Here is a 57,671-nt window from a genome sequence, read left to right as displayed (position 1 = left end):
CTTCAGCAGGAATTTCAACACCTAAATCACCACGTGCAACCATTAAACCATCTGAAACCTCAAGAATTTCATCGATATTGTCTACGCCTTCTTGATTTTCAATTTTAGGAATGATTTGAATGTGGCTAGCATTATGTTCTTCAAGTAGCTCGCGAATTTCAAGAACGTCTGATGCACGGCGAACAAATGATGCTGCAATAAAGTCAACATCTTGCTCAATACCAAATACGATGTCTTTCGCATCTTTTTCGGTAATACCCGGAAGTTTAACACTCACACCTGGTACGTTAACACCTTTTTTATTTTTCAATGTACCACTGTTTTTAATTTTTGTTTTTATTTCACCATTTGAATGGTCTAAACCAATTACTTCAAGTTCGATAAGGCCATCATCTAAAAGAATAGTTGAGCCGATATGTACATCATCTATTAAGCCATCATATGTGACAGAAAATTTATCTAATGTACCTACAACTTCAGTCATAGAAATAATAATTTCATTTCCAGCAACAAGCTCAATTGCTCCATTTTCCATTGTGTTTGTGCGAATTTCAGGACCTTTAGTATCCAATAAAATTGCAACATTTTTATTTAACTTTGCTGAAGCTTCTCTGATGTTTATAATTCTAGCACCATGTTCTTCGAAGTCACCATGTGAAAAATTCAAACGGGAAACATTCATACCTGCTTCCATTAACTCTGTTAATTTTTCAATCGATTCACTAGCTGGTCCAATTGTACATACAATCTTAGTTTTACGCATTTACGTTCCTCCTACCATTTTTGTGGAAAAGGGGACAGATCTAAATTAAAGATTGTCTTCCTTTAGATTCCACAACTATTATGGTTTTTTATAATCTTAGCTAATTCCCCGCAACTTCATATCAGGGTAATGCATTTGAATACAGCACATCAAGGGTTGAAACACCCTAACTAGTGCGTAGGCATCCTGTATGAAAACGATCCCAACATTTATATATTAGATTGATAATTCTTTTGATAAGCGGTACATATCATTGTCAATTGTATGTGGTTGATCTAGTATTTCAATGATGTCATGATGAACGAGTTCATTCTTTTGAATACCTACACAGCGTCCGCCTTTACCTTCTAGAAGTAATTCTACAGCAAAAGCACCTAATCGACTAGCTAATACACGGTCAGATGCAGTTGGTGATCCACCGCGTTGAACGTGACCTAACACAGATACACGTGTTTCAAAAGTAGTAGCTTCTTCAATTTGTTTTGCAAAGTCTACTCCACTTCCAACACCTTCTGCCACAATAATTATACTGTGTTTTTTGCCTCGCTCATTCCCTCGCTTTAAGCGTGCAACAATATCGTCCATATCATAATTTTCTTCTGGAATTAATATTGTTTCTGCTCCGCCTGCCAAACCTGACCATAAAGCGATATCACCTGCATGTCTACCCATTACTTCAATTACATATGTACGTTCATGTGATGTAGCTGTATCACGAATTTTATCAATCGCATCAATTACTGTGTTAAGTGCAGTATCAAATCCAATTGTAAAATCGGTTCCTGGAATATCATTATCTATCGTGCCAGGTACTCCAACACATGGAAATCCATGTTCAGTTAGTTTTTTAGCTCCCATATATGAGCCGTCTCCACCAATTACTACTAACCCTTCAATACCATGCTTTTTTAGTTGTTCAATCCCTTTTTTCTGTCCTTCAATTGTCTTAAATTCAGGACATCTTGCTGAATATAGTTTCGTACCACCACGGTGAATAATATCTCCTACAGATCCTAATTCTAATTTTTCAATTTGACCTTCAATTAAACCCGTATATCCATGATAGATACCATAAATTTCAACATTATGAAAAATTGCCTTACGTACAACTGCTCGTACAGCAGCATTCATACCTGGAGCGTCTCCTCCACTTGTTAGAACACCAATTTTTTTCAAATTTCTTCACCCCACTATAATAATATAGCACATTGATTTACTTTAAAAATAACATGAAAGAAAAGTCAAAACAACAAGATCAAACGTGCAACTTTTGTCGAATAACCTTTTTTAAGAGCCTCTATCATTATACAATAAATTAACCCCTGTGTTTAAAGAATTATATAATTTTGCAAAATTATTGTCTTTCCTTGCATGCTAGTAAAGCAGCAGTGCATGAGTGCCTCTAAGCTAATTAGCCTCTATTGAAAATAAAACCTTCATTACCTTCCATAGTGACTAGTCCATAGAAAGCAAGATACCCAAATTAAGTCTAAACAAACCATATTTTTCATTACCACCAAAAGAAACGTGGACCTTGAAGGCCACACGTTCTTATTTTACCCCAAGTAATTCATTTGTAAATGATACTTGCCCGATTCTTTTAAACTTTTCGTAACGATGGTGAATGAGTTCTTCACCAGTCATTGCTGATAGAGTTTTTAAAGAGGTTGCTAATATTTCTTCTATATAACCTGCTTGTTGAGGGATATCTTTATGTGCTCCACCCTTCACTTCAGGGATTATTTCATCAACAACACCAAGTTCTTTTAGGTCTGGTGCAGTTATTTTCATTGTTTCTGCTGCCTTTTTTGCTAATCCAGCATCCTTCCACAATAATGCTGCAGCACCTTCTGGTGAGATAACAGAGTAAGTAGAGTTTTCTAGCATGTGAATATAGTTACCCACACCTAGAGCAAGTGCACCTCCACTCCCACCTTCACCAATCACTATACAAATTACTGGTACTGACAACCCAGCCATTTCAAACAAATTTTTAGCAATTGCTTCGCTTTGACCACGCTCTTCTGCAGCTTTTCCAGGGTAAGCACCTTTTGTATCAATAAAGCAAATAATTGGACGATTAAATTTATCCGCTTGCTTCATTAACCTTAAAGCTTTACGATAGCCTTCAGGATGAGGCATACCGAAATTTCTACGAATGTTTTCCTTCGTATCCTTACCTCGTTGATGCCCAATAACAGTAACAGGAAGACCTTTAAACTTTGCAATTCCACTTACAATCGCATCGTCATCACCATAATAACGGTCACCGTGACATTCAAAGAAATTAGTAAAAATGTGTTCGATATAATCTAAAGTTGTTGGTCTACTAGGATGTCTTGCAATTTGAACTCTGTCCCAAGGCTTTATATTTGTATAAATCTCATTTTCTAGCTTTTCTAATCTTGCTTCAAGCTTTTCAATTTCGGATGATAAATCAACATCTGAACCTATTGTAAATTCTTTTAATTCACTAATTTTTTTTCTAAGCTCGGTTACAGGCTTTTCAAACTCTAATTCGCCTACCATGTTAATTCACCTCCTGATTGATGAATGTCAAGAATATTACTTAGTGTTTCCTTTAACTCTTGACGATCTATAACAGCATCAAGCTGACCATGTTTTAATAAAAATTCAGCAGTTTGAAAATCTTCAGGAAGTTCTTCTCTAATTGTTTGCTCGATAATTCTTCTTCCAGCAAACCCAATAAGTGCTCCTGGCTCAGCAAAATTATAATCACCTAACGATGCGAAGCTTGCTGACACCCCACCTGTTGTAGGATGTGTCATAACAGAAATAATTAAGCCTTGATTATCACTATAAAGCTTAAGTGCAGAGCTAGTTTTAGCCATTTGCATTAAACTTAATACACCCTCTTGCATTCTTGCACCACCTGATGCAGTTAGAATAATAAAGGGTAAGTTCTTTTCATTAGCTTTTTCAATTGTACGAGTAATTTTTTCACCAACAACTGACCCCATACTTCCCATTCTAAAGCTAGCATCCATGATGGCAAATGTTGTTTTAAAGCCATTTATGGTACCTTCACCTGTAACAACAGCTTCATTTTGTTGTGTTTTTTGACGGTCCTTTTCTAGCTTTTCTTCGTATCCTGGAAATTGCAGTGGATTTTCTGAAATCATTTCTTTATCATATTCAATAAAACTATGCTCATCAAATAAGCTCTTAATGCGTTCCATAGCGTTCATTTGATGATGGTAACCACAATTCATACAAACCTTCTCATTTTTTATTAATTCTTTTGTATACATAATTTTTTTACAACTCGGACATTTAATGACAATTCCTTCAGGAACATCTTGTTTTGCTTGCTCAGACGGAACCTGTGCATATTTTTTTTTCTTCGGTTTCGGTTTCGTAAACAAATCTTTTAACAAAACGGTACCTCCCCTTTTCTAAAGCTGTTTCTCTACAATTCTTCTTTTTCATATTGAAAGTATTGAGGTTGAACTAAGCTAATTTACTAGTAAAACTATCATCAAGAATACTATTATTTATCAGTTATCTATACTTTATAGAATGATGAATAAGCATGTTGTTGAAGCTTGTCAGTATCTATTCGACATATTCCTTAAGTGATACCTCTTCGTAAGCAGCAAAAACCTTTTCTTGTTCCTTGTTTAATAAGGCATTAACTAGCATTTCTAATTTTTCATTTGAATAAACCTTCACTTGATCACTCTTACAAACAAAGGTAACATAATCATTTAACACCATCCATATACGAAAAAGAAGATGGTTATTAGAGAGTTGAATAATCTCTCTCATACATTCATATCTTGTTACTGTATTCTTTGAAAGTTTTTCTGCTATCAATTTAAGTTCTGCTTCAGGATTGTTTTGCAAAACCAATTGCAATGCATTATATTCCAATAGAGAATTCATTTGGATAATATCAACAACCGCTTTTGAATCCTCTAATATAAACGTTCCTAAAAGTTCAATAAGATTATGCTCTCGAAAATCTTTAAGAAATGTGCCTTCTCCTCTTCGCGTTTCAATCATCCCTAAAAGCTCAAGGGCACGCAATGCTTCTCTTACAGATGATCTACCAACCTTAAGCTTTTCTGCAAATTCTCTTTCGGAAGGGATTTTATCACCATATGAAAGCTGCTTTTCTGCAATATAAGCTCTAATATGACGAAGAATTTCTATATAAACTTTTGATTGTGCGGTTGTCAAAGACAAATCACTCACTTCTACTCAATAATAGCAAGCTGCCTCGTTTTTTCTGCAACTTCTTCTGGGTCAACTTTTATTCTAGCCACACCAGTTTCCATAGCAGCCTTTGCCACTGCTGATGCTACTGCTGGGGCAACACGTGGATCAAATGGAGCTGGAATAACATAATCTGAAGTTAATTCACTTTCCGAAACAAGTGATGCAATTGCTTCTACTGCAGCTATTTTCATCTTTTCATTAATGTGAGTTGCTCGAACATCTAATGCGCCTCGGAAGATTCCAGGGAAAGCTAGTACATTATTAACTTGGTTCGGAAAATCTGAACGACCTGTTCCAATAACCTTTGCACCAGCTTCTCTTGCATCTTCTGGCATAATTTCTGGGGCTGGATTTGCCATCGCAAATATGATTGGTTCGGGGTTCATTGACTGAACCATTTCTTTTGTTAGTGCACCTTCAACTGAAACTCCAATAAACACATCTGCTTCTTTTATTACATCAGCAAGTGAGCCTTCTAATTGATCTCTATTCGTAAATTTCGCTACTTCTGATTTTACCTCATTCATACCTGCTTTACGATTTTCGTAAATAGCCCCTTTAGAATCACACATAATAATATTTCTAACACCGTAAGTATAAAGCAACTTAATAATTGCAATGCCAGCTGCACCAGCGCCATTAGCAACAACACGAATATTTGACATGCTTTTCCCAACCAATTTTAAGGCATTAACAAGTCCTGCAACTGTTACAATTGCTGTTCCGTGTTGGTCATCATGAAAAATAGGAATATTCGTTTCCTTTTTTAAACGCTCTTCTATAACAAAGCAGTTCGGAGCTGCAATGTCCTCGAGGTTTACACCACCAAAGGTTGGTTCAAGAAGCTTAACTGTATTTACGATTTGGTCAACATCTGTTGTATTTAAACAAATTGGAAAAGCATCTACTCCTGCAAAGCTTTTAAATAAGACCGCTTTTCCTTCCATTACAGGCAGAGCAGCCTCTGGACCAATATTTCCTAGACCTAAAACTGCAGTTCCATCGGAAACAACTGCAACCATATTACCTTTCATTGTATAGTCGTATACTTTGTTTTTATCATCATATATATCTTTACAAGGTTCAGCCACACCAGGTGAATAAGCGAGACTAAGATCGTGTGCATTTCTCACAGGTATTTTAGATTTTGACTCAAGCTTTCCCTTATTTACTCGGTGAATATGTAAAGCTTCTTCTCTTAATGACATCATTAACATCCCCTTTGTACCTTGTAAAGTTTTAAGACCTATAAAAAAATATTCTTTACAATCCCCCAGTGGTCTGACCACTAATAATCATTATTAAATGATAACATAATTCATCTGTTTGTAAAGTAGGACTTGTCGTAGGTTGGAAGGAAAACAGGTTACTTTTAATTAGTCCTATCGTTATTTTTATCTTTGGGTGTCTGATAAGACATATTTAACGACAAATTATGAGTTTATTCCTTCCATTCATAAGTAATTGACTGTTTATGTCTAATTAATTATTGTAAAAAAGTAATTTTCATAATTATTGATGGTTCCTTAAAACAACATTTTCTTTACCAAGTAATTTAATTAATGCATCCATACATTCTTCAGTTGGAGAAATAAAGAATTCTGATGGAAGTTGAACAGTTCTTTTTTCAGATTCATAATAGAGAAATACTGGAGTATCTCCACTGAACTCTTTAAGGTAATTCTTCACTTCAAATAATCTTTTTGGTTCCATAGATTGTCTTTCAATTTTTATAAAAAGCTTTGATTTGTCATCAAGACTAGATAGTTCTTCTGGTGATATGACTTTTTGGATAATAAATTGGACCTTATCTTGACGTCTCTCTACTTTCCCATCTAAAAGGAAGGTGTCACCAATTGATATCTTTTCACTAAATTTAGTATAAATTTGCGGAAACATAACAGCATCAATATCGCCTGTCTCATCAGCAATGACTAAAAATGCCATTACGTCACCTTTTTTCGTGCGGATTGTTCGAATACTCACGATCATTGCACCTATCATGGCTTTTTTATCTATTTTCAAACCCATATCTGATATATTACTTGCATTAACTGATTGAAATTTTTCCCGATACAGTTCGACCGGATGGGAAGAAAAGTAGAAGCCAAGTGTTTCTTTTTCAAATTTCAACTTTTCTTCAATTTTGAATGGTTCTACCTCGATGTATTTAGGTTTGAGTGCAAAGGCTTCTTCCTCAAAAAAATCAATCTGATTCTCATCAGTCGGTGTAAGCAATTCTGCATGCTCAATAGCAACATCTAAGCTTGCTAGCAAGGTTGCTCTCTCCACTCCAAAATCATCCATAGCTCCTGAAAAGATTAACTGTTCCATTATCCGACGATTAATAATCTTCATTGATACCCTTATGCAAAAATCAAATAAGTCTGTAAATGGTTTCTTTTTGCGGGCATGGAATATTTCTTTTATCGCTGCAATCCCAACATTTTTTATTGCAGTTAAGCTATATCGAATATTACCATTCTCAACTAAGAATGGGTATGCACTATAATTTACAGAAGGAGGTAAAATTGTAACTCCCTTCTGTTTTGCTTCACGTATATACTGTGAAACCTTATCGTCATTTCCACTCGCACTTGTCAATAGAGCCGTCATAAAATAAAGTGGGTAATTCGCCTTAAGATATGCTAATTGATAAGCAATCATGCTGTATGCCACTGCATGACTTCGATTAAAGCCATAATCGGCGAATTTCACAATTAAATCATAAACATTATTTGCAACTTGTTCATTATAACCATTAGACTTACAACCCTTCACGAAATGCTCCCGCTCTTTATCAAGTACATCTTTCTTCTTCTTACCTACAGCTCTTCTTAATAAATCAGCTTCACCTAAAGTAAATCCAGCAATAGTCGAAGCAATTTCAATGATTTGTTCTTGATAAACAATGACTCCATAGGTCGAATGTAAGATGGGCTCAAGCGCAGGGTGGAGGTAATGCACAGAGCTTTTCTGATGTTTTCTTTCAATATAGAGAGGGATATTTTCCATTGGGCCCGGACGATACAATGCATTAACTGCAACGATATCTTCAAGGCTTGTTGGTTTAAGTCGTTTTAAAACACTTCTCATACCTTCAGACTCTAACTGAAATACACCTGTTGTATCCCCACTTGAAAGTAGAGAAAATGTTTTTTCGTCCTGATAAGATATTTTCGGTAAGTTAACAGAATATCCTTCTTCACGCTGGATTAATTTTGTTATATTTTCTATCAATGATAAATTCCTTAGACCTAAAAAGTCCATTTTCAATAAGCCTAGATCCTCTAAATAATCCATTGAAAACTGAGTTAAATATACTTCATGCTGCCCATTTTGAATCGGGACAATATTAGTTAAAGGTTGGTCACTTAGAACAACACCTGCTGCATGTGTTGACGCGTGTCTTGGAAGCCCTTCTATTTTTAATGCTGTATCGATTATCTTTTTATATAACTCATTTTCACGAATCATTTTTTGTAAAACATGCGATTCTGTTATGGCTTTTGTAAGAGTAATACCAGGACGTGTTGGAATTTGTTTAGAAAGTAATTCGGTTTCCTTCGGTGAAGCTCCCATTACTCTACCAATATCACGGATTGCAGCTTTTGCAGCCAAAGTTCCAAACGTGATAATTTGCGCTACATGAATTTTCCCATATTTGTTCGCAACATAATGAATGACTTCATCTCGTCTTGTATCTGGAAAATCAATATCAATATCAGGCATTGTAATTCGTTCAGGATTTAAAAAACGTTCAAAAAGGAGGCGGTGTTTAATCGGATCAACATCGGTAATTTTTAACACGTAAGAAACTAGTGATCCTGCTGCCGATCCACGCCCCGGACCCGTAAGAATGCTATTTTCATGTGCATATTTCATAAAATCCCAAACAATTAAAAAATAATCGCTAAAATTCATCTTCTTTATGACACTTAGTTCATATGTAAGTCTATCTAGATAGCTTTTCTTAGGTTCCTCAAAACGGTCTTTTAATCCTTCCATACAAAGTTGTTCTAAATATTCATTCGCACTTTCACTGTTTGGTGTTGGGAATTTTGGTAAATGTGTAACTCCAAGTTCAAGATCAACTTGACACCGCTCCGCTATTAACAAAGTATTTTCTAACGCATCAGGATATTGATCAAATAGTGAGACCATGTCCTCCTGCGATTTTAAATAATATTCATTCGGTGTGTGTAAATCAATGTGCTCATCTGAAAGCTTATCACCGTTTTTTATTGCTGATAAACATTTATAAGCCATATAGTCGTCTTGCTCCAGGTAGGCAACATTATTAGTTGCAACAACGGGTACCTTCGTTTCTTCGCTCAAAGAGACTAGTTCGGTTAATAAATGCTTTTCCTGCTCTAACAAGTGATTTTGGAGCCCCAGATAAAAAGATTTTTGACCAAATATAGTTTCATATTTTTTCGTTAGCTCTTTTGCTTTTACACGATTTCCTTCTAATAAATTTTTCTCAATGATTCCGTCCATTCCAGGGCTAATGGCGATTAGACCCTGACTATAGCTCTTAAGCCACCTTTCAGGTAATCCTTCAGGAGTTTTCGTCTGCAGTGCACTACTAATCTTTAATAAATTTCGATATCCATTATTATTTTCTGCTAATAAAATAAGTGAGGTAGACTCTCCCTCTCCTTGTTCATCTAGAATGTTTATTGTTAAACCGATAATTGGCTTAATACCATGTTGTTTGCATAGCTTATAAAACGCAACAGTACCATACATGACTTGATCATCGGTTAATGCCAATGCTTTAAATTTAAGTGTTTTCGCTTTATTTACAAGCCTGTCCAACCTTGCAGCACTCGTTAACAGGCTGTATGCACTTTTTACTTGTAGATGTACGAAAGGCAAACAAATTCCTCCTTTCTTGAACTAATTTATGTAAATTTTTATTATTTAAATTCACTAATGTATATCCTTCATTATATTCCGAGATTATTTTCGATACAAATAGAAAGATACATGCTCTGTTCATAAGATGTATAAAGCTAATCTATTTTCTATTTTACATGTAAAACAAAACATACTTAAAAAGGGTCGTCCATATACATTATATAGAGGAGGATGATGTTTATGGACAACGAAGCCTTTATACCGGCTTTTATTCATAGCTATTTTATTGCATTAGGGGTTATTTTAGGTGGTACACTTATAGGTGCAATTGGAGCTTTCTTGGCAGGTGAGCCTCCTTTAACGAAAATGTTTGAGTTTGCAAATCGCTTAAAAATATGGGCACTTGTTGCTGCAATAGGTGGAACATTTGATGCTTTCTATAGTTTTGAACGTGGTATTTTCCAAGGAGAAACAAGAGACATCATAAAACAAGTATTACTAATTATTTCTGGAATGGGCGGAGCACAAACAGGCTGGCTTCTAATTCATTGGTTAACACAGGAGCATATTTCATGAGAATTCCACCACATTATCAACAACCTTCATGGCAGCGTTTTTTTGCCGGTGCAGCGATTGGGGCAATTATTAGCTGGGGCGTTTTTTTATTTATCTTTGGAGTGATCCAAGAAAAGCATAAGACCATTATCGATGAACAAGAGTTAACTATTCAAAAGTTAAGAAAAGACAAAGAAATTTATCAAGAAGAATATATAAAATTAAATAAAGAAGCGCAACAAAAAATTACTGTTCAAGAAATAAATATCCATCTAACAAACGGTGACAAATATCTTTTTAAGGATTTTATGATAAAAAATATAGAGGATGAGGTAGAAAAAGATTTATCAGATTTAATTGCAAAAGATATCGAGAGCGTTTCTTCAAGTCATTTATTAATCGAAAGAACGATTGAGAATAAGGTTTTTAAGAGAGATGGAAAAGAATATAAACTTGAGATGACAAAATTCATGTTACTAACAACTATTTATATTGAGGTTGAGATCTCATTTTTAGAATAGGCTCTGTTAAAGCTCACTGGTGATTTTTGTACTTTGTTGATTGGAACGGATATGAGAGACTCATGCAGGTGCATAGCACCGACGAGGCTCCAGGACCGCCCCGGAAAGCGTTCACCTGCAGCGGAAATAAAGAAACAAGTATAACAGAGCCTTAGAATAAAAAATTTTATGGAATATGCAAAAATGAATCGCATTTAACTCAAATATCCGATAAAATAGAAATAGGAAAAACAAGTAAATAATTTATTTTTTACTTTCATCAAGAATTACTACAATGTTCACCTCTCTCTACTCACCTCAAGGGTAAAAAACTTGTGAAATCCTATGATATCTTTTTTGATAAACACCTGCCTACTGATTCTATATCAACTACCTAAAGTAAGTGTAATGCACAAACAGTTTGATGGCAAAAAGCAAAATATTTATTTTACCTTTTACCATCATGACATTCCGTTCAATGTTTCACAAATCATTTTAAGACGAGACTGACAAAAAAAGGAAATGTCACACTCGTCAATATTGATTTTGTAATGACATATTAATGGAGGGATTAAAATGGACATTTTTAATTCAAAAAAAATTGCTCAAGAAAAATTAGAGCATATTAAAAATGGCTTTTCAGCATATGTTGAATCTGCCGAACTAGCAAAGTTAATAAAAAAAGAAATACAAGTATTAAATCTCGATGTATATGAGGATGCCACTGATATCGGGGTTTGGTTTATCCCAAACAGAGATTAGTAAGCGTTATCATACCCCCTCAACTTTATAATTTCTTTATTGTATGAGACATTACTATTCTTTTTTTCTTGAAATCTTCAAAAAGTCCATACCCTATAAAAAAAGGTTCGGAACCGTATCACAATTCCGAACCACTACATAACCTTTTTCATAACTATTTAATAATCTTGACAAAGCTCTTCCAAATCTTTAAGCACCTGAACAGCTTCTTCCCAGTTATAAATGGATGCTCCTGATGCTAAAGGATGTCCGCCACCATTATATTTCCTTGCTAATTCATTTATCACAGGCCCTTTTGATCGCAATCTGACTCGAATTTGATTTTCCTCTTCAACGAAAAACACCCAAGATATAACTCCCTCAATATTTCCGAGAATACCAACCAACTGAGATGCTTCTGAGGGCGTTACTTCATACTCAGTTAAGATCTCCCTTGAAATATTCATACTTGCAGCACCTGATGAAGTTAACGTAAAGTTTTGCAGCACATAGCCACTTAGCTTTGCAACATTCCGCTTTGTTTTGTAAAGTTCATTATATAATGGAGTAAACTCAATTCCTTCAGATATTAGTGCACTAGCGTAACCAAAAGTCTTTTCAGTTGTACTAGGGAAAAGGAAGCGCCCAGTATCACCAACAATACCGGCATATAATAACTGTGCAGCTTTTTTAGAAAGTACAAGCCCCTGTTCTTTACCTTCTAAAAATAATTCATAAATCATTTCACTTGTTGCAGCTGCTGTTGTATCAACCCATAGCAGATCTCCATACTTGTCCTCATTCGGATGATGATCAATCTTTATCAGTTTTTTACCATTTTTATAGCGTTGATCACTTACACGAGCTTGGTTCGCAGTATCACAGACAATAACTAACGCTTCCTGGTAAACGTCATCATCTACTAGATCCATTTTATAAAGAAATTCCAAAGATGGCTCACTTTCACCAACAACAAAGATATTCTTTTCTGGATAAGATGCCTTCAACACTTCAGCTAACCCACATTGTGATCCATAAGCGTCTGGATCTGGACGAACATGGCGATGAATAATAATCGTATTATTTTGATGTATTTCTTCTAAGATCTGCTGTTTCATTTGAATCTCCTTTAAAGTTCTTTATTAGTTATTAAATCATAAATACATGTATTTAAAAAGAAAGAATAATCAGCAAATAGGAAATAAGTACAATTTAATGAAAGTCATGTTAAAATGAAGCGAGACTTTTCAGATCTTTATGGTCAATTTTAAAATAACAGCTGAAATATGATTTATTGTGGAGGTTTCTAAATATGCCAGTGTTAGTTGTGATCATCGTTATTTCTTTAGCTTTTTATGCATATTTTAAGGTAAAAGCATTTAGATCCACTAAGTCGATCGAAAAACGGTGGATAGCTGCAAAATCTAGTATTGCATTAGGATTATTTGTTGCATCTTTTGGCCTTAACCAATTATTCCTATATCGTTCCACCTTGTCGTTAATCGTGGGAATAATCTTTGTACTTATTGGAATAGGTAGTAGTTGGGCAGGATTCCGTGCCTATAAGCATTATTTACCACAAGTAGTAAAAGAAGCTCAAGAACAAAAATAAGAAGGGGATTGTGTCTTCCTCTTCTTATTTTTAAAGTTAAATATCGTTTTTTTATTTAGTTTTTGTAATTTACTTCAACAGTCCAACTTTGTGAAAAGACGTTGCCCATTTGATCGATACTAATAAAGTAGCTTCGAGGTTATCTTTCTATCAATTGAACCATCATCATCGCCTTCCCTACTACCATACCTTCACTGTATGCTTCAATATCAATCTTTCCAAACTTTCTCCCTACTTCTAGTATTTTCGGGTGAAGTTCAAGCATTGATTCCATTTGCACTGGCTTAATGAAGTAAATCGTGATATTTTCGACAATGATATCACCTTTTTTTTGCGCTCTTAAATATCGATTTACTGATTCTGTAACAAGTGTCGTAAACACACCATAAGAAATTGTGCCAAGATGGTTTGTCATTTGCGGACTTACTTCACATCTAAAAATACTACTCCGCTTTGATTCATCTTCAATCGTTATAAACTGATTGGTAACAATATCGTCAAGTTTCTCACCAATTTGCGGCTGACGCTGGATCATTTGCAATGCTTTTAAAACGTCCTGACGACTAATCATCCCTTGTAAACGATTATGTTGATCAACTACCGGAAGCACTTCAATCCCTTCCCAAACCATCATTTGGGCAGCAGATGCAACTGACGTTTTGCCCATAACTGTAACTGGACTTTTTGTCATTACCTTTTCAATTATTGTAGAATGATCATGTCCCATTATATCCTTTGATGTTACGATTCCATGCACCTTAATATTTTGGTCAATAACAGGAAATCGTCCATGTCCTGTTTCATAGTTATTCTGATACCAGGTTGCTACAGTATCTGTTGTTTTTAAGTAAATTGTTTTTTCAAGAGGTGTTAATATATCCTCAACTTGAACAATTTCCTTTTTGATAAGCTGATCATAGATAGCACGATTAATCATTGTACCAACAGTAAACGTATCATAGCTAGTAGAGATAATCGGCAATTCAAGCTCATCTGCTAATTTCTTCACACTATCTTCTGTATCAAAGCCACCTGTTATTAAAACAGCTGCACCAGCCTCTAAAGCGTATTGATGAGCATTTGTACGGTTTCCAACTATTAATAAGTTACCTGCACCGGTATAACGCATCATTGCCTCTAGCTTCATTGCACCGATTACAAACTTATTTAACGTTTTATGTAAACCAGCTCGTCCACCTAAAACCTGCCCATCAACAATGTTAACAACCTCTGCATAGGTTAATTTCTCGAAGTTTTCCTTCTTTTTTGTTTCAATTCTAATTGTTCCTACTCGTTCAATCGTACTAACATACCCTTTATTTTCGGCTTCTTTAATCGCCCTATAGGCTGTTCCTTCACTAACATTAATATCCTTAGCAATTTGACGAACTGAAATTTTTTCACCGACAGGAAGTGAATTAATATATTGTAAAATTTGCTCGTGCTTCGTAGCCAAGCTGCATCACCCTTTATATATAACAATCTAATAGTACGTTATTCGTCTTATCTTCTTTTATTATAAGGGTGGTGCATATATATATCAACGCATGGTTTAGAACTGCTTTATCTCTTCATTTCAAACGTTGACGTGCATAGGTTCTTTTTGTTTTGTAGGATTTAATTTGTTTTGCTTGAACATGTTTCTTAGGACGATATAGATAATGTGCAAAGTTCCCACCAATTACAAATATCGCTAGACACAACCAACTCATAGCAAACACAGTTTGTAATTGATCACCAGATAAAGTAATTTGCTGAAGTCCGTAATAGAGCATTGCAAGAGTAACTAATGTATAAATTAAATTTTTCAATCAAATCACCCTTTCAAATTAATTATTGCTCTATTTTATGCATGTACCATAAAAAAAAGAAGTAGTTGATATGAATCATCTACTTCCATCTATTGATTGCCCATTCGTATTAAAATCAGATGTTTCAATATTAATTAGTGGGGTTTTAAAACAATCACATTAAATGATATTTTACCTTATAATTCTAGTTTTTCTCCAACCTTTAATGGATAGCATATCCCTTTTGGCAGCATGTTTGTAAATTCTTTAGGATCCTGTTTTATTGCAGGAAACGTATTGTAATGAATAGGAACGACCCTTTTAGCTTTTAGCCATTCAGCTGCAGCTACTGCATCCTCTGGACCCATTGTTAAATTATCCCCTATTGGTAAAAATGCTAGATCGATAGTATTTCTATTCCCAATCATCTTCATATCAGAAAACAACGCAGTATCCCCGGCATGATAGATCGTTTGGCCATTAGCTGTTAACAGAACCCCTGAAGGCATCCCTGTATATACAACAGTTCCGTCTGCTTCTTCATAACTTGATCCATGAAAAGCCTGTGTTAGTTTGACTGTACCAAAGTCAAATTTATAAGCTCCACCAATATTCATTGGATGAATGTCAATATCATTTTTACCTATGTAAACCGCTAACTCATACGGAGCAATAACTAATGCATTGTTTTTCTTAGCAATCTCGACTGTATCACCGACATGATCATTATGACCATGTGTTAAAATAATCACATCAACTTCAAGGTCAGTTACTTTTAAATCTGTTAAACCATTACCATTAATAAATGGATCAATAATAATCTTTTTATTCCCTGTTGAAATTTGTACGACTGAATGACCATGATAAGATACATGCATTCTATTCACCTGCTTTCTTTATATTTACACCAAAATGGTAATCAGTATCTATAATTCGTTTTACCCTTTTTCACCGTTTTTTTAAACGTTATACTCAAAAGAGGCTGACAAAATAAAAATGGTTCAGCCTCATTTGTTGGAGTAACGTATTTAAACCCCAAGTAACAGAGTACGTGCATCTGAGTAGGATAAGCCGTGTGCTGCTGCTACCGCTTCGTAAGTAACATATCCATCTAATGTATTGATACCTTTTAATAGAGCTTCATTTTCCAAGCACGCTTTTTTGTAGCCCTTGGAAGCAATTTGAACAGCATAAGGGACAGTTACATTTGTTAGAGCGAATGTTGAAGTGCGTGGAACAGCGCCTGGCATATTAGCAACAGCATAATGTAATACCCCATGTTTCTCATACGTTGGATTATCATGAGTTGTTATTTTATCAGTTGTTTCAAAAATCCCACCTTGATCAATCGCAATATCAACAATAACAGATCCATCTGACATAGAACTTACAACATCCTCTGTTACAAGCTTTGGAGCTTTTGCACCAGGAATTAACACTGCTCCTATAACCAAATCAGATTCACGAACAGCTTCTGCAATATTAAGAGGATTTGACATTAATGTTGAAATGTCACTACCAAAAATATCATCAAGCTGTCTTAATCGCTCAGAATTCACATCTAAAATTGTTACCTCTGCACCTAGTCCAATTGCAATCTTCGCCGCATTTGTTCCAGCAACACCACCACCAATAATGGAAACCTTTCCTCTCCTTGTCCCAGGAACTCCTGCTAATAATATCCCCTTACCTCCCTTTGGCTTTTCTAAAAATTGCGCACCAATTTGCGAGGCCATTCTACCAGCAACTTCGCTCATCGGTGTTAAGAGTGGGAGAGTACCGTTTGGAAGCTGAACTGTCTCATAAGCAATCGCAATTACTTTATGATCAATTAAAGCAACAGTTAACTCAGGCTCAGGTGCAAGATGTAAATACGTAAATAAAATGAGCCCTTCTCGGAAATAACGGAATTCTTCTTTTAAAGGTTCCTTTACCTTCATAACCATATCCATCGCCCATGCTTGTTGAGCTGTTTCAACAATTTGCGCACCAGCTTCAATATACTGTTCATCTGTAAACCCTGAACCTACCCCTGCATTTTTTTCAATATATACTTCATGTCCAGAGTTTACGAGATGAAAAGCACCTGCAGGGGTCATAGCAACACGATTTTCATTATTTTTAATTTCTGCAGGAATGCCAATTTTCATAATAACTCCTCCTTAGCAATCGTTTCAAACTATTAATCCTTATCAGTATTGCCGTAATTTATTATATGATTACGAAAACAGACAGGTCCGAGGAGTTTTATTAAAATTTTTAAAAAAATTGATAGTTGCTTAAAGTCTACTTAAATCTATAGTGGAAAAAGGAAGTTCTTCTCAAAAAATATCCCTTAGATCTTTCCCATAGTAAGCTAATTAAACATTATAACGATGTATAACATTGGCACCTCCTGTTACCTCGATTATTGAACCAGTGATCATATCAGAGTTTTCTTCACATAAAAAGGAAATTGTTCTAGCTATATCTTCACCAGTTCCTGAACGTCCAATAGGTGTTTGGATATCGCTTATTCTTCTAGAATGATCTATGGTTGCTTCTTTCATTTCGCCTATTATATTACCTGGGCAAATCATATTTGCTGTTATTCCAAACTCTGCTTCTTCTATACTAATCGATTTCGTTAGTGACACTAACCCCACCTTTGCAGCACTAAAAGCCGATCGATGTAACCAACCAGGTGATGATACAGCTCCTTGAAATCCATAAGTAATGATGCGCCCATAGTTCTGCTTTCTCATGATTGGTACGATTTTTTTAAACATGTGAAAAACAGAGCTTAAATTTCCTTCAATCATTTGATACCACTCTTCATCTGTATAATCTGCAAGTTTTTTTCTTTCAAATATGTATGGTCCAGCATTATTAATTAAGCAATCGATTCTTCCAAAGCGTTCGAACGAAAGATCAATCATTGTTGTTAGATCTTCTTTTTTTGTAACATCACCTTGAACAAATAAGAGACGATCGCCAATATGTGAATACAATGTTTTTAATTCTTTCACAGCACTCGTATCACTTCGGTAATTTATCGTAACAGAAAACCCATTTTTTAAAAATTCCTCTGTTACCTTTTTCCCCAAGCCTTTAGATCCAGCCGTTATAAGGGCATGTCGCACGATAAAGTCCCTCCCCATCAAACTTGTCCTTATTCTTTTCTATCTCTATTGTGCTGATAACATCTCTATTTTACAATATACTTGTTTTAAAACTTGTAACTTCTTGTTAAATTCACGTTAAAAATATTCATAAGGGAGGGAAAAATGCATAAAAAAAGCCGACTAATAATAAAGTCAGCTAAAAAATAATTAAAACTAATCATTTTATTTAGTCCTTCCTAACTTGTAAATGCTCCTGTAGGAAGTTTTGCTCATATTGTTGTTCAACAACACCACTTGAATAGGAATCCGTTATTTGCTGCATCGTTTCTTGTTCACCAAGATGATCATAATAATAGGTTTGCCGTGTTATTCGTTTGTTTTTCAAAACTGTCAACTCCTTATTTTCATTTACTCGGTTAGTGTCTCTGAAAATAAGAAGCTTATTCAGTTAAAATGTTAGCTTTCGTTAAACGTTGCCTTTGCTTTTTCAATTGCAATTCTAACCATATCAAAGCCAGTCCCACCAGCGCTCATCCGTTTTCTCACAGCTTCATAAGGATTAATAATCTCATATAAATCTTCTTCAAAGAGATCAGAGGACTTTTTATAATTCTCAAAAGGTAAATCTTTCAAGTAAATACCGGACTGGATACATTCATAGACAAGAGTACCAACAACCTCATGAGCTTCTCTGAATGGCATCCCTTTAGTAGAGAGATAATCAGCAAGCTCCGTTGCATTTGAGAAATCCTCTTTAGTAGCTTTCTCCATCTTCTCTTTATTTACTTTCAAAGTATCAATCATGCCAATAAAAATCTGCAGGCTACCTTCAATTGTTTTTACAGTATCAAACATACCTTCTTTATCTTCCTGAAGGTCTTTGTTATATGCCAATGGAAGTCCTTTTAAAATTGTCAGAAGAGACATTAAGTTCCCATATACTCTACCTGTTTTCCCTCTAATTAGCTCTGCCATGTCTGGGTTTTTCTTTTGAGGCATGATGCTACTACCTGTTGCATATGTGTCATCCAACTCAATAAATTGGAACTCCTGTGAGCACCATAAAATAATTTCTTCACACAAGCGTGATAAATGCATCATTAATAGTGAGCTATTACTTAAAAATTCAATAATAAAGTCCCGATCACTTACACCATCTAAGCTATTTTCATAAATCCCATCAAAATCAAGCTTTTTCGCTGTATATGCACGATCAATCGGGAATGTTGTCCCTGCAAGTGCAGCACTTCCTAATGGAGAAATATTTATTCGTTTAAATGATTCAGTAAATCTTTGTTTATCACGGTCAAGCATCCAGAAATAAGCCATTAAGTGATGGGCAAACGAAATCGGCTGTGCTCGTTGCAGATGTGTATAGCCAGGTAGAATTGTCTCTACATGGTTTTCAGCCTTTTCAACAAGTGATTTTTGTAGCCCTTCAATTAATTCAATAACCATCGCAACATGTTTACGCAAATATAAGTGCATATCAGTAGCAACTTGATCATTTCTACTTCTTCCTGTATGTAGTTTTCCACCAACAGGACCAATTTCATCGATTAACATCTTTTCAATGTTTAAGTGAATATCTTCATAGTTTACAGAAAAAGTGAGCTCATTTTTTTTCGCTTTTTCTAGAAGTGTTGTTAATCCATTTGAGATTTGCTCTGCCTCTTCTTCAGTAATAATACCGCATTTGCCAAGCATATTAACATGTGCAAGACTTCCAGTGATGTCTTCCTCAACTAATTCCTGATCAAAATGGATGGATGCGCCGAACTCATCCACCCATTGTTCAGGGGTTTTTTGGAAGCGTCCACCCCAAAGTTTTTTCATACTTCCACCTTCTTGTTTTTCACCATGCTATTCACTTTCGTAGGTAGTCCCCATAGCTCAATAAAGCCAATTGCTGCATTATGATCAAATGCATCGTCTTTTGTATAAGTTGCAAGCTTTTCATCATATAAAGAGTACTCAGACTTTCTTCCTTCAACAATTGCATGACCTTTAAACAGCTTCACTCTAACTGTTCCAGTTACATATTTTTGTGTCTCTTGTAAGAAGGCATGTAATGCAGTCTTTAATGGTGAGAACCAAAGTCCGTTATAAATTAGTTCTGTTAACTTTTGCTCAATTACAGGTTTGAAGTGAGCAACTTCTTTAACTAATGTTAAGTCTTCAAGTTCTTTATGTGCTTTTATAAGAGTCATCGCACCAGGGCACTCATATACTTCACGTGATTTAATTCCAACAAGACGATTCTCAACATGGTCAATACGTCCAACACCATGCTTACCTGCAATTTCATTAAGTTCAAGGATTAGCTCATGAAGAGGATATGCTTTGTCATTAATTTTAACAGGAACACCTTGTTCGAATTGAATTTCGATTACTTCTGCTACATCAGGTGTTTTTTCTAATGGTGTAGTTAAATCATATGCCCCTTCAGGTGGTGCTGCCCATGGATCTTCTAGTACACCACATTCATTACTTCTACCCCAAAGGTTTTGGTCAATTGAATATGGACTGTCTAAATTAATTGGAATTGGAATATCGTTTTTCATTGCATATTCGATTTCTTCTTCACGAGACCAGCCCCATTCTCTTACTGGAGCAAGAACTTCAAGGTCAGGATTTAAAGCTTTAATCGATACTTCAAAACGTACCTGATCGTTTCCTTTTCCTGTACAGCCATGAGCAATTGCTACTGCATTTTCTTTTTCAGCAATTTCAACTAGCTTCTTAGCAATCAAAGGACGAGATAAAGCAGAAACTAGTGGATATTTCCCTTCATATAATGCATGTGCTTGTAGAGCAACAAGTGCAAAATCTTTTGCATATTCTTCTTTTGCATCGATCATATATGATTCAATTGCTCCTACTTGAAGAGCCTTCTTTTGAACGAATGATGTATCTTTCCCTTCACCTACATCAAGGCAACATGCAACTACTGAATAACCTTGTTCTTGTAACCATTTAATTGCAACAGAGGTATCTAATCCTCCGGAATAAGCTAACACAACTTTTTTCATCTATTTGTTCCTCCTTGGTTGTATAAAAATGAATATATGTTTATAAAAATACATTTCTTGTATAGGTAACACTTTACCAACTGTATCCCTATTTCGTCAATAGAAAAATGCATATTTTCACAGATTCTTTGTATAAAAATTAATTAAAGAGAATAATTCGCCTGAATATACCTCTTTTTTTACATGTCATGCATAAAAACTACATCAAGTAGTTCATAGCTGTTTTTAATAAACTGTTGTAAAATGTGAGTAGATCAAATTTATGGAGGAATGGGAATTGGACGAATATTTTGCCTATGATCCTAGATTAAAAATAAATTTACCTCGTTTGAATAAGAATTGGGATATGTATAGTGTTTCCATTCAAAATAGAATTTTAACCGACTGGGAAAAAATCCGTGGAGGAATTCCGGATCGGATTGCAGAGTTAGAGGATGAAATTAATCTGAAACAACATGCACTTAATCATGAAGAAAACTTCAAGCGTTCTTGTCAACTAAACGAAGAAATTTCTGAACTTGCATCGATTATTAACGACCTCTGGATTTGGTTTCGTTTAACTCAAAATATATCTTCAACGAAAATTCATTCTTAGAAATTCAAAAGGAACAGGGATACAAATTATATAAGCTGGCCAGAAGGCTTATTGATAGCTTGACTCTCTACTCTAGTGTCACTGGTCTTACTCTAGACATAGTCCTAGGGATTAACACACATATTCATTTTATTCTTTAAAAGAAGGCTATACTATCAGCCTTCTTTTTACTCCCTAACTAAATCTTTTCGAATTTCCCTGGTCACATGACCTAATTCAGGTAGAATCAGTTTTTCCAGTGCTAATTGAACAGCACCAGATGATCCTGGCATTGCAAATACAGCTGTCTCCATTGAAACTCCTGCTACAGCTCTACTTAAAATTGCAGCAGAACCAATATCCTCTTGGTAACTTAACAAACGGAATATTTCTCCAAAGCCAGGAATCTCCTTTTCAATCAACGATTGAACGGCTTCTATTGTCACATCTCGTTTCGCAATACCTGTACCTCCATTGGTAAGGACTACATCAATCTCTCGTGATTCACAGCCCTTTAAAACAGAACTACGTATGAGTGTTTTTTCATCTCTTACAATCTCATAATCAACAACGTTGTGACCGCTCTCTTCTAACATCTTTTTAATTAGCTTACCACTTTTATCCGTTTCTTCATTTCTTGTATCACTAATTGTGATCACTTTACAATTCACAGAATGAGGAGCTTCAAGTTTATGTTCAATACTACTCATTTGCACCCTCCTAGAAATTATGATTTTTTTCGTTTATTAATCTGTATTGATAAAATTTATTAGCTAGATCCGTAACTTGGCGTGTGAGCTGGTAATTAGCACCTGCACCAATCATGATACTTACTAGAGGAATACCGGAAATTAGCTTTCTTTTGAAAAGTGATAATACAGAAAGTTTAGCAATTTGTTTTACTAAAAATTCCAAGCTATTAGAATTAGCTAATTCATCGTTCCCTTCATAAAAATAGTACATACCATTCTCTAAGTCTATTTCTTTTTTTAAGGCTTGCCATTGCTCATATTGAAGATGTTTAGGCATTAGAGAAGCGTGATAGACCTTTAAGGATGTCATCATTTCGTAAGGGTTATTAATTTCGTAACCATAGCACATCGAAACCATTTGGATTGACCGTAAATTAAGAATTGTTTGTGCAGGTATATCAGTACCTGATAAAAGAATTCCGCCTGTTCCTGTTATTCCACCTTGTAATAAAGAATAAAGACGATGCTTAGACGTTTGAAGGTCAGCCAAATAATGTAGTTGATCAATTGGGAGCATGGATAAATCATTAATTTGCTGAATGTCTTCATTTAACGCCTTAGCTGATAATAAAATTTGCTTTTTGGCATCCTGTTGAACAAAAGAACTTTGAATAAAGGAGTGTAAATTAAACAGACTAGCATCAAGCTTTTTAAAAAATACTTGCTTCATAGATGTTGGAATTTCACCCATTTTGCGATTCATCCATTTATCAAATGTTCGTTGAAAATCGGTTCGAACATCGTTTTGCAAATCAATTTCCCATCGTTTAATCTCATCTAAAATTGCCTTTTCACGTGCTGATTCATTCATCCTTTTGTCTCCTTATTCCTGTGTAATAAGTAGGTTATTTACGGGTGAATCTTGATATATTTATCATATCACAAAAAGACAGTCGATTTCTTCTCGACTATCTTTGATCTTTTGTTATTACTTTGCAATGCGAACAACATCACGTGCGATGCAGTAATTCGTGAACGATTATTTATTGTAATGAACTCAGCTTAAGGAGCAATTCTCTAATGAGTTACGATTTGGCTTTAGTGGATCGATTGCATTTTTAAAGTTAGTTACTTTTTTTTGTAGTCTAATAGTCGTAGAGGGACTAATTCCTTTTTGTATGGGAATCATTCTAAAACTCCTTTCAAATAAAATTTAGATTTTAATCAAAATAAAGACACTCTTTAAAGAGTGTCAATTCATTAAACCCTCATCTATGTATACTTCCATTCCTTCCTCTTCCAGACATTCACCAAAAAATTTTATCTCTTTCTTATAGTCATAACTGATTACATTTAAATCTTGATCATCTGCATCATAAACAGCTACTACAACATCATTTGCGTATAAGTTTATATAATCATCAGTTCCTTTTAGTTGTGCTTCTACACTGAATTCCTGGCCTTTTATTATTTCTTTATTGGTCTTTAATGCTCTAGATAATAACTCTTTAATTTCATTCATTTGTGTAACCTCCTACAATTAGTTCTATATAGGTTGTAACATATTAGGCTGATTTAGTACAATTTATTATCGAAGTCAGGTCTTAGAAGAGCCTAAGACCCTTTACTGATGCTTCTTTTATATAATGTTCTAAAAATATTTACAAACAAATAAAGACAACCTCCCTCATGATAACCATGAAAAAGGTTGCCTTAATAAAAAAATAGGTGTTGGTTAGATGTACCTAACTAGACTATCGGAAAACGTTGAACTCAGTGTGAAGCTATTCTCTGCACATCGCGTGCTATCATAACCTCTTCATTGGTTGGGATAACTAAAACTTTTACTGGTGAATGAGGGTAGCTGATGTATGCTTCCTCACCACGTACTTTATTAAGAGCTGGATCCCAATAAACACCCATAAACTCTAAGCCTTTTAATACTCGTTCACGTATTTCTGTACTATTTTCACCAATTCCAGCTGTGAAGATAATCGCATCTACGCCAGACATTCTTGCTGCATAGGAACCAATATACTTGTGGATACGGCTTGCAAACACTTCAAGGGCAATTTTAGCTCGATCATTGCCTTCATTTGCTGCTTGTGTAATATCACGAAGGTCACTTGATAAACCTGAAACACCTAGAATTCCACTCTTTTTATTTAAGATATCTAGTACTTCGTCTGCAGATTTCCCTGTTTTCTCCATGATAAATGGTAGAAGTGCAGGGTCAATATTACCCGAGCGTGTGCCCATTGCAACCCCTGCAAGTGGAGTAAATCCCATAGAGGTGTCAATTGATTTTCCACCTTCGATTGCAGCAATACTTGCACCGTTTCCTAAGTGACATGATATTAAACGTAGGTGTTCTACTGGTCTACCTAAAATTTCTGCAGCTCGTTCGGAAACATATTTATGTGATGTTCCATGGAAGCCGTACTTACGAATTCCAAAGTTCTCATAATATTCATAAGGTAAGCTATATAAGAATGATTGCTCAGGCATTGTTTGGTGAAATGCTGTATCAAATACTGCTACTGCATTAACATTTGGAAGCACTTCTTTAAATGCTTTTATACCAACTACATTTGCAGGATTGTGAAGTGGAGCCAATTCAGAAAGGTTCTCAATTTGTTGTAAAGTTTCATCTGTAATAAGTGCAGAATCATTAAAGATTTCTCCACCGTGTACAACTCGATGACCGATTCCTTCAATTTCATCTAAGGATCCGATAATTCCAAGATCAGTTAATTTTGATAAAAGAATTTTTACAGCAACAGCGTGGTCAGGTATATCTGTTACTTCTTTTTGATTTTCTCCATTTACTGAAATAGTAAATACAGAATCATTTATCCCAATTCTTTCTACTAAACCTTTAGTTAAAACTGTTTCGCTTGGCATTTCAAAAAGTTGAAATTTCAATGATGAACTACCAGCATTAATTGCTATAACTTTTGCCATATATTGTTACTCTCCTTTTTATTCCGTGCCGAAAGTTGGTAATACACGATATTAATCATGTAGACAAACAGTTAGACCCGAATCTTTCGTCTAATAAATAGTCGATAATAGACATACAATGTAGATTTTGTTTATTATGAATCTTCCCATTTTGCTTATATTTTTACATTCTTATTCTTTGCAAAATGTTCACGATTATTATCTGCCTTTTCCATTTAAACACTGACATATTAACATTTCAAGAACTTGATTTAACTGGAATCGTTTACAGCTAAAAGTCTTACAATTCTAATAATTAAGGTAATGGATTAAGTATTAAGAAAAGCGCAAGCGCCTTGATCAGACTAAGGCAGGCATAAGACGCTCAGGAATAGAAGACGTTCTTTGTCTTCAATTCCTGAGTGGCTTATGACCCCGAGGGTCTAGGCGCTGGAGCTAGACACCAAAACTGAGTAAGAAAAGTTATAAATTCTGATACTATTCAAAAAGGAAACCCTAAGAAATAAGAGTCTCCTAATTAATCCAATATAATATTATTTATTTTCTCTAAACCATTGATCGATTTGCTTCATTATTGAATTCATTGCTTCTTTATTTGAGAATTTTGGTAATTCTGCAAGAATTGCTTGCTTAGGAGGTGTACTATTTTCACCCTTCTTTTGTAGAATCAAGATGCTCTTTCCATGCTTTTCATCTTTAAATAAGGATAACGGCAATTGAATAAATCCTTGAATAATAGCCATCTTTCTAAGAAATTGATTTAGCTTCGGTGCTTCTTTCGTATCAAATAAGGAATTGGGAACAATAAAAAACAGATAACCATTTTCTTTCGCATGCTTCATGCTCTGCTCAATGAAAAGATGATGAGCATATGAGTGGCCTTCATCTGCCTTAAGTTCATATTTAGATGCTTCTATATCGTTAGGATAATAGCCAACTGGTAAATCGCAGACAACTATATCAACTGGATCAATTAACAATCGCTCTAAGCTATCCTGATTGAAGAATTGCACAGGATGTTCTTGAAGATTTGCATTAATATATGCTAATTTAATTAGTAAATCATCGACATCTACACCATAGCTATCAACTTGTTCTAGCGTTAAATAATTCAGAATAGTTGTAAGTAAGTTTCCAGTCCCAACTGCGGGATCCAATACTGATATTTCCTTTTGATTACCGACAAATTTGCTTACTAAATAACCCAAAAATAAGCCGATTGTATCTGGTGTCATTTGATGATTAGGATGCGCACCTTCTTTTAACCCTTTTAAAATTGCCAACTGATATGCTTTACGAAGCTCTTCATTACCAAAAGAATCTATTTTAATTGTTTCATATTTACGTTTTAAACTTTTTTCTGTAATCTCGCTCAGATCTTCCTGTAGAATTGAACCATGAAAAATATTTTCGCCAGTTTCTGCAACTGCTTCTATGTAAGTCATGTTACATTCTTTCGCGATAAGATCTGCTGTTTCATTTATTACTGCAAACAAATTCTCTATTTTAGAAACTGTTTTCATCCATTTTCCTCCTCGCCATCGTACTCTTCTCATTTTAGACATAGCAGAACAAAAGCGCAAGCGCCTTGATGAATAGGACAACTCCTAATCTAGCTATTGTCCTAGCGTAAAAATTTTATACGACAAAAAAGACTGCCAAAAGCAGTCCCTTTATCTATGTTAGTCTTTGAACCTTATTGTGCAGACTTAGCAGCTTCAATTGCAGCTTCGTAGTTAGGATGATTTGTTGCTTCACTCACATACTCAACATATGTTACTTTGTCATTTGCATCAACCACAAATACAGCACGAGCTAATAAACGTAATTCTTTAATATGGACACCATATGCTTCACCAAAAGAAAGCTCACGGTGATCTGATAGAGTTTGCACATTTTCTAATCCATTAGCAGCACACCATCTTTTTTGAGCAAATGGTAAATCCACACTAATTGTTAAAACTTCAACATTCTCTACTTTTGACGCATCTTCATTAAAACGGCGTGTTTGTGCATCACAAACCCCTGTATCAATTGAAGGTACGACAGAAATTAGACGAACCTTACCTTTTGAATCTGCCAGTGAAACAGGAGATAAATCGTTTGCCAGTACTGTAAAATCAGGTGCACTGTCTCCAACTTTCACTTCATTGCCTAACAATGTTACTGGGTTGTTCTTGAACGTAATAGAAGCCATACCAAATTCCTCCTTTTAATTATGTACAGTGTAAATATAGCCTAGCTATCAAGATTTATCAATTGTTTTGAACTTTTAAAAATTCTAACTTTTTGCAAGACTTTGCAAAAGCAATTGTATCCCTCAATTATGAGAAATGACCCATAAAAAAAATTAACTGCCTAAACGGCAGTTAAAAATCTAAATCTTGCTTTTGCTGACTTTGATTGTTTGAACTTTGTGAATTACTGCTATCTTTATTTTTTTTGAACATTCCTTGAATTTTCTCTACAGTTTGTGGGGCTGCTTCTAAGATTTTTTCATATAAATGAGTACTTTCATCTAAATGAAGCATTTTTACACCTGTTGTTGATACGATTAGAAATGCAATTGGAGTAATGGAAACTCCACCACCACTCCCACCACCGAATGGAAGTTTTGGGGATTTTGGGTCGCCACCTTCTTCGCCCCCTGAGGAATTAAACTCACTACCTCCTGCTGCGAATCCAAACCCAACCTTAGATACTGTTAAAATGACGCTTCCATCTGGCGTTTCTACAGGATCTCCTACGATTGTATTAACATCAATCATTTGTTTTAAATTTTCCATTGCTGTTTTCATTAGTCCTTGAATTGGATGATCACTCATGTTATGTAGCCTCCTTAAATATTATTAACGGTCATTTTCATTACATACCGGGAAAGTTGTCCCCAAGTTCATTGCTAAACTGTTAGTTTGAAAAAAATGAAAATGGTTTGGTTTTCAACTTAGGACGTCCACCTTTCCAATATTTAATGAATTGTATACCTGCCAAAATAGCTTGCCCGATTCGAAACTGAAAAATACATTGTAATTTCGTTCTTGAACAGAACTGATTAAATTCAGGAGTTATTGTTACTACAGGTGTCGTCTGTAACTTCATATACTGACTTAGAAGACCAATGACGCCTCCTTTAATTGCCCAGGCAGCACCTGTTAATAACCCGGTATGCGCAGCATCACCGATCCCGAATTGTGAATGCCATTCTAGTTTTTTTATTCTTATTTTCCTTAAAAACTTGCGGATGATTTTATGCATTCCAACAATATGTTGTGTAATCTCCTTTATATCGCTCAGCCCATTTAGTGCATCCTCAGGTGTTACCTTATCCTCTATTTCTTTTACCTTATTATCAGCTTTTTCACTTCCCATTTTCTGCTCCTGCTTTACAATAAGTTTGGGTTCATCCTTATCAATTTTTACTAGTGGAATGTTAATCGTGTAGCGAAGTAATCCAAACCATGCACGAAATTTTATTTTAAACTGGTCATTATCACCGATATGATTTAAATCCAGTGTAACCGTCAACTTAGTAAAAATAATCAGTAAAAAGAGTAAGGATAAAAGCAGTAAAATAATCATCACTATAAACACGATTTTTCACACCCTTTCAATCCATCATTATCGCCTCTATAAAACTAAAATAAACCTACTGATATGTTCAGTAGGTTTATTTTAGTTTTAACTCTGTTAATACTCACTAATGTTTTGGCACTTTGTTGATTTGACCAGATACGTGGGATTCCTGCTTAGAGTTCGAATACAAGGGAGACTATATCCAGATGCAAAGCAAACCGGATATGCTCTCGGACCGCCCGCGGAAGCGAACGGTTGCAGCGAAAATCAACAGCCAAGTTTAACAGAGCCTTACATCAAAAAAGTCCGCTGATTTATTCAGCAGACAATTCTTCAGCATATTTAATAAATAACTTTTCATGAATAACTTGTGTATCAGAAAAGATATCGTGAAGTCCTTGTTTTTTTGGAGTAAAAGCAACAATGATATAGCCAATCCAAATGGTTTTTGAAATATAACGCCCTATTAATTCTCGGAATAAAATGGTTCCCCAACTTATTGTTTCTTCCTTAATAGAAATTACTTTTATACCAAAAATCATTTTCCCTAAAGTTTGATTAAAGTATTTTGTCATTAATACAAAATAAGCAAAAAAGATCACAGCTGTTGCAATTGAGACAGGAGAAAACAGAAATGAGTTATTGTTATTTAAACCTATTAAATCAAATAGTGGATAAATTACAATTCGATTCACACTACCGATAACTAGAAGATCGATTAAATAAGCCCAGAGGCGAATCCAAAAACCTGCTTGTAAATGATCGAAATCAATTGTCTTTTGCTTTTCTACAGGCTTATCCAATAACTCTGTATTATCTGCTCCTTCAAAAGTAGCATCCACGTTTATCCCCCCTTATTCAGAATATAAGTACATAAGCCTTGGAGAATTTGAACTCGAAAGCAATTGATAAAGACTAGATAGCTCAGCATCCTCTTTAAATACTTTACCAACACTCATTGATAGGAGTGAATCAAGACCTAATGAATCACCATACTCAACGACCTGTGCCTCCTCTAAATCTAAATCCTTTTTCATAGCGGCAACTGTATCGTCGAAATATCCTAGCTCATCGATAAGATTATTTTCCTTTGCTTGTCTACCATCATAAATTCGGCCGTCAGCAACTTTGCGAACCTCTTCTTCTGATAATGGACGTCCTTCTGTAATTACATTCACAAACCCTTTATAGGCATTGTCCACCATAGATTGAAGTATTTTTCTTTCTTCCTCTGTCATATCGCGAGTTGGAGAGAAAATGTCCTTATAGGGTCCACTTTTAATGGTTTCGAATTTAACACCATATTTTTCAGCTAATTCCCCATAGTTTATTGATTGCATGATAACTCCTAGAGAACCTGTTAAAGTATCTGGAGCTGCGAAAATTTTATCTGCAGCAGTGGAGATGTAATACCCACCTGATGCAGCAGTTGTTCCCATAGACACATATAAAGGTTTTTTACTTTTTTTAGTTAGTTCAATTAATTTTTTATGTATTTCAGCACTTTCTACAACTCCGCCACCAGGTGAGTTAACTCTAAGTATGACACCTTTTACACTATCATCCTCACCTGCTGCTTCAACCATATCTAAAAAAGTTTGGTGCTGATAGCCTGCAGTACTAAAAAAAGAAGTTACATCTTCACCAGTGTCTTGTATAACCCCATTTACATTCAAAACAAGGATCTTATCTAACGAATTGCCTTCTTCAATTATTTCCTCTGAAAATCCAGAGCTTGATGCAAAGGCATCCTTAAATAGGTCGCTTTGATTTATGAACATCATCGTTGAGCTTATAATAATTGAAAATACGAACAAAACACCTGCAATGGCAATAGCTCCCCATCGTTTACCGTTCATTTAAAATGTCTCCTCCTTCAACTAGAATTGTTTTGATATGATTTGCATAGCTTTAAAACATTTAATTATGTAAAAGTGGTAAACTAAACAACATAGAGTATTGTATCATCTTCAAGGAAAAATGTGGAGAATTTACCTATCATGAGGAGGAATCAGTGTGTCAGATCGTCGTAATGTTTATTTTTTTTACAAAAAAGAGGACGAACTCTTAGAGAAAATCAATTCCCTTATTGAATTAGCAAGAGAAAATGAATTTAGAGTTGTTGAAGATCATACTATCGCAAATGTAATTGTAAGCATAGGTGGAGATGGTGCATTTTTACAGGCAGTACGCAAAACAAACTTTCGTTCAGACTGTCTATATGTAGGCATAGGAGTTGATCATACATTAAGCTTGTATTGTGACTTCCATCTTGATGATCGAGAGAAAATGATTCAAGCTATGAAAGAGTCTCAAATTGAGGTTAGACGTTACCCAGTATTAGAAGTAAAACTTGATGAAACGACATCTTTTAAATGTTTAAATGAATGTTCCATCCGTTCAAGTATCATTAAAACCTTCGTTATCGATGTTTATATAGATGATCTACATTTTGAAACTTTTAGAGGAGATGGGATGTTAATTGCCACACCTACAGGAAGTACTGCATATAACAAATCTGTAAATGGTGCAGTTGTAGATCCTATGCTTCCATGCATACAAGTAAGTGAATTAGCTTCATTAAATAACAATCTTTATCGTACACTAGGTTCTTCTTTTATACTAAGTGACACAAGAAAATTAACATTAAAAATCGTACAAGATGGCAATGATTACCCTGTTATTGGAATGGATAATGAAGCATTAAGTATCCGCAATGTAAAACAACTAGAGTATGGTTTAAGTGAGTTACCAATTAAAACAGTAAAACTTAAGGATAATTCATACTGGGAGAAAGTTAAGCGAACATTTTTATAAAAATGATTAAAAGGAAGCCTATATGCTTCCTTTTTCACTCATCTCTATTTCCATCGTTGGTTACCTTTTATACATAATTTCATTATCAACAATCGTTAACTCGACAGTCGCATTTAGCAGCTCCTCATGTGGCAGTTCAAATATATCTTGATCAAACACAGTGAAATCTGCTGTATAGCCTTGTTTAATCATCCCACGATTATGTGAATGGTGAGTTGCATATGCACTTCCTTTTGTAAATAGCTCAACAGCCTCATAAACTGAGAGCTTTTGCTCTGGGTAGTAGCTTTTTCCTGAATCATCATAAATACTAGTCCTTGTCACTGCAGCATAAATACCTAAAAGCGGATCAACTGGCTCTATAGGTGCATCAGAACCCCCTGCACATTGAATACCTTCTTGAAGCAGCGTCTTCCATGCATAGCATGTTTCCATATATTCCTCACCAATCCGCTCAGTTACCCATGGAAAATCACTTGCTACAAACCGTGGTTGTATATCTAAAATAATAGGAAGCTGTTTCGCTTTTTTTATTAAATCATTTCTTAAAATTTGAGCATGAATGAGACGGTCATGTTGCCCTTTCAATGGAGGGTACTCTTCAATCACATCTAATATCCATTCAAATGCCAAATCTCCGATTACATGTACCGCTACTTCCATTTTATAGCTTCTTGCTTTCACAATAAGATCTACTAATTCAGCTTTTGAATGAATAGCTACACCTGAAGTGGTTGGATCATCTTTATACGGGAAACTTAACAACGCAGTTCTTCCTCCAAGGGCTCCATCAGCAAAGATTTTCATCGCGCCGAACTCTCCGTAGTTTCCTAAACTTCTTTGTTTTTTGTGAAATTCATCTACGACTAGATGATGAACAAGCAGATGGGTGCGGAATTTAAATCCCTTGGTTAAGACACGATGAAATGCGGTTAAAGTATTATCTAAACTGCCATAGTAGGCCAAATCCTCCGAATGTGCACCCACTAGCCCTTTTTGATAGCAATCTTTTATAGATGTTTCAAGTACATATTCTAACTCCTGCTGAGTAAGAGAAGGTGCAATTTCAAACAGAAGCTCCTGTGCTTGATCTAGTAAATATCCAGTTGGTTCGTTTTGTTCATCCCGTACAATAACCCCCCCAGCCGGGTCAGGTGTATCACCTGTAATATTTGCAAGCTCCAATGCTTTTGAGTTTGCTATACTTGCGTGTCTGCATATTCTTTTAAGTAATAATGGATGATCCCGTGCAACCTCATCTAATTCAGCTTTATGTAGAATCTTTTGATCCTCTAGTTGATTTTCATTCCATCCTTCTCCAATAATCCAGCTTCCTGGTGTTATATCCTTTACTCGATCTTTAATACTTTCTAAAATTTCTTTTGAGCTTGTCGTCTTTGAAAAATCCAGTCTTGTTAGTTTTTCTCCATGTCCAATTAAATGGAGATGGCTATCTACGAGACCAGGTATCATCGTTTTTCCCTTTAAATCATGCAGCTCTTCTATATCCTCTTTATAAGCTTCAACTAAATACTTATAACTCCCAGTTGCAATAATATAGCCATTTTTAACATATACAGCTTCGACTTGGCTACCTTCTTTTTCTAAAGTGTATATTTTTCCTCCAGACCATAATGTACCCAATCATCATTCCTCCAGGATTTAGTGTCTACCAAAATGTTACCATAACCATTTCCAAAACAAAAAACCAGGCGATGTTGAGCCTGGTTTTCACTGACTATGCTTGTTTTAGTTCAAGCTCACGTTGTCTAAGTTCTATTCGACGAATTTTACCTGATGTTGTTTTAGGTAATTCATCAATAAACTCAATTTCACGCGGATATTTATAAGGAGCTGTTAACTTTTTGACATGCTCTTGCAGTACAGTAATTAGCTCCGGGGTATTGATATTAGAAGGATCTCTTAATACAATATAAGCTTTTACGATATTTCCTCTAATTTCATCTGGGCTAGCTACTACGGCACACTCCTTCACTAAAGGATGTTTAACAATTGCATCTTCAACCTCAAATGGACCAATAGTGTAGCCAGAGCTAATGATAATATCATCGCCTCTACCTTCAAACCAAAAGTAGCCGTCTTCATCCATCTTTGCTCTGTCACCAGTAATATAATAATCCCCTCTAAATGCACTCGCTGTCCGTTCAAAATCCTTATAGTATTCTTTAAATAATGCAGGTGTATCCTTATGAACTGCAATGTCCCCAACTTCATTGACTACACATGGTTCACCTTCATCATTTATAATTTTCACATCATTACCTGGAGTAGGTTTCCCCATTGAACCTGCTTTGATTTCCATTCCCTTCATGACACCAACAAGGAGTGTATTTTCTGTTTGACCATAACCATCACGAACTTTTACATTAAAATAATGCTGGAATGTATCGATGACTTCTCGGTTCAATGGTTCTCCAGCCGAGACTGCACTATGTAAATTTGCTAAGGAATAGTTCTCAAGCTGCTCAACCTTTACCATTAATCGATATTCTGTAGGTGTACAGCATAATACATTTATTTTGTAATCATCTAAAAGCTGTAAATATTTATTAGGCTCAAATTTCCCTTGATAAATTAACCCTGTAGCACCCGAACCTAATACAGATAAAAACGGACTCCAAATCCATTTTTGCCATCCTGGTCCAGCAGTTGCCCAGACCATATCATTTTCCTCAATGCTTAACCAATTTTTCGCTGCAGTTCTTAAGTGAGCAAAAGCCCAACCATGTGTATGTACAACACCTTTTGGATTTCCTGTTGTACCTGATGTATAAGAAACGAATGCCTTACTATCAGATTTTGTTTCTGCTATATTCATTGATGTGCTTTGTTTCTTCATTAGCTCGTCTAGCGGTAACCAATCTGGATCGTTTCCATTTATAACAAATTTTATCAATTTATCAAACTGTCTTATTCCTCTAAATTCATTAGTATATAGTCCATAGCTTATTACAGCTTTAACTTCTCCATGTGTTACACGATACTGTAAATCTTTTGTTCGTAACATTTCTGAGCTAGGAATCACTACTAAACCTGCTTTTAAAGCACCAAGATAAACAGCATATGCATCTATAACCCTAGGTATAACAATAAGAACTTTATCACCCAGTTTTAAGCCTTCGTTTGTGAAAGCGTTTCCAATTTGATTTACCCTGTCCAATAAAGCACGATAAGTAATCTCACTTTTCTGACCTTGTTCATTTTCCCATTTTAATGCGATCTTTGTTGCATCTGTCGAATATTTTTCAATCTCTTCTACAAGATTATAACTTAATGGCGCAAGTAGTTCTTCTCTTACCATTTTCCCCCTCCTAATGTTTGCACAATCCTAAATAAATTCATGGCACAATTTAAAAATGAAGGAAAATAGAGTATTCCCACAAGTAGCTCCAATTAGGAGTGTACAAGCACGCACTACAATAAGTGTTGAGCTAAAACTCATCTATGTTCAAACTAATGAACAAATTAATAAGTTTTTGCAGGTTCCGTCCCATTTCCTTCTTACAATAATATTATACCTAATAGAATAAATAATTTAAATAATTATCAGTAAGACGATCGTTAAATACAATCGATTATGTATTGGAAAAAGACAATTATTTAATGCTTTCATGTAGAGTCTCATATTTCTTCACACAAGAAAAAGAACGGGATTTTACTCCCGCTCTTAGTAGCCATTATTTATTAAATTATGTTATTTGAAAGAACCACCCATTTGTTGTTGAGCAAAAGATACTAAACGTTTAGTGATTTCACCACCAACAGAACCGTTAGCTCGTGAAGTTGTTTCTGGTCCAAGGTTTACACCGAACTCAGAAGCAATTTCATATTTCATTTGATCGATAGCTTGTTGTGCACCAGGTACAACAAGTTGGTTTGAGTTATTGTTTTGTGCCATGTGTATCACCTCCTTGTGAGTTTAGAATGTGTAAATACACATGGCTTCATTCATATTTGTTTTTGGTAAATATTCACAAGTGATTTTCTATAATAAGTTATCGAATTTTTCCTTTTGCTCCTTCGTTATGACGATTGTTTCCACCTTATTTAATGATTGTGAAACAAGCTCATCAAAATCAACAAAGCTTTCAAAACGTGATACTTTCTCAAGCTTTGGTTTTGTTTTAGGATTTGCAGGAGTAAAAATTGTACAGCAGTCCTCATATGGTCGAATTGATATATCATGTGTTCCAATACTTTTGGAAATTTCGATTATCTCGAGTTTGTCCATTGTGATAAGTGGTCTAATTATTGGTGTGCTAGTAACATCATTAATAGCAACCATGCTTTCCAATGTTTGACTTGCTACTTGTCCAAGGCTTTCCCCAGTAATTAGTGCAAGAGCTTGTTGTTTTTCTCGTAATTTATCAGCTATTTTAAGCATCATTCTACGTGTAGATGTCATCGTGTAATTTTCGGGAACTTGTTCTTGAATTTTTTCTTGAATAGCTGTAAATGGGACGATGTGAAGCTTTATCTTACCTCCAAAAGCAGTTAACTCCCTGGCTAGATCAATTACCTTTTGTTTCGCACGTTCACTTGTATAGGGGGGACTAAAAAAATGAATAACCTCTAATTCTACTCCTCTTTTTAATGTTAAAAACCCAGCTACAGGACTATCGATCCCACCTGATAATAAAAGCATTGCCTTGCCACCAGAACCTACAGGTAGACCTCCTGCTCCTTTAAAATCATAGCATGTAAGATATGTTGCCTCTTTTCGAACTTCGACACGTAGATTTATTTTCGGATTTTTAACATCTACGGTAAGATCTTCGGTATTTATTAGCACATGACTCCCAATCTGATAATTTAATTCATTTGTATCAAGTGGAAATTGTTTGTCTGCTCGCTTTGTTGTTACTTTGAATGTATCATATGGCTGGAATACACTGTTAACCGCCTTTAATGCCATTTCTTTTATTTCAGATATATCACTTTTACATTTAATCGCTAAACTGAATGATTGAATTCCAAATATGTTCTTTAACCTTTCAACGATTACTTCATGATCCTCGTTATGTAAATGGATATAAAGCCTATCACGTGTACCCTGGTATTCAAGATTTGGAAAATCTGTTAGCACATCTCTTACATTATTTTTTAACCTATCAATAAATTTCCTGCGATTACGTCCCTTAGTAGATATTTCCCCAAATCGAATTAATATGTGATCAAATTTCATCTTTTTTACCTCATTACCTTTGATAATTTTTCTATACCCTTAGAAAGCGTCTTAATAAAAGGATTAATTATTTCTTCATTTTGGTCAATTGACAAACTCACTCGAATTGCACTTTTCGCAACATCCTGATGTTTATTCATAGCAAGAAGTGTGGTGCTAATAGCTTTCCTTCTTGATGAACAAGCTGAAGTTGTTGATACAAAGATATTACGCTCACCTAAATAATGTATCAGCACTTCTGCTTTCACAGATGGTACTGAGAAGTTTATTATGTGTGGTGCAGTATTTTCTTGCGGTGTGTTAACAATAACACCATCTATGTTCATTAATTCCCTTTTAAGTTTAGTGAAAGTATTTTTCATGGTCGAAGATTGCTTTTCAGCTCTTTCAGATGCCATTCTTAGTGCCTTAGCAAAAGCCACATTTCCTGCAAGACTTTCTGTACCTGATCTCAACTGAAGTTCTTGCAAGCCACCTGAAAAAAGAGGAAGAAGATCAACTCCTGTCCTCAAAAACAAAGCACCAGTACCATTTAAACCATGGAATTTATGACCTGAAATCGTACAAAGATGAATATTAGCTTTCTTTAAGTCAAGTGGCACTTTCGTGATACCTTGAACATTGTCAACATGAAACAGAGCCTTAGGATACTGCTTAATAAGCTGTCCAATTTCTGTTACCGGCTGAATGGTGCCGACTTCATTATTTACATGCATAATCGATACGAGGATAGTATCTTCACGTATTTCTTTTTTCATGCGTTCAATTGAGACTATACCATTCTCATCAACTGGTAAATACGTAACATCAAAATCATGAACTTGCTCAAGCTGTTTAAACGACTCCAAAACAGATGGATGTTCGACTACCGAAGTGATGATATGCCTTCCTTTATGTTTATTAGCAAGTGCTGCTCCTTTTATCGCAAGATTATTCCCTTCTGTACCTCCTGAAGTAAAAATAACCTCCTGTTCATGCACCCCTAAAAGATTTGCAACCTGTTTTCTGGATTGATTTAGAAGTGACTCAGCTTCACTTCCTAATTTATGTACGGAGGATGGATTAGCAAAATAAACTTCAGTTACTTTTGAAAACGTTGATATAACCTCTGGATAAGGCTGTGTTGTCGCACTGTTGTCTAAATACAACATTCTGTTTCCTCTTTCTATATTAAGTTTAAAATGATTGCAATCACGCAAAATTATGTCTATATGTAAAATATTAATCATTCATTAATTAGGGTGTAATAATACCATATCAAAAAGCGAAATAAAAATATACGGTTTCAATAATTCCAAAATAAAAACAGGTATGACTTGTGAAATTATCATACAAATAGCCCTTTGTCTAATTGCATCAAATTTCAGTTAGTCATCCCTGTATAAAAGTTTTATTTATGTTGTTTACGTTGTTCTTCGTTTAAAATTTCTTGTATTTTTGTTAATGATCCAGGTTCAACTTGTTCAAGAGCGGCAGCTGCAGTTTCTAACGATCTGCTGTATTCATATTCTCGGAACAGTTCCTCTGATTCTCTAAATTTTATTGCAAGCTGGGAATTTTGACTGCGATAGCGATTACCGTATTGAATAACCTGCTCTATTAAATATACTTGTTCAATCAATTCATCAGCGACGTTCTTTAAGGATTCAACTGATTGAACTCCTTCTTCTAATAATTGATTAACAACGAGCATATTTAATGGAATTTCATCTAATTTTGCTGTTATCATTGAAACATCTCTTTTTGCTTTATCAATAAACTCCAAAAAGTCAGCAGGTAAACCAGGTATATTGCTATGTTGGACAGCCCTACTTGTATTTAGTAATACTCTTTTTATCTGGTTTAATTTTTCCCTAGCCTGGAGTTCATCCTTTCGTAACATTTGGAGCATGTCTTGATATTGATTATGTTCTTCAAACAGCTTAGTAATTTGTTTTTCTATATCTTCAAGCTCTTCTTTAATAATTGAATGGGCAACATGGTCATTTTGTAAATTCTGTTCAATATGTGCGAATTTCTTCTCAATTTGTGAGAGTTGCTTTTCAATTAGTCTTTGTTTATCAAGCTCTGTTTCAGACAATTGGTAACTCTGTTTTACTATGTCTGTTTCTACCAAGGTAGCAGTTTTCTGTTCAGTCAATTCATTAAGTTTTGTGTTAATTGTTTCTTTAGCTTGTTTAACAAATTGACTCGCTTCTACTTCATGTTCTAAAAGATCATATATTGTATCAATTGATTCTTGAACAACTTGGAGACTTTCACCAATATCCTCAATTTCAGTTTCTTCAATTTGCTTTCGGTATGTTCCTAGTTGTTTGTTTATTTTTTCAATTTCTAACTCAACTTGAATATGCTCTAAATAATAGCCATTACCTTTCATTTCTTTATAGCCTTCTTCTAATTCACTTAAAAGATTAGGTAAAGTAATATTACATTCTGTAAGTAATTTAGGAATCTCGTTTATTTTGTCTTGAAGAATATCAAGCTCGCCCTTTTGTTTCACCAAAATTTCTCTAGCAGTTAAATAATTACCTACATTTGTTTCAGACTCAAATTCTTTTAACCCCTCTGAGATTTCAGCTACTTTTTCCTCCAATTTGGTATGTGCTTTCCCAAACTGATGGCTATGAGCTAATAAAGTCTTTTTCACTTTTTTAAATTGTTGTTTTATTTCTTCGCTTTCAACTGTGTTTTTTTCTTCACTAGAAACTAGTTCGTTTATTTCATCAATGATTTTGTCTATATTCTCATCAACTGTTTTTAATACATTCTCAATATGCTCGAGTACACTTTTCGACTTCTTAAATCGATATTTATCAGAGAAATCTTCAGCATCAAAGAGAAGTTCCTCAACCTCTGGAAGTTGGGTTGTAATAATTTCATCCCATTCATTTCTCCATTGCTCAAACAGTTTCTCCGCTTGACCTACCATTTTTAGTTCCTTCACTTTTGACAATTCATCTATAATCGACCGATTCATAATTTCAATTTTCCAAGCTTCTAAACGATCAACATCTTTATAAATTCTTCTTCTTAACATGTATCCAGCACCAAATAGAATACATACAAGAAGTATTAGTCCAACTATAACTTCCATAATGAGCCCCCTCGTTGTTACACAAAATCCTCATGACAGGAAAAAAACTCCCCACTGATGAAAGTTTCACAATATCATGCTGATAAGCGTTTTATTAAATTATCTATGTATTAATCTAATCTACTTTTTATCATCATACTTTCGTTCAAATAAGGAGACTTCTTACCTGAACTTTTATAACAGCTTTTGTGGAAAAGGTTCCTCTTAAGCGAGCAACACTTTTTTAATGTTATTTCAATGTATTTATGATACCATGTAAACGACAATTTTTGACCAGAAATTTATTTTTTTTTACAATATTTGTCCTTTACTGATACTTAGTAATAAACGTTTTCTAAAAGGGTTCGTATTTGAAGAAGTTTATCACTTAAAAAGCGCCATTATGCTTATTAGATAGAGACTTGACAATTTCTTGCTTTTCGAAAGGAAGATGATGATGAAGAAGGATGGACATGTTCATACACCTTATTGTCCACATGGGACAACCGATCAACTAGAAGCATATATAAACCAAGCAATAGAAGAAGGTTTCGACAGTTTAACTTTCACAGAACATGCCCCACTTCCACCAGGTTTTAAAGACCCAACACCTGAGGAAGATAGTGCAATGAAATTAGAGGACATGGATTCTTATATTAATGACATTCAGATCCTAAAAGATAAGTACCGACACAAAATCACAATTAACATCGGATTAGAAGTTGATTATATAAAGGAATTCGAGCATGAAACAAAAGTATTTTTAGATCAATATGGAAAATTTTTAGACGATAGTATTCTCTCAGTGCATTTTTTGAAGATCGATCATTCCTACTACTGTATGGATTACGATGAAAACACATTTGGCAAAATGATAGATATAGCAGGGTCATTACAAAACCTTCATCAAGCATATTACAATGAGGTATTACATTCTATTCATAGTGATTTGGGTAATTTCAAACCGAAGAGAATTGGTCATATTACGTTAGTTAATAAATTTCAAAAGCTTTATCCCGTTACCTTTTCTACTGATACTTCTGTCAAGAAAGTCATACAAGCAATAAAAGAACAAAAATTGGAAATTGATTATAATGTAGCTGGATTAAGAAAAAAATATTGTGGTGAAACATATCCTGAGGAATCGATTGCAAAATTGGCACACAAACAAAAAATCCCTCTTATCTATGGTTCAGATGCCCACAGCGCAAGGGATATTGGGAAGAATTACACACATTATGATCAACTAACGAACAGCAACTAGCTTTCCTTCTAGAGATTGATTCTCTAGCAACAATGAGTTCAGCCAAATTTTCAACTCTTTATAATATTGATGTACAAAATAGACTTCGTGAGTTTGGATATGGAGTACTTCGCTCATATATTGTGGCTGCAAATACGGTGTGTGCAAAAGGCTTCTTAATTGGATAATCATATGTGGTACAAAAACTTTTCGATAATATCCTTCCTCAATCCCTTGATCGATGACTGATTTGATATAGTATTTCTCCTTGGTTAAATAAGTTGTCATGACTTCACGAATTAGTACGGAATCCACTGTGACTTCACGGTATACTAATCTTGAAAGTTGACGATTTTCATGTTGATAATTTAATATATCTAAAATGATTTTACTTAAAACTGTGTGTGCATTTCCGTATTTTAATTGGGAATAATTTTCTTCAATTACTTGTATATACCCCTCATAATAATGAGATACAAGGTATTCAAGTAAACCACCTTTCCCTTTAAAATAGTAAGAAATATGAGCTACATTCGCATTAGCTCGATTTGCAATTTCTCGCACTGAAGTACCAGTAAAACCCTTTGAGTTAAACAAATATATTGCCGCATTTAGGATTTTTTGTTTTGTATCACGTAAAGGTTGTTTAGTCATTCGATTCACCCCCTTTTCCCTTTTATCTATACATTCAATTAATTAAGGTTGATTCCTTTATCATTCGCTCGACAAAGTTCTTTAGACTTTGTTAATTTTTAGCTGAAGGTAGGTTATAACAATGTTTTCTGTCGAAATGTACAAAGGTAGTAAAAAAGAACAATTTCCATTAGCTATTAAACAGCTAAAAGCATTATTAGATGGTGAAGATGATCGCATTGCAAATCTATCAAATGCTTCAGCATTTCTAAATCAATTTCTAGAAAATATTAACTGGGTAGGCTTTTACCTAGTAAAGGATGAACAACTTGTACTCGGCCCCTTCCAAGGTTTACCAGCATGTGTACGAATTCCACTAGGAAAAGGAGTGTGCGGCACTGCTGCAGCTAACAAAAGAACTGAACGTGTTGCAGATGTTCATCAATTCCCTGGCCACATAGCTTGTGATGCGGCTTCTAATTCAGAAATTGTTGTACCACTCATTAAGGACAATATTCTAATTGGAGTCTTAGACATCGATAGCCCTATCAAAAACAGATTTGATAAGATGGACGAGGCTTTTTTAGAAGAATTTGTTGAAATACTTGTTAAATATATTTAATTGAAAGTAAAAAAGTGAGCTGAATTTCAGCTCACTTTTTTATACCTGTACAATCACTTGATTTTTACCCTCATTTTTAGCGATATATAATGCCTTATCTGCTTTACTAAATAGTTGATGGAAGTTTTTGTCAATTTCAGCATTCCAATAAGAAACTCCACAGGAAATGGTTATCATCGGGTTAGTATTTTCCCTAACGCGCTTAACAATTCTCTCCGCTACTGAAATGCCTGATGCAAGATCTACTTGTGGAAGATAGACGGCAAGTTCTTCTCCACCCCATCTAGCCCCAACATCATTTTCACGTATATTACTTTTAATAATGTTTGCTACTTGAACAAGTACTTCATCACCAACTTGATGACCATACGTGTCATTAACTTTTTTGAAATTATCGATATCAATTAGCACAAAAGTACCTTGCCGATCTTTCTGCATCGAGCTACCAATAAAATCATTAAAGTAATTACGAGAAAATAATTGTGTTAAATGATCGGTTTTAACCAATGTTTCAAGCTCTTCTCTTAACAATGAATTAGTCAGTGCCAATGTTGAATGATGAATTAATGATTGAAGCAACTTAAACATATCAAAAGAAAAATGATAGGGATCTTTATGGAGTACTAATGCACAGCCTTTAAGATTTTCACTCTGAACCATAGGAACAGCCATAACAGATGAATATGGTAAATCTTTTAAATATGTTGTTATATCGCCAATAAAAAGGCCCTCTAAATCCTTTTCTATTTTCTCTCGTACATACTGAATGTATATCATTACTTCTTCTGTATTAAAGAAATTCGTACTTCCAGGAAAGATTTGAATTGAACCATTTTGATTAATATAGAAAAATCCAACTTCATCTGCTTTAAAAGAATTTAATATTCTTAATGACATATACGTCATTGTATCTGTTAATCTTAAGTTCTTATTTAAACGATGTGATGTTTCATTAATTAGTTGTAAGTCCTTTATTAACCTTTTCGATTGCTCATACAATTGAGCATTTTCTAAGGCAGTTCCTGCAGCGTTTGCTAGCATTGCTACAAAATTTACATTTTCATCCTCAATCTGCAATCCATGATTTGCAACAACCTGAAGCACACCATATACACCCTGTTTCCCCTTTAGTGGGATATATACAATCATTTGCCTATTCTTTTTATCAAATGACCTTTGAGCATTACCTGTGACAAAGGCTTCCATAGCCATTTCATTACCATCTTGATGATCAAAACCTAAATCTTTTATTGGTAAATCTAGATGGTTTTCATGGTCATGTGATAAAAACAAATAAAAATTATATTCAAAAAACATAGATTGTAAAGTAGTAACTAGCTCGGAAAGTACATCATCTTTATTCATAAAAGAATGAAATTTTTCAGTTAATCGATATAATTGTTTGAATTTCTGTTCATTTAGTGTGATTTGAACTAAATTTAAACTATGTGCAAAGAAAGATGAACAAGATTTGACTACTTCGTCTAATGATGCACTAGAAAATTTACTTATATTTAATCCTTTTAACTCGACTAAACCATGTAAAGTATCATTTTGAATAATTGGGATGAAGGCTTGTTCTTCAAAAAAATAAAGCTTTCCGTATTGAAGGTCGTCTGGCACTGCCTTAACCGGATAACCTCTGTCTTTAAAAGCTGGTGTTAGGTAATCTAACTGCTTGTTATAAGAATAGAAAATTGCATCTTTAATACACAGTTCCCTTTTTAAAACACTTGTAAGCTTTTTTAAAATTTCATTTATTGAAGGTTGCCGGTGATTGTTACTTAAAAATTCAAAAAAAGTACTCTTAATCGCCAGAACAACCAATTGATCACCCATATATTTCACCCACACAATCAAGTTACAAGCTGAATATGACGGATTTAAACCACCATATAATATAAGAAAAATCTCTCAGTAATTATATCATAAAACTTCTTACTATATATGTAATAGGCTAAAGTTTTTGGCTCATCTACTTTCTCCTTTATAAATATCCTTTTATTAATAGTTGAACCTTCCTCTTATAATTTAGTATAAGAAATGCTTAATTGCCCTAATTAGGATCCTAGCAAAACTAGGGAGTTAACTGATAAATTGTTATATCCTCTAACACTTTAATATGATTTTTGTGTTAGCTGGTATTTAGAAACTTTCTAGACTAAAAAATATAAAGCTTCTTGACATTATACATATAAGATCATATAATGTTCGTTGTGTATAAAATATGCAGCCTATTGATGTAGCAGTTTTGATTTCATTTTGTTCCCCTTTTAACAAAGGAGGTGTATCGCGTAACTCTATGCTGCTGGAGCGAGGATACATGAAAACAAAATGTGCATAATTGTCCAATCAGTCTGGTTTTTATTTTATGCAAAAATAAAAACATAAAGGAGGAGTTAGCATGGCTCGTTATACAGGCTCAAGCTGGAAACTCTCTCGTCGTCTAGGTATTTCATTAAGTGGTTCAGGTAAAGAATTAGAAAAGCGTCCATATGCTCCAGGACAACACGGTCCAGGACAACGCAAAAAAATCTCTGAATATGGTTTACAATTACAAGAGAAGCAAAAGCTTCGTCATATGTATGGTGTAAATGAACGCCAATTCCGTAACCTATTTGATAAAGCTGGCAAAATGGCTGGTAAACATGGTGAGAACTTCATGATTCTTCTTGATGCTCGTCTTGATAACGTAGTATACCGTTTAGGTTTAGCACGTACACGTCGTCAAGCTCGTCAATTAGTTAACCATGGTCATATCCTTGTAGATGGCGGACGTGTAGATATCCCATCTTACCAACTTAAACCAGGTCAAACAATCACTTTACGTGAAAAATCTCGCAACCTTGATATCGTTAAGGAAGCAATCGAAGTAAGCAACTTCGTACCTGATTACCTAACTTTCGACGCAGACAAATTAGAAGGTACATTCACACGTTTACCTGAACGTTCTGAATTACCTGCTGAAATTAACGAAGCTCTTATCGTTGAGTTCTACTCTCGTTAATAAGAAAAATCCTGGTCTATGGACCGGGATTTTTTTATTTCTATATTTTAAAAAAAGTGGTTAACTCTTTTAAGTTAACCACTTTTTTGCAGTCTAATATTATGCGTAACGAATTAAGAAATATTTCTTTTTCCCTCTACGAATTACAGTAAACTGTCCATCAATTTTATCTTCATCTGAAATAACTTTGGATAAATCTTGAATACGATCTCCGTTTATATAGATTGCACCATTTGTAATATCTTCTCGTGCTTGACGTTTTGATGGGGCAATTTTAGCTTGAATAAGCAAGTCAACTAAGCCAATTTCAGTCTCTTCCATTTTAGTAGATGGTACATCTTTGAATCCTTCTAAAATTTCATTACCTGTTAACTGTTTAATATCCCCACTAAACAATGCCTCAGAAATCTTAATTGCTTGTTGTAAAGCTTCTTCACCATGAACGAGTTTTGTTACTTCTTCAGCTAACGATTTTTGAGCTAATCGTTTTTCAGGTGCATTTTTAATCTCTTCTTCAAATTGCTCAATTTCTGTCTGAGATAAGAATGTAAAGTATTTCAGATATTTTACTACATCACGATCATCTGTGTTGATCCAAAATTGGTAAAACTCATATGGAGATGTTTTTTCACGATCTAACCAAATCGCTCCACCTTCTGTTTTTCCAAACTTCGTGCCATCTGCTTTTGTAACAAGAGGAATCGTCAATCCATACGCCTTAGAATTTTCTTCAGATTTACGGATTAGCTCTAGACCTGCTGTAATATTTCCCCACTGATCACTACCACCAATTTGTAGTTTACATTCATTTTGTTCGTATAATTTTAAGAAATCATAGGATTGTAAGATCATGTAACTAAACTCAGTAAATGAAATACCAGATTCGATACGGGTCTTAACTGAATCCTTAGCAAGCATGTAATTAATACCAAAGTTTTTCCCAACGTCACGCAGGAAAGAAATAACATCTAGACTACCAATCCAATCATAGTTATTCACAATAACTGCTGGATTAACATCCGCTTCAAAGTCAAGGAACCTAGATAATTGTCCTTTAATTCGATCAGACCAATCCTGTACAATATCTGCAGTATTTAAAGTACGCTCTGCCTTCTTCCCACTTGGATCACCAATCAGCCCAGTAGCACCTCCAACAAGAGCTATTGGATGATGTCCGTTTAGTTGGAATCTTTTAAGCGTTAACACCGGAAGCAAATGACCAATATGAAGACTATCCGCAGTAGGATCAAATCCAGAATAAAGCTTAATTTTATCTTCCTGAAGTACTTTAGCTAGTCCAGCCTCATCTGTAACTTGGTTTACTAAGCCTCTAAATTGTAAATCGTTTAATAATTCACTCATAATCGTTCTCCTTTGTCGTTTTTTTCAGGTGAATGAACACCAAAAAGCCCCTTCATTACTGAAGGGGCGAAATATTCGCGGTACCACCCTACTTAGGATTAAAACACAAATAATCCTCACTCGGTAATCTAACGGTTAAACCGTCTTTTTCTACTCAGTTGACCTTTTCAAAAAAGAAGCTCATGGACGTAATTCACGGAGTATCTATATGCTGATTTCCACCACCCATCAGCTCTCTATAAAAGGGAGATCTCCACTACTGAACCCAATCTCAGCGATTTCATATATAGTTATGATAAATGAATTTTAACCATAAACTCAGACGAATGTCAATTGTTTGATAAATAATTACACTTTTAAAATAAGATTTGACCGTAAAGGCTACCTCTTATCCCATTCCCTTTATGACAAAACCCTACAAAATATGCGTTTTTTTTGGTATAATAAGTTGATTCGGGGGGATTGCATAATGAAAAAAAAGGATGAAAAACTTAGGCGCTTCACGCCTTTTAACAAAGATGTAGTTAAAGGCTTTCGGATATCATATAACGTTATAGGAAATCTTCTTTTATTATTTCTAGTCATTGGCCTCATTGGCATGTGCTTTGCTGGAGGTGTCGGTGCTGGATATTTCGCTTCATTAGTAAAGGACGAACCCATTCGTTCATATGAAGTTATGAAAAATGATATTTACAATTATGAAGAATCATCAGAAGTATACTTCGCAAATAACGTATATCTGGGAAAATTAAGCGCTGACATTGATCGTGAAGAAGTAAAATTAGAAGATATCTCAGAGCATGTCATTAATGCTGTCATCGCAACTGAGGATGAGCTATTTTATGAGCATGAAGGAGTTGTACCGAAAGCAATCATGCGCGCTTTGTTTCAAGAGTTCACAAATGCTTCAGTTCAAACTGGTGGTAGTACTCTTACACAACAATTAATTAAAAATCAAATATTAACAAATGAAGTTTCATTTGATCGAAAGGCAAAAGAAATTCTTTTAGCTCTACGCTTAGAGAAATTCTTTGAAAAAGATGAAATTATCGAAGCCTATTTAAATGTAACGGATTTTGGACGTAATTCAAATGGAAGAAATATCGCCGGTATTCAAGCGGCTGCAAAGGGTATTTTTGGTGTTGAAGCAAAAAACTTAAACATCGCACAATCTGCATTTATTGCTGGTTTGCCGCAAAGTCCTTTCGGCTATACACCATTTTCTAATGATGGCGGTGCTATAAAGGATAATCTTGATCCTGGGATTAACCGCATGAAAACTGTATTAAGTCGGATGTATTCTGGAGGATATATAACCAAAGCAGAATATCAAAATGCATTAGCATATGATATTCGAGCAAACTTAACAGCGAAAAAGCCATCTCCTATCGACGAGTATCCTTTTTTAACTTATGAAGTTGAAGATCGTGTAAATAAAATTATTATGGTTCAGCTTGCGAAAAAGGATGGGTATACGGAAGAAGAATTGAACAAAGATAATGATCTTTATAATCAGTACTATTCTTTAGCAGATGATGAGATCAGGCATAATGGCTATCGTATTCATACCACAATTAATAAAGATATCTACGACAAAATGCAAGATGTCGTCGCTCAGTATGAATATTATGGTAGTGATAAACCTGAAGAGATAAAAGACCCCGATACAGGACAAATAAAAACTGTTCACGAGCCGGTTGAAGTCGGTGGAGTCTTAATCGAAAATGGTACAGGAAAAATGATTAGCTTTGTTGGTGGACGAGACTTTGACCGTGAAAACCTAAACCATGCAACACAAGCTGAGCGCCCAAATGGTTCTACAATGAAACCATTGCTTGTCTATGCTCCAGCAATGGAACTAGGTAAATCACAACCGGGTTCTGTCATCGCAGACGTCCCTTTTTCATTAGGAAAATGGAAGCCTAAAAACTATGGTGGGGGCTATCATGGATTAACGAGTGCTAGAACAGCTTTAAAGCATTCCTATAACATTCCTGCCGTAAAAACATACATGAGTATATTAAACCAAAATCCGGTATCTTATTTAGAAAAGATGGGTTTTACAAGTCTCCAGGAAGCAGATTATCATAATGCATCATTAAGCTTAGGTGCAATGGAGAGAGGCGTAACAGTTGAGGAAAATGTAAATGCATATGCAACTTTTGCGAATAATGGTAAATTTATTGATGCTTACATGATAGAAAAAATTGAAACAAGCGACGGAGAAATTGTCTTCCAGCATGAAAAAGCAGAAACTAATGTATTCTCTGCTCAAACTGCTTATTTAACAATCGATATGATGCGTGACGTTATTAGTAGCGGAACAGCTGCATCATTGAAAGGTTATCTGTCATTTAGTGCAGACTGGGCTGGTAAAACTGGAACAGGGCAAGACTATAAGGATGCTTGGTTTGTAGCATCAAACCCTAGTGTGACATTTGGAACATGGATTGGATATGATACACCAAAACCTATTGAACAAAACTATAAAGGTTTATCTTATAGTAAACGTAATATTCTTTTATGGGCTAAATTAATGAATGTAGCTCATGATGTAAATCCTGAGTTATTAGCACCAAAAACTCGTTTCCAAAAGCCAGGTGGTATCGTAAGCCGTTCATATTGTGCATTAACCGGTGAACTTGCATCAGATCTATGTAGTAGTGCTGGTTTAGTTGCATCAGATCTATTTAATGTAAAATATGTTCCGACAAAAGTTGATGATAGTTTAACTAAAGGTAAATACGTGGTTGTAAAAGATCAAGCCTATCAAGTCCCATCATCAGCACCTGCTGAATTTGTTCAACAGGGTGTTATGTTAAAAAAGGACATTCTTAAGAAACATGGAATAAATAGTGTTCAGGATCTAAAACGTTTATTACCTAATACAGCTAAATGGGGAAATCTTGTTGTGACAGAAGGTAAATCAATTGGGGATAATGGATCAAACCCTAGTCAAGTTAGCGGTGCCTCTATTAGTGGATCGAAATTAAGTTGGGGTTCCAATCCAGATAATGATGTTGTTGGATATCGAGTATATGCAGCAGCTAACTATTCTACTAGTTATAAAAAAGTTGCAAGTATTCATGCATCAAGCACATTATCTGTAACTGTTGGTTCATCACCTGCTGCGTATTACATTGTCGCAGTTGATGTTGCAGGTCGAGAATCATCTCCATCGAATATAATAAAAGTCGGAGAATATGCAAATAAAAAGCCAGAACCTGTAGCAACTGAGAATGATAAAAATAGTAAAGATAATTCCAAAGCTAAACCACCAATAAAAGATAAACCAAACACACCACCACCAGCTGCCAATACAGCAGCTGAACCAATAAAAAATGTCAATTGATTAAATGAAAATACTAGGGAATCAGATCATTACTGGTTCCCTTTTTAAATAACCAATGTAGGTAATAACACAAAAAGTCAGAGATTGTTTATTGGAAATATCCAATGCTAATCTCTGACTTTTTATATGTTAACTATATAACCTTGATATATTTACAACAATCAATCTTCCATCGTTGAAAGATCACCTGTTGGTAAATCAAGTTCCCAAGCCTTTAATACACGGCGCATAATTTTACCACTTCGTGTTTTCGGTAGCTTATCACGGAATTCTATTTCACGTGGTGCAGCATGTGCAGCTAAACCTTTCTTAACAAAAGTACGAATTTCTTCTTTTAACTCATCAGAAGCTTCATATCCTTCACGAAGCGCTACAAACGCCTTAATAATTTCCCCTCTTACTGGGTCAGGCTTCCCAATAACACCTGCTTCAGCAATCGCTGGATGCTCGATAAGCTTACTTTCGACTTCAAAAGGACCAACACGTTCACCAGAAGTCATGATAACATCATCGATTCTACCTTGAAACCAAAAATACCCTTCTTCATCCATATAGGCTGAATCACCTGATACATACCAATCACCTGGCATAAAATAAGATTCATATTTTTCTTGATTGTTCCAAATCGCATGCATCATGGATGGCCAACCTTTTTTAATCGCCAAATTCCCCATTCGATAAGGAGGTAGTTCATTTCCTTGGTCGTCTACAATCGCAGCTTCAACACCTGGAATTGGTTTTCCCATTGATCCAGGCTTGATTTCCATACATGGATAATTACAAATAAGCTGTGCACCCGTCTCTGTCATCCACCATGTATCATGTATCCGTTTATTAAATACCTTTACACCCCAACGTACGACTTCAGGGTTTAGCGGTTCTCCAACACTTAGAACGTGTCTTAGTGAGCTTGTATCAAATTGTTTTACTAGCTCATCACCAGCACCCATTAGCATTCTAAATGCAGTTGGTGCACTATACCAAACCGTCACACCATAGTCCTCAATTGTTTGATACCACGTATCTGGACTAAAGCGACCACCAACGATTACATTTGTTGCACCTGACAACCACGGTCCAAAAATACCATATACTGTTCCAGTTACCCAGCCTGGGTCAGCTGTACACCAATATACATCATCTTCTTTTAAATCTAATACCCATTGTGCAGTTTGATAGTGCTGGACCATCGCCTGATGTACATGAAGGACACCTTTTGGTTTACCAGTTGATCCAGATGTATAGTGTAGAAGTAATCCATCTGTCTTATCGACCCATTCAATGTCAATATCCTTGCTTGCTGTTTGCATTTCTGATAAAAAGTCAATGTGTTGTTTGGAATCAACTGTATTACCTACTACAACAACATGTTTTAATGATGGTAAATCACTTACTGGAATTCTATCAAGCAACTCAGGAGTTGTAACGATGACCTTTGCATCGCTATCCTCTAGACGATCCTTTACAGCACCTTCCATAAAGGCTTCAAACAATGGACCAACAATTGCTCCCAGTTTCACTGCTCCTAAGATCACAAAATATAATTCAGGGGTTCTCGGCATAAATACGAAAAGACGGTCTCCTTTTTCAACATCAGCTGAACGCTTTAACACATTTGCAGCTTTATTTGAGAGCTCCTTCATTTCTTTAAACGTATATTTTTCTTCACGTTCAGGGTCGCGATAATGTAAGGCAATTTTATTTTTACGAAATGTTTCAGCATGCTTATCAATTGCCTCATAGGCTGCATTAACACGCCCAGTTTCTGACCATGTAAAATTCTTTTCAACCTCTGACCAATCGAATGAATGATAAGCAGTATCATAATCCTGTAAATTAAAATTCCCCTTTGTCGATGGCAACGCTTCCAATTTCATCCTAAACTCCCCCTTATGTAAGATTTTACAAATCTATTATATTACAATACTACATTTTTCACAATTTTTGAAATTAATATAATTTAATCATAATGTAAACGCTTCGATTTGTAAATAATCTTGTATAATAGATATCGTAATAACCTTATCTGGTAATATCAAGATCATTTCAATGGAGGTTTATTTAAGTAGATAACATAAGCATATCAGGGCACGAATCTTTTATTTCCACTTAACTAAGTAGACTGTGAAGGTTAAACAGTTGCTTTTTTCTAGTGCCCTACTCCCTTTACACACTTTATAAAGGCGGTGACCTAATGAAACACCCTAAGACATACAATGCAAAAGAAATTAAAACACCAAATGAAAGCATTTTAATTGAGGGGCCTATTCCTCAAGATAAGCTAGCTAGCTATAATTTCCATGATGGTTTAGTGGCATTTAGACAGCCTAAACAACAACATAAGGCTTTAGTTGAAATAGCCGGGTTACCAGAAGGAAGAATCATTATAGCAAGAGTGCACGATATGATCGTTGGATATGTTACTTATCTTTATCCAGATCCACTAGAGAGATGGTCTGAAGGAAATATGAAAGAGTTAATAGAATTAGGTGCCATTGAAGTAGCCCCTGAATTCCGTGGTTATTCAGTAGGGAAAAATTTATTACGAGTTTCGATGATGGATGATGCAATGGAAGACTATATTATTATTACTACTGAATATTATTGGCATTGGGATCTAAAAGGATCTGGGTTAAACGTGTGGGAGTATCGAAAAGTAATGGAAAAAATGATGAACGCTGGTGGCTTAGAGTGGTACGCTACTGACGAGCCTGAGATTAGTTCACATCCAGCTAACTGTCTGATGGCAAGGATCGGAAAAAGAATTGAGCCAGAATCCATTCAACAATTTGATCGTCTACGCTTTCAAAATCGATTTATGTATTAAGGATTGATGGATAATAAATTAGAATTTAATAATTTTATGTTTAGGGGGCTCAACTTGATGATCGTTAAACAAATAATGCACAAAAACGTGATAACTCTCAGTTCTGATGATACGATAAGTCTAGCGTTAAAGACAATGAAACAGAATAAAATCCGCCATATTCCAATCGTAAATGAGGATCACAATTTGGTTGGAATCGTGACAGAACGAGATGTAAAAGATGCTAGTCCATCGATTTTTCAGCTCGAACTAAAAGAGGACTTTTTAAATAAGCCAATTAATAGCATTATGTCTACTAATCTAATTACAGGTCATCCGCTTGATTTTGTAGAAGAATTAGCAGCTGTTTTGATCGAAAACAATATTGGTTGTTTACCAATATTACAAGATAGTAAATTAGTGGGTATCCTTACTGAAACAGATATGTTAAATACATTTGTTAAGCTTACAGGTGCTGATCAGCCCGGCTCACATATCGAAATCAAAGTTCCTAATATAGCCGGGAAGCTAGCTGAGGTCTCGTCTATCTTACATAAAAGAAGAGTGAATATATCAAGTGTACTCGTCTATCCTGATTGTGATGATCAGTACAAAATTCTCGTATTTCGCATACAAACAATGAACATAACTATGATCGTAAATGACTTACAAGCTGAGGGATATGAAGTTTTATGGCCAAATGTATCGGGGAATGAAAGATGACGATAAAGGACACTGCTTTTATTTATTCACCACTATTTCAGTCTTATAAGTTTCATAATGATCATCCCTTTAATCAATTACGAGTTGAACTTACTTACGATTTATTGAAAGAAATGAAAGCAATTAATGACGAAAATATCGTTACACCTAGATTAGCTACAGAGGATGAATTAGCCCTAGTCCATGATAAAAAATATATAAATGCAGTTAAATTAGCTGGACATGGACAATTAGATAGTGAAGATGCACTCAACTATGGAATTGGGACAGAGGACACACCAATCTTTCCAGACATGCATAAGGCAAGCGCTCTTTTAGTTGGAGGTACATTAACAGCTGTCGATTATGTGATGGAAGGAAAAGCAATACATGCAGCTAACTTTGGAGGAGGTTTACATCACGGCTTTCGCGGAAAAGCATCCGGTTTTTGCATTTACAATGATAGCTCTGTTGCGATTAAATATTTGCAAGAAAAGTATAGAGCAAGAGTACTTTATATTGATACAGATGCCCATCATGGTGATGGAGTTCAATGGACATTTTATGATGATCCAAATGTATGCACACTTTCTATCCATGAAACAGGACGTTATTTATTTCCTGGCACTGGGAATGTTACGGAACGTGGATCTGGTAAGGGATATGGCTTTTCCTTTAATATCCCATTAGATGCTTTTACGGAAGACGATTCATGGCTACATGCTTACCGAACATCCATTGAGGAGGTTGCAGAATTTTTCAAGCCAGATGTGATCTTAACACAAAATGGTACAGATGCTCATTATTATGATCCATTAACACATTTATCCGCTTCAATGGCTATTTATCATGAAATTCCAAAGCTAGCCCATGAAATTGCTCATAAATATTGTAATGGACGTTGGATTGCAGTTGGTGGCGGTGGCTACGATATTTGGAGAGTTGTTCCAAGAGCATGGAGTTTAATTTGGCTTGAAATGAATAACATAAAAGTGCCGAGCACGCTTCCAAAATCGTGGATTGAAAAGTGGGAAAAACAAGCACCTGTTAAGCTTCCTGAGCTTTGGTATGACTCTAATGACTTATATAAGCCAATCCCTCGAAAGCCAGAAATAGAAGAAAAAAATGCTTTAACTGTCTCAAAAGCACTTCATCTAATTCGACAAAATCATTAGAAAAATAAATGCTAGTAATCTTAAAATAGCAACCTATTAATTAAAAATAGATTGCTATTTTAAGAAATCATTTAATAATTTCTTCTCATTAAAAATGGAAATGATAGGAGTAATCCCAATACATATAATACACATGCTATATATGCAGGCAATAAATGAATAAAGGTTGTATAACCAATAACAAAATGTGTGATAATTCCAGCTAAAAATGCAGGTAAACCTCCAACAAACATACTCCACCATACCCATTTTTCGCCTTCATGAAATCCCCATAATGATATCATTAATACGAGGAGCCCTACACTTAAAAGGGCACTACCAAATCCAGCACGATCATGCGCAATAACAGATATTAATTTATGATTGAATTGTTCGATCATTTCAGGTGGCATACATAAATACCCAATATCAGTGTTTACAAATACAGACGTAGTTCCTATGTAGGATATAATAATACCTCCAATTACAAATGAAAACCCTAAAATAATAAAAGCTAGTTGCCCATATAAACTAAGCTTCCATGCTATGTGATTTGAATCATTGTAAGATATTGGCGTATCAACTACATTCTTCGTCTTTATAAAGCCCGCTATGAATAGAGGTAGTAGAACAAGCCAAAAAAGTCCGTGAAGCCAATCAAAATAACCATAACCAATAAACATTAATATGCCTAAAAAACCCAAAACCCCAGCAATGTTTACGGCCTTTCTACACCAATGAACCCCGTATTTTATACCGTGTTTAGCTAATTGCATATATAAGATTCCACCTGATATCATTGTACCTGAAAGAGTCATCCGGTCATGGGCCATAAAGAATAAAACATTCTTATTAAAATCTAGCAATTCTGCTCTTGTGATCCTTAGAAACGCTTCATCATATGGCAAAATAACTCTTGTCATACTAAAGAGCAAAGCTAATATCCCTCCGATTAATATACATAGCCCAAATAACCAATATATAATCCATCCTGATGAAACAGTTAACTCACTATCTCTTTCTCGAAAATACAATAATTCATTAATTCGTTTTGGTAAGCCTGGTCCTGAAGTAATATAACCTGAGGATAATAAAAGTAGAGTTGCACCATTTTCTAAAAGTGTTATTGCATCCTTCGGTTCTCTAATACCGCCAGATGTAATAATCGGTGTCTTTTCATTGATTTCCATCCTTACCTTTTTTAGCAAGGATGAAAGATCTCGAAAAGATTCTTTAGATCTATCTCCATCTAATAGTAGTCCATCAAATTCATTTTCATTAACCAAATCAACAAATTCAGAAAATGAATTAGTGATTTGGTTAGTTGTTATAGCTAAGAAAACAGGTTTATCATATAAATGTTTTTTTATTAATGATACAAGCTCAGAACTTATGCTTGTCGGATATTCTAAAACAAAAATATCTCCATAAGGATTTAAAGATGTAGCCAATTCAAAAAGTTCCTTCTCGGTCCCCTTTATTCGAATGATTTTATGCAATGGTAAATGTGAGTATTTTTTTACCTTTCTGAGTGTTTGAGTCAATCCTACAGTAACTTCATCTGATGGAAAGATAACCTGGTCTTTTTCACTATCATAAATAGGATTTCCCATTGACTGATTAGGCTTCATGGTAACTGGTCCAATCTCTATGAAACTAAATCCTAAATTTGCAAACGCCTTTGTTCCTGTTAAATGTGGATCAACTTTCCCACTTAATCCTATTGGAGAAGAAAATGTTAATTCACTTGTATTTACTCTAATTACAGGAGATGTTTCCATATGTCCTAAAAAACGTATGATCTGGTTTCCTCCAGGAATCGAAGCAATACTACTCATACTTTTATGGATCAATTCCCGACTGATATGTCCTGGAAGTTTTAGCAAAACATCCCGAAATATTGGATGGTAAGACCAATCAGGCATTACGTATCACCTTCTCTATCTCAAATTCAACTCTTAACTAAATAATAACATTTATCGTTAAAATAATAAGATAAAAAAGAAAAACAAGCTGAACCTAGCTGGTTAGCTTGTTTTCGTATTAAAATTATTGCTTTGTGGATTGTCTGAACTCTATTCGATGTGGGAGTTCAACAATATTATTATCAACTTCTTCTTTATTCATAAGTTTTGTTAATAAGCGCATTGCAACAGCACCAATATCATATGTTGGTTGTACAACTGTTGTTAGCTGAGGGCGTACCATCGTCGCAAGTCTTGTATTATCAAATCCAACGATTTCAAAGTCAGTTGGTATTGAATAATTACGATCTTGTGCACCGTGGATAACACCTAATGCCATTTCGTCCGTTCCTACAAAAATCGCTGTTGGTTTATCAGAGAGCTCATCGATTTTCTCAAAAGCTTCTACTCCTGAATCGTACGTATAATCTCCCTCTACAACTAGCTCTTCTTCAAAAGGAATACCAGCATCCTCTAATGCACGTCTGTAACCTACAGATTTTTTCAAGCGATTTATTGGCTCTTCAGTTGGTCCCTCAACATATGCGATTCTTTTGTGACCTTTTTCAATCAGCATTGAAATAACATCATAAGTTGCTTGTTCATAATTGATATTTACAGAAGGTGTTGATTCTGATAAATCGACAGATGCTGCTAATACAATTGGAACTGGGGAACGCTTAAATTGCTCTACAAGCTCTTCTGTAACATTTCCACTCATG

Annotated in this window: 51 protein-coding genes and 1 other annotated feature (2 of these 52 running past the window's edge); of the genes, 13 read left to right on the top strand and 38 right to left on the bottom strand. The window is 35.0% G+C overall.

What is annotated here, in order from left to right; translation table 11 throughout:
- From pyk to dnaE, 7 genes are all read right to left on the bottom strand, one after another.
- Positions 1–763 carry the 5' end (the start) of a pyruvate kinase gene (pyk, locus tag WCV66_RS10685; protein ID WP_066326807.1) on the bottom strand. 998 nt of this gene lie to the left of the window's left edge, so the window shows 763 of its 1,761 coding nt (coding positions 1–763); the start codon lies at positions 761–763; the stop codon falls past the left edge of the window.
- A gap of 216 nt (positions 764–979) precedes the next feature.
- Complete coding sequence (pfkA, locus tag WCV66_RS10680; RefSeq protein WP_066326806.1) at positions 980–1,939, bottom strand: 6-phosphofructokinase; 960 nt, start codon at positions 1,937–1,939, stop codon at positions 980–982.
- Between the two features lie 375 nt (positions 1,940–2,314).
- Positions 2,315–3,292, bottom strand: a complete 978-nt coding sequence (gene accA / locus WCV66_RS10675) for an acetyl-CoA carboxylase carboxyl transferase subunit alpha (protein ID WP_066326804.1) — start codon at positions 3,290–3,292, stop codon at positions 2,315–2,317.
- Positions 3,286–4,161 (bottom strand): acetyl-CoA carboxylase, carboxyltransferase subunit beta, encoded by an 876-nt coding sequence (accD, locus tag WCV66_RS10670; RefSeq protein WP_338788944.1) that lies wholly within the window; start codon positions 4,159–4,161, stop codon positions 3,286–3,288. Before accD ends, accA begins: the two co-directional genes overlap by 7 nt.
- 178 nt (positions 4,162–4,339) lie before the next feature.
- Positions 4,340–4,972, bottom strand: a complete 633-nt coding sequence (locus WCV66_RS10665) for a FadR/GntR family transcriptional regulator (RefSeq protein WP_066326799.1) — start codon at positions 4,970–4,972, stop codon at positions 4,340–4,342.
- Positions 4,973–4,983: 11 nt separating this feature from the next.
- On the bottom strand, positions 4,984–6,213 hold the full coding sequence (locus tag WCV66_RS10660; RefSeq protein ID WP_338789435.1) for an NADP-dependent malic enzyme: 1,230 nt from the start codon (positions 6,211–6,213) through the stop codon (positions 4,984–4,986).
- A 304-nt stretch (positions 6,214–6,517) separates the two neighbouring features.
- Positions 6,518–9,886, bottom strand: coding sequence for a DNA polymerase III subunit alpha (dnaE, locus tag WCV66_RS10655; RefSeq protein WP_338788943.1), 3,369 nt, complete (start codon positions 9,884–9,886; stop codon positions 6,518–6,520).
- A 222-nt stretch (positions 9,887–10,108) separates the two neighbouring features.
- Between dnaE and WCV66_RS10650 the strand changes: the two genes are divergently transcribed.
- The 3 genes from WCV66_RS10650 (at position 10,109) to WCV66_RS10640 (ending at position 11,685) form a co-directional block, all read left to right on the top strand.
- The gene (locus tag WCV66_RS10650) at positions 10,109–10,444 is read left to right on the top strand and encodes a YtrH family sporulation protein (RefSeq protein WP_066326792.1); all 336 of its coding nucleotides are present in this window, start codon (positions 10,109–10,111) and stop codon (positions 10,442–10,444) included.
- A complete protein-coding gene (gene ytrI / locus WCV66_RS10645; protein ID WP_066326789.1) occupies positions 10,441–10,944 on the top strand; it encodes a sporulation membrane protein YtrI in 504 nt (167 codons plus the stop codon). Before WCV66_RS10650 ends, ytrI begins: the two co-directional genes overlap by 4 nt.
- Positions 10,945–11,499: 555 nt before the next feature.
- Positions 11,500–11,685: a hypothetical protein gene (locus WCV66_RS10640; RefSeq protein ID WP_066326785.1), complete on the top strand. Its 186-nt coding sequence runs from the start codon at positions 11,500–11,502 to the stop codon at positions 11,683–11,685.
- A gap of 158 nt (positions 11,686–11,843) precedes the next feature.
- Here the strand turns inward: WCV66_RS10640 and WCV66_RS10635 are convergent, their stop codons facing one another.
- A complete protein-coding gene (locus tag WCV66_RS10635) occupies positions 11,844–12,782 on the bottom strand; it encodes a DHH family phosphoesterase (protein WP_066326779.1) in 939 nt (312 codons plus the stop codon).
- Positions 12,783–12,976: 194 nt separating this feature from the next.
- On the opposite strand from WCV66_RS10635, the gene WCV66_RS10630 reads away from it, so the two are divergent.
- Complete coding sequence (locus WCV66_RS10630) at positions 12,977–13,276, top strand: YtpI family protein (RefSeq protein ID WP_338788942.1); 300 nt, start codon at positions 12,977–12,979, stop codon at positions 13,274–13,276.
- Between the two features lie 139 nt (positions 13,277–13,415).
- Here WCV66_RS10630 and WCV66_RS10625 read toward each other — a convergent pair whose 3' ends face one another.
- The 8 genes from WCV66_RS10625 to WCV66_RS10590 all read right to left on the bottom strand — a co-directional run bounded on the left by WCV66_RS10625 (position 13,416) and on the right by WCV66_RS10590 (position 21,202).
- Positions 13,416–14,732 (bottom strand): CBS domain-containing protein, encoded by a 1,317-nt coding sequence (locus WCV66_RS10625; protein WP_066326774.1) that lies wholly within the window; start codon positions 14,730–14,732, stop codon positions 13,416–13,418.
- A 115-nt stretch (positions 14,733–14,847) separates the two neighbouring features.
- Complete coding sequence (locus WCV66_RS10620; protein ID WP_338788941.1) at positions 14,848–15,087, bottom strand: hypothetical protein; 240 nt, start codon at positions 15,085–15,087, stop codon at positions 14,848–14,850.
- A 176-nt stretch (positions 15,088–15,263) separates the two neighbouring features.
- Entirely contained in the window at positions 15,264–15,944 is a 681-nt protein-coding gene (locus WCV66_RS10615) for a metal-dependent hydrolase (protein WP_338788940.1), read from the bottom strand.
- A 150-nt stretch (positions 15,945–16,094) separates the two neighbouring features.
- Positions 16,095–17,216, bottom strand: coding sequence for an alanine dehydrogenase (gene ald, locus WCV66_RS10610; RefSeq protein WP_066326760.1), 1,122 nt, complete (start codon positions 17,214–17,216; stop codon positions 16,095–16,097).
- A 210-nt stretch (positions 17,217–17,426) separates the two neighbouring features.
- Positions 17,427–18,188, bottom strand: coding sequence for an SDR family oxidoreductase (locus WCV66_RS10605; protein WP_066326758.1), 762 nt, complete (start codon positions 18,186–18,188; stop codon positions 17,427–17,429).
- 208 nt (positions 18,189–18,396) lie between these two features.
- Positions 18,397–18,555, bottom strand: a complete 159-nt coding sequence (locus WCV66_RS10600; protein WP_185654132.1) for a hypothetical protein — start codon at positions 18,553–18,555, stop codon at positions 18,397–18,399.
- 71 nt (positions 18,556–18,626) lie between these two features.
- Positions 18,627–20,006 carry an argininosuccinate lyase gene (gene argH, locus WCV66_RS10595; RefSeq protein ID WP_338788939.1) on the bottom strand — a complete coding sequence of 460 codons (1,380 nt, stop codon included), beginning with the start codon at positions 20,004–20,006 and terminating at the stop codon, positions 18,627–18,629.
- Complete coding sequence (locus WCV66_RS10590; RefSeq protein ID WP_066326744.1) at positions 20,003–21,202, bottom strand: argininosuccinate synthase; 1,200 nt, start codon at positions 21,200–21,202, stop codon at positions 20,003–20,005. The genes argH and WCV66_RS10590 overlap by 4 nt, the downstream gene beginning before the upstream one ends.
- Before the next feature lie 277 nt (positions 21,203–21,479).
- On the opposite strand from WCV66_RS10590, the gene WCV66_RS10585 reads away from it, so the two are divergent.
- Entirely contained in the window at positions 21,480–21,797 is a 318-nt protein-coding gene (locus WCV66_RS10585; protein ID WP_066326742.1) for a hypothetical protein, read from the top strand.
- A 167-nt stretch (positions 21,798–21,964) separates the two neighbouring features.
- Here the strand turns inward: WCV66_RS10585 and WCV66_RS10580 are convergent, their stop codons facing one another.
- The 10 genes from WCV66_RS10580 to sppA all read right to left on the bottom strand — a co-directional run bounded on the left by WCV66_RS10580 (position 21,965) and on the right by sppA (position 30,864).
- Entirely contained in the window at positions 21,965–22,486 is a 522-nt protein-coding gene (locus WCV66_RS10580) for a molybdenum cofactor biosynthesis protein B (protein ID WP_066326741.1), read from the bottom strand.
- 10 nt (positions 22,487–22,496) lie between these two features.
- The gene (locus tag WCV66_RS10575) at positions 22,497–23,339 is read right to left on the bottom strand and encodes an EcsC family protein (RefSeq protein ID WP_066326740.1); all 843 of its coding nucleotides are present in this window, start codon (positions 23,337–23,339) and stop codon (positions 22,497–22,499) included.
- A gap of 381 nt (positions 23,340–23,720) precedes the next feature.
- Positions 23,721–23,990, bottom strand: a complete 270-nt coding sequence (locus WCV66_RS10570) for a hypothetical protein (RefSeq protein ID WP_338788938.1) — start codon at positions 23,988–23,990, stop codon at positions 23,721–23,723.
- 251 nt (positions 23,991–24,241) lie between these two features.
- Positions 24,242–25,432: an acetate kinase gene (locus WCV66_RS10565; protein WP_066326737.1), complete on the bottom strand. Its 1,191-nt coding sequence runs from the start codon at positions 25,430–25,432 to the stop codon at positions 24,242–24,244.
- A 533-nt stretch (positions 25,433–25,965) separates the two neighbouring features.
- Complete coding sequence (locus WCV66_RS10560) at positions 25,966–26,955, bottom strand: class I SAM-dependent methyltransferase (protein ID WP_066326725.1); 990 nt, start codon at positions 26,953–26,955, stop codon at positions 25,966–25,968.
- A gap of 173 nt (positions 26,956–27,128) precedes the next feature.
- On the bottom strand, positions 27,129–27,629 hold the full coding sequence (gene tpx, locus WCV66_RS10555; RefSeq protein ID WP_338788937.1) for a thiol peroxidase: 501 nt from the start codon (positions 27,627–27,629) through the stop codon (positions 27,129–27,131).
- 172 nt (positions 27,630–27,801) lie between these two features.
- Entirely contained in the window at positions 27,802–28,257 is a 456-nt protein-coding gene (gene ytfJ / locus WCV66_RS10550; RefSeq protein WP_338788936.1) for a GerW family sporulation protein, read from the bottom strand.
- 82 nt (positions 28,258–28,339) lie between these two features.
- Positions 28,340–29,023 (bottom strand): DUF2953 domain-containing protein, encoded by a 684-nt coding sequence (locus WCV66_RS10545; RefSeq protein WP_338788935.1) that lies wholly within the window; start codon positions 29,021–29,023, stop codon positions 28,340–28,342.
- A gap of 296 nt (positions 29,024–29,319) precedes the next feature.
- Positions 29,320–29,847, bottom strand: coding sequence for an RDD family protein (locus tag WCV66_RS10540; RefSeq protein WP_066326705.1), 528 nt, complete (start codon positions 29,845–29,847; stop codon positions 29,320–29,322).
- A gap of 12 nt (positions 29,848–29,859) precedes the next feature.
- Complete coding sequence (sppA, locus tag WCV66_RS10535; protein WP_338788934.1) at positions 29,860–30,864, bottom strand: signal peptide peptidase SppA; 1,005 nt, start codon at positions 30,862–30,864, stop codon at positions 29,860–29,862.
- A gap of 157 nt (positions 30,865–31,021) precedes the next feature.
- Here sppA and WCV66_RS10530 point away from each other — a divergent pair, with 157 nt between their 5' ends.
- Positions 31,022–31,822 carry an NAD kinase gene (locus tag WCV66_RS10530; RefSeq protein WP_066326700.1) on the top strand — a complete coding sequence of 267 codons (801 nt, stop codon included), beginning with the start codon at positions 31,022–31,024 and terminating at the stop codon, positions 31,820–31,822.
- Positions 31,823–31,882: 60 nt separating this feature from the next.
- Here the strand turns inward: WCV66_RS10530 and WCV66_RS10525 are convergent, their stop codons facing one another.
- From WCV66_RS10525 to ezrA, 6 genes are all read right to left on the bottom strand, one after another.
- Complete coding sequence (locus tag WCV66_RS10525; RefSeq protein WP_338788933.1) at positions 31,883–33,466, bottom strand: amidohydrolase; 1,584 nt, start codon at positions 33,464–33,466, stop codon at positions 31,883–31,885.
- Between the two features lie 94 nt (positions 33,467–33,560).
- Positions 33,561–35,144 carry an acyl-CoA synthetase MbcS gene (gene mbcS / locus WCV66_RS10520; protein WP_338788932.1) on the bottom strand — a complete coding sequence of 528 codons (1,584 nt, stop codon included), beginning with the start codon at positions 35,142–35,144 and terminating at the stop codon, positions 33,561–33,563.
- A gap of 393 nt (positions 35,145–35,537) precedes the next feature.
- The gene (locus WCV66_RS10515; RefSeq protein ID WP_066326692.1) at positions 35,538–35,741 is read right to left on the bottom strand and encodes an alpha/beta-type small acid-soluble spore protein; all 204 of its coding nucleotides are present in this window, start codon (positions 35,739–35,741) and stop codon (positions 35,538–35,540) included.
- An 87-nt stretch (positions 35,742–35,828) separates the two neighbouring features.
- Positions 35,829–37,028, bottom strand: coding sequence for a tRNA uracil 4-sulfurtransferase ThiI (gene thiI, locus WCV66_RS10510; RefSeq protein ID WP_066326688.1), 1,200 nt, complete (start codon positions 37,026–37,028; stop codon positions 35,829–35,831).
- 5 nt (positions 37,029–37,033) lie between these two features.
- A complete protein-coding gene (locus WCV66_RS10505) occupies positions 37,034–38,179 on the bottom strand; it encodes a cysteine desulfurase family protein (RefSeq protein WP_338788931.1) in 1,146 nt (381 codons plus the stop codon).
- 239 nt (positions 38,180–38,418) lie between these two features.
- Entirely contained in the window at positions 38,419–40,125 is a 1,707-nt protein-coding gene (gene ezrA, locus WCV66_RS10500; protein WP_338788930.1) for a septation ring formation regulator EzrA, read from the bottom strand.
- A 433-nt stretch (positions 40,126–40,558) separates the two neighbouring features.
- Between ezrA and hisJ the strand changes: the two genes are divergently transcribed.
- Entirely contained in the window at positions 40,559–41,368 is an 810-nt protein-coding gene (gene hisJ, locus WCV66_RS10495) for a histidinol-phosphatase HisJ (protein ID WP_066326671.1), read from the top strand.
- Here hisJ and refZ read toward each other — a convergent pair.
- Positions 41,351–42,001, bottom strand: a complete 651-nt coding sequence (refZ, locus tag WCV66_RS10490; RefSeq protein ID WP_066326668.1) for a forespore capture DNA-binding protein RefZ — start codon at positions 41,999–42,001, stop codon at positions 41,351–41,353. The two genes, hisJ and refZ, sit on opposite strands and share 18 nt — an antisense overlap.
- Before the next feature lie 121 nt (positions 42,002–42,122).
- Here refZ and WCV66_RS10485 point away from each other — a divergent pair, with 121 nt between their 5' ends.
- Positions 42,123–42,602, top strand: coding sequence for a GAF domain-containing protein (locus tag WCV66_RS10485; protein ID WP_066326658.1), 480 nt, complete (start codon positions 42,123–42,125; stop codon positions 42,600–42,602).
- 39 nt (positions 42,603–42,641) lie between these two features.
- Here WCV66_RS10485 and WCV66_RS10480 read toward each other — a convergent pair whose 3' ends face one another.
- Complete coding sequence (locus tag WCV66_RS10480) at positions 42,642–44,441, bottom strand: diguanylate cyclase domain-containing protein (protein WP_338788929.1); 1,800 nt, start codon at positions 44,439–44,441, stop codon at positions 42,642–42,644.
- Between the two features lie 565 nt (positions 44,442–45,006).
- On the opposite strand from WCV66_RS10480, the gene rpsD reads away from it, so the two are divergent.
- On the top strand, positions 45,007–45,609 hold the full coding sequence (gene rpsD / locus WCV66_RS10475; protein WP_066326648.1) for a 30S ribosomal protein S4: 603 nt from the start codon (positions 45,007–45,009) through the stop codon (positions 45,607–45,609).
- 99 nt (positions 45,610–45,708) lie between these two features.
- Here the strand turns inward: rpsD and tyrS are convergent, their stop codons facing one another.
- Positions 45,709–46,971, bottom strand: a complete 1,263-nt coding sequence (tyrS, locus tag WCV66_RS10470) for a tyrosine--tRNA ligase (RefSeq protein ID WP_338788928.1) — start codon at positions 46,969–46,971, stop codon at positions 45,709–45,711.
- Positions 46,972–47,030: 59 nt separating this feature from the next.
- Positions 47,031–47,253 (bottom strand) — a binding site (T-box leader).
- A 187-nt stretch (positions 47,254–47,440) separates the two neighbouring features.
- Here tyrS and WCV66_RS10465 point away from each other — a divergent pair.
- Positions 47,441–50,323 (top strand): transglycosylase domain-containing protein, encoded by a 2,883-nt coding sequence (locus tag WCV66_RS10465; protein WP_338788927.1) that lies wholly within the window; start codon positions 47,441–47,443, stop codon positions 50,321–50,323.
- A 161-nt stretch (positions 50,324–50,484) separates the two neighbouring features.
- Here the strand turns inward: WCV66_RS10465 and acsA are convergent, their stop codons facing one another.
- A complete protein-coding gene (acsA, locus tag WCV66_RS10460; protein ID WP_338788926.1) occupies positions 50,485–52,200 on the bottom strand; it encodes an acetate--CoA ligase in 1,716 nt (571 codons plus the stop codon).
- Between the two features lie 317 nt (positions 52,201–52,517).
- Between acsA and WCV66_RS10455 the strand changes: the two genes are divergently transcribed.
- From WCV66_RS10455 to WCV66_RS10445, 3 genes are read left to right on the top strand one after another with little or no spacing between them, the layout of a single operon-like run.
- The gene (locus WCV66_RS10455; protein ID WP_185653664.1) at positions 52,518–53,150 is read left to right on the top strand and encodes a GNAT family N-acetyltransferase; all 633 of its coding nucleotides are present in this window, start codon (positions 52,518–52,520) and stop codon (positions 53,148–53,150) included.
- A gap of 57 nt (positions 53,151–53,207) precedes the next feature.
- Positions 53,208–53,852 (top strand): acetoin utilization AcuB family protein, encoded by a 645-nt coding sequence (locus WCV66_RS10450; RefSeq protein WP_338788925.1) that lies wholly within the window; start codon positions 53,208–53,210, stop codon positions 53,850–53,852.
- Complete coding sequence (locus WCV66_RS10445; protein ID WP_066326640.1) at positions 53,849–55,006, top strand: acetoin utilization protein AcuC; 1,158 nt, start codon at positions 53,849–53,851, stop codon at positions 55,004–55,006. The genes WCV66_RS10450 and WCV66_RS10445 overlap by 4 nt, the downstream gene beginning before the upstream one ends.
- 71 nt (positions 55,007–55,077) lie before the next feature.
- On the opposite strand, the gene WCV66_RS10440 is transcribed toward WCV66_RS10445, so the two are convergent.
- Positions 55,078–56,910: a dihydroorotate dehydrogenase gene (locus WCV66_RS10440; RefSeq protein ID WP_338788924.1), complete on the bottom strand. Its 1,833-nt coding sequence runs from the start codon at positions 56,908–56,910 to the stop codon at positions 55,078–55,080.
- Between the two features lie 124 nt (positions 56,911–57,034).
- Positions 57,035–57,671, bottom strand: the 3' portion of a protein-coding gene (gene ccpA, locus WCV66_RS10435; protein ID WP_066326634.1) for a catabolite control protein A. It continues 368 nt past the right edge of the window; the window shows 637 of its 1,005 coding nt (coding positions 369–1,005); its start codon lies off the right edge, out of view; the stop codon is at positions 57,035–57,037.

The organism is Metabacillus rhizosphaerae, from assembly GCF_037201795.1.
In the GTDB taxonomy this organism is placed as follows: domain Bacteria; phylum Bacillota; class Bacilli; order Bacillales; family Bacillaceae; genus Metabacillus; species Metabacillus rhizosphaerae.
The sequence above is the reverse complement of the archived record's forward strand: the minus strand, read 5'-3'. Positions and strand labels throughout refer to the sequence as shown.

Excerpts from the sequence above, each read along its gene's own strand:
- accA (WP_066326804.1), bottom strand. The coding sequence starts at position 3,292 with ATGGTAGGCGAATTAGAGTTTGAAAAGCCTGTAACCGAGCTTAGAAAA.
- WCV66_RS10660 (WP_338789435.1), bottom strand. The coding sequence starts at position 6,213 with ATGTCATTAAGAGAAGAAGCTTTACATATTCACCGAGTAAATAAGGGA.
- WCV66_RS10650 (WP_066326792.1), top strand. The coding sequence starts at position 10,109 with ATGGACAACGAAGCCTTTATACCGGCTTTTATTCATAGCTATTTTATT.
- ytrI (WP_066326789.1), top strand. The coding sequence starts at position 10,441 with ATGAGAATTCCACCACATTATCAACAACCTTCATGGCAGCGTTTTTTT.
- WCV66_RS10640 (WP_066326785.1), top strand. The coding sequence starts at position 11,500 with ATGGACATTTTTAATTCAAAAAAAATTGCTCAAGAAAAATTAGAGCAT.
- WCV66_RS10635 (WP_066326779.1), bottom strand. The coding sequence starts at position 12,782 with ATGAAACAGCAGATCTTAGAAGAAATACATCAAAATAATACGATTATT.
- WCV66_RS10630 (WP_338788942.1), top strand. The coding sequence starts at position 12,977 with ATGCCAGTGTTAGTTGTGATCATCGTTATTTCTTTAGCTTTTTATGCA.
- WCV66_RS10615 (WP_338788940.1), bottom strand. The coding sequence starts at position 15,944 with ATGCATGTATCTTATCATGGTCATTCAGTCGTACAAATTTCAACAGGG.
- ald (WP_066326760.1), bottom strand. The coding sequence starts at position 17,216 with ATGAAAATTGGCATTCCTGCAGAAATTAAAAATAATGAAAATCGTGTT.
- argH (WP_338788939.1), bottom strand. The coding sequence starts at position 20,006 with ATGAAAAAACTTTGGGGTGGACGCTTCCAAAAAACCCCTGAACAATGG.
- WCV66_RS10590 (WP_066326744.1), bottom strand. The coding sequence starts at position 21,202 with ATGAAAAAAGTTGTGTTAGCTTATTCCGGAGGATTAGATACCTCTGTT.
- WCV66_RS10580 (WP_066326741.1), bottom strand. The coding sequence starts at position 22,486 with ATGAGTAGTATTGAACATAAACTTGAAGCTCCTCATTCTGTGAATTGT.
- WCV66_RS10575 (WP_066326740.1), bottom strand. The coding sequence starts at position 23,339 with ATGAATGAATCAGCACGTGAAAAGGCAATTTTAGATGAGATTAAACGA.
- WCV66_RS10570 (WP_338788938.1), bottom strand. The coding sequence starts at position 23,990 with ATGAATGAAATTAAAGAGTTATTATCTAGAGCATTAAAGACCAATAAA.
- WCV66_RS10565 (WP_066326737.1), bottom strand. The coding sequence starts at position 25,432 with ATGGCAAAAGTTATAGCAATTAATGCTGGTAGTTCATCATTGAAATTT.
- WCV66_RS10560 (WP_066326725.1), bottom strand. The coding sequence starts at position 26,955 with ATGAAAACAGTTTCTAAAATAGAGAATTTGTTTGCAGTAATAAATGAA.
- tpx (WP_338788937.1), bottom strand. The coding sequence starts at position 27,629 with ATGGCTTCTATTACGTTCAAGAACAACCCAGTAACATTGTTAGGCAAT.
- ytfJ (WP_338788936.1), bottom strand. The coding sequence starts at position 28,257 with ATGAGTGATCATCCAATTCAAGGACTAATGAAAACAGCAATGGAAAAT.
- sppA (WP_338788934.1), bottom strand. The coding sequence starts at position 30,864 with ATGAACGGTAAACGATGGGGAGCTATTGCCATTGCAGGTGTTTTGTTC.
- mbcS (WP_338788932.1), bottom strand. The coding sequence starts at position 35,144 with ATGGTAAGAGAAGAACTACTTGCGCCATTAAGTTATAATCTTGTAGAA.
- WCV66_RS10515 (WP_066326692.1), bottom strand. The coding sequence starts at position 35,741 with ATGGCACAAAACAATAACTCAAACCAACTTGTTGTACCTGGTGCACAA.
- thiI (WP_066326688.1), bottom strand. The coding sequence starts at position 37,028 with ATGAAATTTGATCACATATTAATTCGATTTGGGGAAATATCTACTAAG.
- WCV66_RS10505 (WP_338788931.1), bottom strand. The coding sequence starts at position 38,179 with ATGTTGTATTTAGACAACAGTGCGACAACACAGCCTTATCCAGAGGTT.
- ezrA (WP_338788930.1), bottom strand. The coding sequence starts at position 40,125 with ATGGAAGTTATAGTTGGACTAATACTTCTTGTATGTATTCTATTTGGT.
- hisJ (WP_066326671.1), top strand. The coding sequence starts at position 40,559 with ATGATGAAGAAGGATGGACATGTTCATACACCTTATTGTCCACATGGG.
- refZ (WP_066326668.1), bottom strand. The coding sequence starts at position 42,001 with ATGACTAAACAACCTTTACGTGATACAAAACAAAAAATCCTAAATGCG.
- WCV66_RS10485 (WP_066326658.1), top strand. The coding sequence starts at position 42,123 with ATGTTTTCTGTCGAAATGTACAAAGGTAGTAAAAAAGAACAATTTCCA.
- WCV66_RS10480 (WP_338788929.1), bottom strand. The coding sequence starts at position 44,441 with ATGGGTGATCAATTGGTTGTTCTGGCGATTAAGAGTACTTTTTTTGAA.
- rpsD (WP_066326648.1), top strand. The coding sequence starts at position 45,007 with ATGGCTCGTTATACAGGCTCAAGCTGGAAACTCTCTCGTCGTCTAGGT.
- tyrS (WP_338788928.1), bottom strand. The coding sequence starts at position 46,971 with ATGAGTGAATTATTAAACGATTTACAATTTAGAGGCTTAGTAAACCAA.
- WCV66_RS10465 (WP_338788927.1), top strand. The coding sequence starts at position 47,441 with ATGAAAAAAAAGGATGAAAAACTTAGGCGCTTCACGCCTTTTAACAAA.
- acsA (WP_338788926.1), bottom strand. The coding sequence starts at position 52,200 with ATGAAATTGGAAGCGTTGCCATCGACAAAGGGGAATTTTAATTTACAG.
- WCV66_RS10455 (WP_185653664.1), top strand. The coding sequence starts at position 52,518 with ATGAAACACCCTAAGACATACAATGCAAAAGAAATTAAAACACCAAAT.
- WCV66_RS10450 (WP_338788925.1), top strand. The coding sequence starts at position 53,208 with ATGATCGTTAAACAAATAATGCACAAAAACGTGATAACTCTCAGTTCT.
- WCV66_RS10445 (WP_066326640.1), top strand. The coding sequence starts at position 53,849 with ATGACGATAAAGGACACTGCTTTTATTTATTCACCACTATTTCAGTCT.
- WCV66_RS10440 (WP_338788924.1), bottom strand. The coding sequence starts at position 56,910 with ATGCCTGATTGGTCTTACCATCCAATATTTCGGGATGTTTTGCTAAAA.